The sequence below is a fragment of the Nonomuraea sp. NPDC049309 genome (assembly GCF_043196965.1).
Lineage (GTDB): Bacteria > Actinomycetota > Actinomycetes > Streptosporangiales > Streptosporangiaceae > Nonomuraea > Nonomuraea fastidiosa.
The window spans coordinates 856010-913369 of sequence record NZ_JBICSH010000003.1 but is presented as its reverse complement, the minus strand read 5'-3'; the positions used below and the strand labels follow the sequence as shown (position 1 = coordinate 913369).

Here is a 57360-nt window from a genome sequence, read left to right as displayed (position 1 = left end):
CGATGTCGCCGCGCTCCGGCTTGCCCGCGAGCTTGTTGACGAACACCCGGTCGTTGACCAGCAAGGTGTTCTCCATGGACTCCGACGGGATGTAGAACGATCCGACCACGAACGCCTGGAGCAGCAGCGCGATGCCGACTCCCATGACGAGCAGCAGAACGGTCTCCCGGAAGCCGCCCTTCTTCTTCTCTTTCGTCACACCCTCCGCCTTCTTGGAGAAGGCCATCAGCGCCTCCTCAGACGCCGACGAACCAGCACCAAGGGTACGGCCAGCCCGAACCCGGCCACCAGCGGGACCGAGCCGCCGAGCGCTTGCAGCGCGGGCTGGGCGAAGGTCTCGGGTATGTCGATGGAGCCGAACCGGTCGAACGGCCACACGATCACGAAGGCCCGCCCGATGACCTGGCTGACGGGGATCGAGCCGCCGCCCGGATCACCGGTGTGGGAGCGCGAGTCGAGCGAGACCGACCGGTGGTCGCCCATCACCCACAGCCGCCCCTCGGGGACGGTGATGTCGAAGAAGGTGTCGGAGGGCACGTTGCCCGGATAGAGGTAGCTCTCCTCGTTGATCGGCGTGCCGTTGACCGTGATGCGGCCCTGGGAGTCGCAGCACTTCACATGGTCGCCGCCGACGCCGATGACGCGCTTGATGTAGTCCTTCTCGCCGGGCACCACACCGAAGGCGGTGCCCACCCACCGGAAGAAGGCCGCGACCGCGTTGGACGGCTCCTCCATCTGGAACTCGCCGTCCCAGGAGTCGACGCCGGAGAAGACCACCACGTCACCACGCTCGATGTCCCTGACGTGGTAGACGAGCTTGTTGACCAGGACCCTGTCGTTCTTGAGCAGGGTGTTCTCCATCGACTCCGACGGAATGTAGAAGGCCTGGACCACAAACGTCTTGATGATGAGGGCCAGGACGAGAGCGACCACGATGAGAACGGGAAGTTCTTTCCAGAACGACCCCTTCTTCTCCTTTTTCTCGCCCTCGGCCGGCTTGTGAGTCTCTTCGGCGACCACGTCCACCTCGTCCTCGACAGGGCGGCGCGCAGCGCCGTGCTCCTGGCTTTCGCTAGTCATCGCTGACGAGCCTAGATGATGACTAGGCCCGACAACCCTCGACCGACGTTACACCCACGCACGAGTCGCTCCACATAAAGGAAACGCCGCTGTAAAGCCGAAAGGCCCGCGCTTGTCGCGCGGGCCTTCAGAAACGAGGCTTTACTTGGCGGCCGTCGTCTCGCGCTTCTCGCGGATGCGGGCGGCCTTACCGCGGAGGTCGCGCATGTAGTAGAGCTTGGCGCGGCGGACGTCACCACGGGTCACGAGGACGATCTTCTCGATGACCGGGCTGTGCACCGGGAAGGTGCGCTCGACGCCGACACCGTAGCTGACCTTGCGGACCGTGAAGGTCTCACGGGCGCCGCTGCCCTGCCTGCGCAGGACGAAGCCCTTGAAGACCTGGATCCGGGAACGGTTGCCTTCGACGACTCGGACGTGAACCTCGAGCGTGTCACCGGGGCGGAAGTCCGGCACGTCATCGCGCAGGGTCGCCTTCTCGAGCTCCTGGATCTTCGTGTGCATGAGAGTCTATTCCTCAAAGTTCGCGGGCACGCGGAGGTCCACCCGTCCGAACTCGGCATGAGCACGGCGGCGAAGTGGACGCGCTTGCAGTCTCCTGGGTCCGGGGTCGCTCTTCCCGGGCACGCAACACCGACCGCTGTTGGTCGGCAGCGATTCAGTTTGCCATATCTTCCGGCTGGAGGCGAAACGACAGCTCTTCGAGCAGTTTGCGATCATGCTTGTCGAGCGTCGCGGGGTCGAGCGCCGCCGCCAGGTCCGGCCTGTTCTTCACGGTACGCCGGATCGCCTCGTCACGCCGCCATCTGGCGACTTTTCCGTGGTGCCCGGACAGCAGCACCGGGGGCACCTCGTGCCCCCGCCACACCGGCGGCTTGGTGTAGACCGGGCCCTCGACCAGGTTGCGCATCGCCCCCGGCGCGAACGAGTCGTCCACAGCCGACTGGGCGTTGCCCAGCACGCCGGGCAGCAGCCTGCCGATGGCCTCCACCATGACCAGCACCGCCACCTCGCCGCCGGCCAGCACGTAGTCGCCGATGCTGACCTCGTCGACGCGCAGCCGCGTGGAGTACTCCTCCATGACGCGCGCGTCGATGCCCTCATAGCGCCCGCAGGCGAACAGCAGCCACGGCTCCCCCGCCAGCTCCTGCGCCAGCTCCTGGGTGAACGGCCGCCCGCTCGGCGTCGGCACGATCATCCGCGGCGAGCCGTCGCCGATCACGTCGTCGATGGCCTCGCCCCACACCTCAGGCTTCATCACCATGCCGGGGCCGCCGCCGTACGGCGTGTCGTCCACGGTCTTGTGGACGTCGTGGGTCCAGTCGCGCAGCTGGTGGACCCGGATGTCGAGGATGCCGCGCTCGCGCGCCTTGCCGATGAGCGAGACGTCGAGCGGCGCGAAGTACTCGGGGAAGATCGAGATGATGTCGAGGCGCATCACAGCAGGCCCTCCGGGGGATCGACGACCAGCCGCCCCGCCTCCAGATCGACCTCGGGCACCAGCGCCTTGACGAACGGGATGAGGGCCTCGTCGCGGCCCTTCCTCTTGACGACGAGGAGGTCCTGGCCGTGGTGGAGCACGTCGTCCACCTCGCCCACGTGCTCGCCCGCGACGGTCACCACGGTCAGGCCGATGAGCTGGTGGTCGTGGAACTCGTCGGGATCGTCGGACGGCTCCACGTCGGCGGAGTCGATGACCAGCATGGTGCCGCGCAGCTCTTCGGCGGCGTTGCGGTCGGGGACCTCCTCGAACGCCACCAGCAGCACGCCCTTGTGCCAGCGGCGGCCGGCGACGACGAGCGGCCCCCGGTCGGGGGGGTCGGTGGCGATGGCGGTGCCGGGGGCGAAGCGCAGCTCGGGATCGTCGGTGCGCACCTCCACGGTCACCTCACCGCGCACCCCGTGCGGGCGGCCTATCCGGCCGACGACCAGCTGCACGTGAACCTGCCTTCTCTTATCAACGCAAGCGCCCCCATCGGTACGTAGCCGATGAGGGCGCAAAAACCTGACGCTAACGGACTGCTTCGTGCAGATCGAGCAGATCGACCCGTACGTACTTCCCGTCGGCCAGGGCGTTCACGACCGTGCGCAGCGCCTTGGCGGTGCGCCCGCCGCGTCCGATGACCTTGCCCAGGTCCTCGGGATGCACCCGGACCTCCAGGACGCGCCCGCTGCGAATGCGGCGTGCGCGGACCCGGACATCGTCGGGATGTTCGACGATGCCCTTCACGAGGTGCTCGAGAGCCTCCTCGAGCACGTCAGGCCTCGCCCTCGGTCTTGGTCTCGGCGGGGGCCTCGGCCTGCTCGTCCTTCTTCTTGGACTTCTTCGGCGTGGTGGCGGCCGTGCCGGTGTCGCCACCGGACAGCGCCTCCTTGGCCGCGGCCTCGTAGATGGCGTGACGGTCAGGCGCGGGCTCCGCGACCTTCAGCGGCGGCGGAGCGGGCTCGCCCTTGAACTTCTGCCAGTCGCCGGTGAGCTTGAGCAGCTTGAGCACCGGCTCGGTCGGCTGCGCGCCGACACCCAGCCAGTAGGCCGCACGCTCGGCGTTGACCTCGATGCGCGAAGGGTTCTCCTTCGGGTGGTACAGACCGATCTCCTCGATCGCCCGGCCGTCACGCTTGGTGCGGCTGTCGGCGACGACGATACGGTACTGAGCGTTGCGGATCATGCCGAGCCGCTTGAGCTTGATCTTGACTGCCACGGGTGTGGTCTCTCCTGCATTCGCACGTGGGTGAACGGCGCCTCGCCGAGTGGGGCACGACGCGACGACGCTCCAGGGACAAACGCGTCCGGCGGGAGATGAGAGGGCACCCGCCTGGCCACGGTGTTCCAACATGTCATTCTGCCAGATCCACGGCACCGCTCACGACCTGTCACCACAGCTCGGCGCAAAGGTCCGGCAATCCACCGCCCACCGTACGGCGAGGCCGCAGCCCTCCGGCGAGCCCCCGGAACACCGCCCGGCGACGCTCCGACCGGGCGCGGCGGCCCGTCGCCCTCCGCCACGCGAGCACCCCGGGCGTACACCGGCCACCTGCGGGTCACGCACACCAGGCGATAGAGAAGCCCGAGCGACCGCGCACGAACGCCCCGCGGGGGCGCCGACCCGCGCCGAAGGGCGCGCGCAGTACCCGACGAGCCGGAGAGCGAGCCGATGGCGCGAGCCTCGCGACGGTCTCCTGGCGAAGCGCGGATGCCGGCGAAGGCCGCGCCGCCTCCGGCCCCGCCCCCGCCCCCGCACCGCGAAACGCCGCGAGACACGAGCCGCAACACGCGGGCGCCGCCCCGAAGCCCGGGGCGGCGCGAGCCCGAAGCAGGGCTACTTCTGGCCGGGAAGGCGGAGCTTGGAGGGGTCGAAGCCGGGCGGCAGCTCGACCCCGGGCGGCAGCTTCCCGCCGAGGTTGCCGAGCACGCCGCCGCTCTTCTTGGCGCCGTCGCCGGACGACGAGCCGCCCTTGCCGAGCGCCGCCTTGCGCGGGTCGCCGCTGACGCGCCGCCCTTTCTTGTTCTTCTTCTGCGACTTGGCCGCCTTGCTCCGGCCGCCCGGCATGCCGGGGATGCCCATGCCGCCCGCCATCCGCTTCATCATCTTCTGTGCCTCGAAGAAGCGGGTGACGAGGTTGCTGACGGCGCTGACGCTGACGCCCGAGCCGGCGGCGATGCGGGCGCGGCGCGACCCATTGATGATCTTCGGGTCCTGGCGCTCGGCCGGGGTCATGGAGCGGATGATCGCCGCGATGCGGTCGAGGTCGCGATCGTCGATGGCGTTGATCTGATCGCGCATCTGCCCCATGCCGGGCATCATCCCGAGCAGGTTCTTGATGGGCCCCATCTTCTGGACCATCTGCATCTGCTCGAGGAAGTCGTCGAGGGTGAAGTTCTCGCCCGAGGTGAGCTTGCCCGCCATCTTGGCGGCCTGCTCCTCGTCGAACGTCTTCTGCGCCTGCTCGATCAGGGTGAGGATGTCACCCATGTCGAGGATGCGCGAGGCCATCCTGTCGGGGTGGAAGGCGTCGAAGTCCTCGAGCTTCTCACCCGTCGAGGCGAACATGATCGGCTTGCCGGTGATGTGGCGCACCGACAGGGCCGCGCCGCCGCGCGCGTCGCCGTCGAGCTTGGTGAGCACCACGCCGTCGAAGCCGACGCCCTCCATGAACGCCTGCGCCGTGACCACGGCGTCCTGGCCGATCATGGCGTCGACCACGAACAGGACCTCGTCGGGCGAGACCGCGTCGCGGATGTCGGCGGCCTGCTTCATCATCTCCTGGTCGATGCCCAGGCGACCGGCGGTGTCGATGATGACGATGTCGTGGTTGAGCCGCCTGGCCTCGTCCACCGACCTGCGGGCCACCTCGATGGGGTCGCCCACGCCGTTGCCGGGCTCGGGCGCGTAGACGGCGACCTGCGCGCGCTCGCCCATGACCTGGAGCTGCTGGACGGCGTTGGGCCGCTGGAGGTCGGCGGCGACGAGCATGGGCGCGTGGCCCTGCTCGCGCAGCCACCTGGCCAGCTTGCCCGCCAGCGTCGTCTTACCCGCGCCCTGCAGACCCGCCAGCATGATGACGGTCGGCGGCGTCTTGGCGAAGCGCAGCCTGCGGGTCTCGCCACCGAGGATCTCGATCAGCTCGTCATTGACGATCTTGACGACCTGCTGCGCCGGGTTGAGCGCCTGGGAGACCTCGGTACCGCGGGCACGCTCCTTGACCTGGGCGACGAACGCCTTGACCACCGGCAGCGCGACATCGGCCTCGAGCAGGGCGATGCGGATCTCGCGGGTGGTGGCGTCGATGTCGGCATCGGACAGCCGCCCTTTGGATCGGAGGGAGGAGAAGACCGATGTCAGCCGGTCGGATAGCGTCTCGAACACGTGGTTGGCCAGTCCTCGAAGCGAATGTACGTCTAAGACTCCAGCCTAGCCGCTCCGCTAGCCGCTCCAGCCTGGCACGGCCATCCTGACCGTCAAAGCGTGTTCGACGAGCTGGATGAGCGTGTTCTTGACCGACTCCTTGGACCGGGCGTCGAGCCGCACCATCGGGATGTGCGGCGCCAGGGTGAGCGCGTCGCGGACCTCGGCGTCGCTGTGCGGATATTGGCCGTCCCAGCCGTTGATGCCGACCACGAACGGCAGCTGCGCCTCCTCGAAGTAGTCGATGGCGGGGAAGCTGTCGGCCAGGCGCCGCGTGTCCACGAGGACGACGGCCCCGATGGCGCCGCGCACGAGGTCGTCCCACATGAACCAGAACCGGTGCTGTCCGGGCGTGCCGAACAGGTAGAGGATCAGGTCCCGGTCCAGGGAGACCCGGCCGAAGTCCATGGCGACGGTCGTGGTCGACTTCAGCGGCGTGAGCGAGACGTCGTCGACGTGCGCCGAGGCGTCCGTCATGACCGCCTCCGTGGTGAGCGGCATGATCTCCGACACCGCGCCGACGAACGTCGTCTTGCCCACCCCGAAGCCACCGGCCACGACGATCTTCGTCGAGGTCAGACCGGGGCTAGAGCCTGCGAAGTCCACTGAGCACCCTTTCCAGCAGGTTGACGTCCGGTCGACCCGCCTCGAGCTGCGGCTGGTGCACTCGTACGAGGCCCTCCGCCGCCATGTCCGCGATCAGAACACGCGCGACGCCGAGCGGGATCCGCAGCAGCGCCGACACCTCGGCCACCGATCTGACCTGCAGGCAGAGCTGGCTGATCGCCTTGTACTCCGGCGTGATGTGAGAGAACTCCCGGTGCTCGGCGGTCGCCGATGACACCAGTGCCTCCATCGCCAGCTTGAGCTTGGGCGCGGTCCGCCCGCCCGTGACGGCGTAGGGGCGCACCGGCGATGGCGGTTCGGATCTTGGGGGCGGCGGCGGGGGCTCCCAGCCGCCGCTGTTCCACGAATTGCTCACCTACATCACCTTGACTGACTGGCGCGCAGCTCGGCACGCACAGCCGGAGTCAGCACCTGACCGGCGCGATCGACCATCAACGTCATCTGATACGCCACCAGACCCATGTCACAGTCCGGCGCCGCCAGCACCGCAAGACACGAACCATCACTGATCGACATGATCAGCATCAGCCCGCGCTGCATCTCCACGATCGTCTGATTGACCGCACCCCCCTCGAACACCCGCGCCGCACCCTGCGTCAAAGACACCAACCCCGACGCGATCGCCGCCAGCTGATCCGCACGATCCGGCGGAAAACCCGCCGACGCCGCCAACGGCAGACCATCGGACGAGACCACCACCGCATGCGCGACGCCCGGCACCGTGTTGACGAAGTCGGTGATCAACCAGTCCACCCCGCGCGCCGCGTGGCTCAGGTCGTTCATACCTTCTCCCTCGCCGGTCGCACGAGTGACGGTAGTCGGCTGTGTCGCACTGGCCGCTCGTTGCTCTCGCTCATGCGCCCTCATTCCTACTGCTGTGATCCCTGGGCCCGGACCCGTACGTCCTGCCCTCGCTGATGTCGTCGCGTGCGGCTCTGAAGCCCTGCTGGAAGCTGGACAGCCGGCTGCGCACCCGTTCCGGCGAGATCGCCGGCATGGGGGCGACGCCCTTCGGCGCGGTGGCGGTCTCGGCGGAGCCGGGCACCAGGTTCGCCTTGGGCACCCGCTTGGGCAGGCCGGCCGCGGTCGCGCCGTCGCGCACCGGCTCGCGTACCACCTCGGCCGCGTTCCAGCCCTCGTCCGCCTTCGGCGAGCTCCACTTGGCGTCTTTGGCCGCCGCGGAGTGGTCGAACCACGCCGACTCGACCGAGGCGAAGATCGGCAGGTACTCGCCGTTGCCGCTGGACTCGCCCGACGGGCCGGACTGACCGGACTGACCGGACTGCCCGGGCTGGCCGGACTGACCGGGCTGGCCGGCGGAGACGACGGGCAGGGGGCCGGTGGCCGCGGACTCGCTGTCGGCGAAGTCGCCCGGCTCGCGCGTCCAGGGCCGGGTGTCGTCGGACAGGGCTCCGGCACCGCGCTGCGGCAGCGCGCCCTCGCGCTGGGGCAGCCCGTTCTCCCGCCGCGGGAGCCGGCTCTCGCCCGCGGGGGCGCCGCGCGAGGCCACCCAGACGTCGTTGGAGGAGTCCTGGGACATCCACCCGCTCGGCTCGGCGGGCAGTGCGGGGCTCGACGGCCACGACCCGGCCGAGGGGAACGCCTCCGCGGAGGGATAGGAGGGATAGGACGGGTGCCCGGGCCCGAGCTGATAGGGCGTGGCGGGCCACGACCCGCCCTGCGATCCCGGCTGGGGCACGGACGAACGCTGCTCTTCCCTGGAGGCGGCCGGCGCGGCCCCCGCGTACGACGGGGTCGTCGGGCCGAGCAGCGACTCGGGGATGAGCACCATGGCGGTCAGTCCGCCGGAGCCGTGCGGGCGGAGCTGGACGCGGATGCCGTGGCGGTGCGCCAGCCTGGCGACCACGAACAGGCCCATGCGGCGGGAGACGGAGACGTCCACGGTGGGCGCCTCGCTCAGCCGCTCGTTGGCGGCGGCCAGCTCCTCGGCGGTCATGCCGATGCCGGAGTCGCTGATGGAGAGCATGATGCCGCCGCCGTCGATCCGGCTGCCGGAGACCGGGACACGGGTCTCGCGGGGCGAGAACGACAGCGCGTTCTCGATCAGCTCGGCGAGCAGGTGGATGACGTCGTTGACGGCCTGGCCGGCGATGGAGACGCCTTCCGGCACCTCCAGCACGACGCGCTCGTAGTTCTCGACCTCCGACAGCGAGGCGCGGGCGACGTCGACGAGCTGGACCGGCTGGCTCCAGCGGCGCGGCGGCTCCTGGCCGGCGAGGACCAGAAGGTTCTCGCTGTTGCGCCGCATGCGGGTGGCCAGGTGGTCCAGCTTGAACAGGTTGCCGAGCCGCTGCTCGTCCTGCTCGCCCTGCTCCAGGCTGTCGATCAGGGTGATCTGCCGTTCCACCAGCGTCTGGCTGCGCCGCGACAGGTTCACGAACATCGCGTTGACGTTGCTGCGGAGCCTGGCCTCCTCGCCCGCCAGCCGGACCGCCTCGCGGTGCACCTCGTCGAAGGCCCGCGCCACCTCGCCGATCTCGTCCTTCGAGTTGATCTCGATGGGCGGGACCTTGATCTTGTCGGGGTCGACGTCGTTCTCGCGGAGCTGGCGGACCAGGTCGGGCAGCGTGTGCCCGGCGATCCTGAGCGCGTCGCTGCGCAGCCGCCTGAGCGGGCGGACCAGCGAGCCCGCCATGAGGGCGGTGATCGCGAGGACCAGGACGAGCAGCACGACCACGACGCCGATGTTGACCGCGGCCAGCTGCCGGTCGGCGCTCGCCACGTCGGCGCTGCGGGTGGCGACCTCCTCCGACAGCGACTTCTGCACCTGGTGCAGCCGGTCGACGGTCTCGGAGATGGAGTCGAACCAGAGGTCGACGTCCTTGGAGGAGGAGCTGTCGAGCATGCGCAGCGGGGTGCCGCTGTTGTGCAGCAGCACGGCGCGGCTGATGTAGAACTCGGCGCGGCCGATCTTCTGGCTGGCCACGGTGTTGTCGAAGTTCTGCCGCTGTGTGGGCGTGGCGACCGCGAGGAAGGAGGCGCGCTCGCTCTCGCGGCGCGAGCCCGCGTCGAGGAAGCCCTTGAACTCGGGCTCTTCGAACCTGCCGCGCACCAGGGCGATCATCAGCAGCGCCCGCTGCTTGGACGCCTCCTCCTCCGCGCGGGCGACGCTGCGCAGCGCGGCGGCGGTGGAGGTGAGCTGCTCGTCGGTGGAGCCCTGGCCGAGCTCGTCGTAGACCTGGAGCAGGTCGGCGATGATCTCGGAGTACTTCTCGACCGTCGGCAGCGGCGGCATCTGGTCCTTGGTGTACGTCGCGCGCAGCGAGCCGAGCTGGGAGAGCCGGACCTCGATGCGGTCGAGCGTCCTGCGGCCGATGTCGGAGAGCGACTCGCGGGTCTCGCGGATCACCGCTCTGGTCCTGGTGACGCTGGCGTCGACGATCTCCTGCTGGCTCTTGAGCCGCTGTCCTTCGATCGTCCGCTTGTTGGCGGCGACGTAGCGGCCGGCCAGGCCGCGTTCGAGCCCGAGGTCGCGGGCGAGCTCGCCGAGCTGGCCGACGAGCCGTCCCACCTCGCTGATGAGCTGGTACTGCTGGGCGCTGCTGATCGAGTCGGTGACCCGCAGCCCGCCGAAAATGACGCCCACGATCGTGGGAATGGCGATGAGGGCGATGAGGCGGGTGCGCACGCGCCAGTTGCGCAGCGCGAACGGGCTGCCCGAAACGGGCTGCTGTACCTGCGGTACTTCTCCGCCCGCGGACTGTTCCGGAATGTCCGGGGCCCTGCCACGACCGGACTCGGCCGTTGTTGTCCTCACTGGTGGCAACCTCTCGCCATGGCCTGCTTGTGGGGGGTTTCAGCGGCTTCGTCACTAGGACGAGTGATCGCAGGCAAGTTCGAGGCCCAATTTGAGCACAAACCCCATACTTAGGCCAACGTCTCGGCTGTTTTCAAACGTTCCAAATGACACCCTGTTCACGTGGCAAGCTCTTGACCACAGAGCGCAACCAAAGTCTCGATCCGGACATATAGCCCATAAACCTACTTTATGCATATATATACATCTATATCCGTGGACAGTCATCTTTAGCCGATAAAGTGCATAAACGAGGCATAGCGGCTGCCCTTTCGATCTCCCCTCCGGTACGCTTCACGCCCGGCATGCAGTGCCGATCTCCAGAAGTTTCCCCCTGGTAGGAGAACCCCCCAATGACACGCAAACTGCGCTGTAGCGCCATTGCCGTCGGCGTCGCAGTCGCTCTGACTCTTGCCGGTTGCAGCGGTTCCGACGAGCCCACCAGCGCGTCGGCCGGTGGTAACGGCCTTGAGAAGACCACCATCAAGGTCGGGGCGCTGCCCGTTCCCGACCCGGTGGCGCTGTATGTCGCGAACGAGAAGGGTTTCTTCAAGGAAGAGGGCCTGACCGTTCAGCCGACCACCATCACCGGCGGCGCGGCGGCGCTGCCGCAGATCGAGAGCGGCGCGCTCGACATCTCCCAGACCAATTACGTTTCCACGTTCGCCGCGGTCAGCCAGGGTAAGAAGATCAAGCTGGTCGCCGACATGTACCAGGCGGCCCCGAACACCTTCAACCTGATGGTTCCGAAGGATTCGCCGATTCAGACGGTGGCGGATCTGAAGGGCAAGACCATTCTGGTCAACAACCTCAACAACATCGCCACGCTCGCCACGCTCACCCAGCTCAAGGTGGCCGGCCTCACCGAAAACGACGTCAAGTTCGTCGAAAAGCCGTTCCCCGACATGGGAAACGCGCTGCTCAGCGGCCAGGCCGACGCCTGCTGGATCACCGAGCCGTTCATCACCGCCAACCAGAGCCAGCACGGCTTCCGCAAGCTGGCGGACACCATGACGGGTCAAACGGCCGACCTGCCCATCGCCGGCTGGATGGCCACCGAGGACTGGGTGCAGAAGTACCCCAAGACGCTCGCCGCCTTCCAGCGCGCGATCGCCAAGGCGCAGCAGCTCGTCTCCAGCGACCGCAAGGAGATCGAGGCCGCCCTGCCGAAGTACACGAAGATCGACGCCAAGACCGCCTCGGTGATCACGCTCGGGACCTTCCCCAGTGAGCTGAACGCCAACCGTCTGCAGAAGGTCGCCGACCTCATGCTCGAGTACGGCTATCTGAAGAGCCCCATCGACGTGAAGTCGGTCATCGCGGCCCCCGCGGCGGACGGATGACGCGTGCACGACTGCTCCGCGGCGCCATCGGCGTCGCGGGGTTCATTGTTCTCGGGGAACTGTTCATCCGCTTCGTCGTCAACGGGCAACTGGAGTTCCCCCCGCCCTCCACCATCCTGAGAGAGGCCGTCAGCCTCCCCGCCGACTCCGACTTCATCGCCGGCCTCGGCGCGACGCTGATCAACTGGGTGACCGGCCTGCTCATCGCCACCGTCATCGCCGTGCCCGCGGGCGTGCTGCTCGGCGCGCTGCCGCCGGTGGAGCGGACGATCAGGCCCGTGCTGGAGTTCCTGCGCCCGATCCCGAGCGTGGCGATCATCCCGCTGGCGATCCTGCTGATCCCGGTGGACGAGCTGATGAAGGTCTCGGTCATCGTCTACGCGGCGGTCTGGCCGATCCTCATCAACACCCTGTACGGCATGCAGGACGTCGACCCCGTGGCCAAGGAGTCGCTGCGCAGCTTCGGCTTCGGCCCCCTCGCGGTGCTGGTCAGGGTGAGCCTGCCGAGCGCGGCGCCGTTCATGGCGACCGGCGTCAGGATCGCCTGCGGCATCGCCCTCGTGCTCGCGGTGAGCGCCGAGCTGCTGGCCGGCGGCGTCGCCGGGATCGGCGTCTTCGTCAACCTGGCCGGCAGCGGCAACAGGACCGACCTCATGTGGGCGGCGACGGTCTGGGCCGGGGTGCTCGGCGCGCTCGCGAACGTGCTGCTGCGGGCCGGTGAGCGCCGTCTGTTCCGCTGGCACACGATGCGGACGGGGGCCGCGGAGCAATGAAAGCGATCACCAAGCTCTGGCTCATCCCGGTGGTGCTCGTCGTCTGGGAGTTCGGCGCCCGGGCGATCGGTGACGGCGACTTCCCGCCGCCCACGACGATCGTGGCCAAGATGTACGAGATGTGGTTCTCCGGCCCGGGGAGCCGCGCGTTCCTGACCGACGACGCGATCGACAACATCCTGCCCAGCCTGGGCCGCATGTTCGGCGGCTGGATCCTGGCGGCGGCGATCGGGATCGTGGCGGGCATGCTGCTCGGCCGCTCGCGCACGGCCACCGACTTCGTCGATCCGCTGATCGAGTTCGGCCGCGCGCTGCCGCCGCCGCTGCTGATCCCCGCGTTCCTGGTGCTGCAGGCCGGGTTCCAGTCGCCGCACGGCGTCCTGATCACCCAGCTCATCACGATCGTGTTCGGCGTGATCTGGCCGGTGCTGCTCAACTCGATCGACGGCGTCAGGGCGATCGACAAGACCTATATGGAGACGGCGACCGTCTTCAACCTCACCAGGATGCAGCGGCTGCGCGTGGTCATCCTGCCGGCCGCCTCGCCGAAGATCTTCGCCGGGCTGCGGCTGAGCCTGTCGCTCGCGCTGATCCTCATGGTGATCACCGAGCTGATCGGCGGCAGCGACGGCATCGGCTACCAGCTCCTGCAGGCCCAGCGCAGCTTCGACGGCGCCGCGGTGTGGGCCGCGATCACCCTGCTCGGCATCCTCGGTTACGTCGTCAACTCCCTGTTCGTACTGGCCGAGCGCCGGGTGCTGGTGTGGCACCGGCAGGCCACGCGCAATCCGTGACTTCCTGGAAGGACTCATGCCGCATTCCGACGACCTCCTGTGGGGCGCCTACGGCGACATCTCCCGTTTCGCCGCCCTCCTCACCATGGCCGAGCTGGGTCTGGCCGACCACCTCGCCAAGGGCCCGCTGACCGCGGCCGAGCTGGCCGAGCGCGCGGGGGCGCACGCGCCGTCGCTGCGCAGGGTGCTGCGCGCGCTGGCGGGCCTCGGCCTGGTCACCAGGACGGGCGACGACGCCTACGACCTGACCGAGCGGGGCGCGGCGCTGCGCTCGGACGCGCCGGGCTTCCTGCGCTCCTCGATCCGCATGCTCGGCGAGAAGGGCTTCTGGTACGCCATGGGCATGCTGCCCGAAACGGTGCGCACCGGCCGCTCAGCCTTCGCCGAGCGCCACGGCCACCTGTACGACTACCTGGCCCGCAACCCCGAGTCGAGCGATCTGTTCGACGACTACATGACGGCCAGGGCGCGCACGTTCACCGAGAACCTGACCAAGCGCTACGCGTTCCCGCCCACCGGGACCATGGTGGACGTGGCCGGTGGCAAGGGCCACATCCTGGCCACGGTGCTGCACGACAACCCGCAGATGCGCGGCATCCTGCTGGACCTGGAGCACGTGGTGGACCACGCCAGGCGGACGCTCGCCGACGAGGGCCTGGCCGAGCGCACCGAGGTGGTCGCGGGCGACTTCTTCGCCTCGGTCCCCTCGGGGGGCGACGTCTACCTGCTGGCCAGCGTCCTGCACAACTGGGACGACGAGGACGCGCTCAAGATCCTCCGCAACGTCCGCGAGGCGATGAACCCCGGCGGGCGCGTGCTCATCCTGGAGGTGGTGCTGCCCGACGCCGAGGAGGCGCACCTGGGCATGGACATCGACCTGCGCATGCTGGCGCTCTTCAACGGCGGCACCGAGCGCAGCCGCGACGAGTACGCGACGCTGCTGGACCGCGCGGGCCTGGCGATCGGCGACGTCATCGAGCTGGGCGCGGGCGCGAGCCTCATCGAGGCGCTGCCGCACTGAGCCCGGGGTGCCGCGTCGTCCGGCGAGCGGGAGGGCGCGGCACCCGGGCCGGCGCGGCACCGCAGCGCGGGTCAGCCGCTCCAGCCCGGTACGGCCATGCGCACCGACAGCGCGTGCTCGACGAGCTGGATCAGCGCGTTCTTGACCGAGTCCTTGGAGCGGGCGTCGAGCCGCACCATGGGGATGTGCGGCGCCAGGGTGAGCGCGTCGCGGACCTCGGCGTCGCTGTGCGGGTACTGGCCGTCCCAGCCGTTGATGCCCACGACGAACGGCAGCTGCGCCTCCTCGAAGTAGTCGATGGCGGGGAAGCTGTCGGCCAGGCGCCGCGTGTCGACCAGCACGACCGCGCCGATCGCGCCGCGTACCAGGTCGTCCCACATGAACCAGAACCGGTGCTGTCCGGGCGTGCCGAACAGGTAGAGGATCAGGTCCCGGTCCAGGGAGACCCGGCCGAAGTCCATGGCGACGGTCGTGGTCGACTTCAGCGGCGTCATGCCGAGGTCGTCGATCCCCGCGGAGGCGTCGGTCATGACGGCCTCCGTGGTGAGCGGCATGATCTCCGACACCGCGCCGACGAACGTCGTCTTGCCCACCCCGAAGCCACCGGCGACCACGATCTTCGTCGAGGTGAGCCCGGGGCTAGAGCCTGCGAAGTCCACTGAGAACCCTTTCGAGCAGATTTACGTCCGGCCGGCCGGCGTCCAGCTGTGGCTGATGCACGCGGACCAGGCCTTCGGCCGCCATGTCAGCGATCAGCACGCGCACCACGCCGAGCGGGATCCGCAGCAGGGCCGACACCTCCGCGACGGACCTGACCTGCCGGCACAGTTGACTGATCGCCTGGTACTCCGGCGTGATATGCGAGAACTCCCGCTGCTCGGCGGTCGCCGATGACACCAGGGCCTCCATCGCCAGCTTGACCCGCGGAGCCGTCCGTCCTCCTGTCACCGCGTACGGGCGGACGGGCGATGCGGGGTCGGGATTCAGCTGCGACTGGGGCTGAGGCTGCTGAGGTGGAGGGGCCCAACCGCCGCTGTTCCATCTGGGGTCCGACACGTACATCACCTTGACTGACTGGCGCGCAGCTCGGCACGCACAGCCGGAGTCAGCACCTGACCGGCGCGATCGACCATCAACGTCATCTGATACGCCACCAGACCCATGTCACAGTCCGGCGCCGCCAGCACCGCAAGACACGAACCATCACTGATCGACATGATCAGCATCAGCCCGCGCTGCATCTCCACGATCGTCTGATTGACCGCACCCCCCTCGAACACCCGCGCCGCACCCTGCGTCAAAGACACCAACCCCGACGCGATCGCCGCCAGCTGATCCGCACGATCCGGCGGAAAACCCGCCGACGCCGCCAACGGCAGACCATCGGACGAGACCACCACCGCATGCGCGACGCCCGGCACCGTGTTGACGAAGTCGGTGATCAGCCAGTCGACTCCACGCGCCGCGTGGCTGAGATCGTTCACGCGTCCTCCTCCCTTTCGTTCTCCTTAGGGCCTGAGGGTCCAGAGGAAAACGCCCTGCCCTCGCTGATGTCGTCACGTGCTGCTCTGAAGCCCTGCTGGAAGCTGGACAGCCGGCTGCGCACCCGGTCGGGCGAGATCGTCGGCATCGGCGACACGCCCTTGGGCGATGCGGAGGTGTCGGCCGAGCCGGGCACCAGGTTGGCCTTGGGCACCCGCTTGGGCAGGCCGCTGGGGGTGACGCCGTCGCGGGTCGGCTCGCGTACCGCCTCGGCCGCGTTCCAGCCCTCGTCCGCCTTGGACGATCCCCAGCTCGCGCCGTTCGCGCCGAACCAGGCGGACTCGACGGCCGAGTAGATCGGCAGGTGGTCCTCGGTGCGCGACGGCGGCTCGCCCGCGCCGCCCGTCTCCGGCAGGTCGAAGCCGGGCCGCTGGGACGACGTGCCGTCCTGGTTCCAGCCGCCGCCGGACGGCTCGGAGTCCGGCCGCCTCGGCAGGCCGTTCTCGCCGTTCCACGACGAGCTGCGCGCCGGGGTCCAGACGTCGCTCGCGTACGGCTCGGGCGGCCAGGCCCCGGGGTCCGGCTGCCAGGGCTTGCCGAACGCGCTGCTCGCCTCCGGCCCCGACGAGCCGGAGGAGCCGAGCGAGCCCGGCGCACCCCACGCACCCGCGCCGTCCTGACCTGGCGGGGTGGCGCCCCAGCCGCCGGGCTCCTGGCCGGACGCCCCCGATGGGGACGCGCCCCATCCCGCGCCGGCGTCCTGCCCGGTGCCGCTCCAGCCACCGTCCTGGCCCTGCGGAGGCGGGCTCCAGCTCGCCGAGCCCTCCGGGTTGGGCGCGGGCCAGCCGGACCCGAGCTCTGGGTTCGACGGGAAGGACGGATGGCCGGGGCCGTATTGCATGGCCGGCGGCTGGGGCCAGTCTGTGGCGGGCGGCGCCGGGTGCGGACCCGAGTACGGCTCGTCCCCTCGCGGCCCGCCGCTCGCCGCGCCCGCGAGGGCGGGCGGCTGGTTGCCGGAGAAGGACGGCATGCCGGAGAAGCCGGGCGCCTGGGAGCCCAGCATGTTCTCGGGGATGAGCACCATGGCGGTCAGCCCGCCGGAGCTGTGGGGGCGGAGCTGGACGCGGATGCCGTGGCGGTGCGCCAGCCTGGCGACCACGAACAGGCCCATGCGGCGGGAGACGGAGACGTCCACGGTGGGCGCCTCGGTCAGCCGCTCGTTGGCGGCGGCCAGCTCCTCCTGGGTCATGCCGATGCCGGAGTCGGTGATCGACAGCATCACGCCGCCGCCGTCGATCCTGCTGCCCGACACCGTCACCCGGGTCTCGCGGGGTGAGAACGACAGCGCGTTCTCCACCAGCTCGGCGAGCAGGTGGATGACGTCGTTGACGGCCTGGCCGGCCACCGACACCCCGTCGGGCACCTGGAGCACGACCCGCTCGTAGTTCTCCACCTCCGACAGTGAGGCGCGGGCCACGTCCACGATCTTCACGGGCTGGCTCCAGCGGCGGGGCGGGTCCTGGCCGGCGAGCACGAGCAGGTTCTCGCTGTTGCGCCGCATGCGGGTGGCCAGGTGGTCCAGCTTGAACAGGTGGCCGAGCCGCTGCTCGTCCTGCTCGCCCTGCTCCAGGCCGTCGATCAGGGTGATCTGCCGTTCCACCAGCGTCTGGCTGCGCCGCGACAGGTTCACGAACATCGCGTTGACGTTGGCGCGCAGCTTGGACTCCTCGCCCGCCAGCCGGACCGCCTCGCGGTGCACCTCGTCGAAGGCCCGCGCCACCTCGCCGATCTCGTCGAGCGTGTCCACCCCGATGGGCTCGACGGGGCCGATCGCGCCCTCGCCGTTCTCGCGCAGCTGCCGCACGGTCTCGGGCAGGCGCTGCCCCGCGATGTCGAGCGCCTCGCGGCGCAGCCGGCGCAGCGGCCTGATGAGCGAGCGCGCGATGAGCGAGATGATCGCGATCACCGCGATGAGCAGCAGCAGGATGAGCCCACCGGAGATCATCGCCGCGTGGTAGGCGCCCTCCTCCAGGCTCCTGGCCCGCAGGATGACCGAGGAGGACAGCTCGCGCTCCACGCTGCGCAGCGCGTCGATCTTGCCGGTGCTGACGTCGAACCAGGTGGCCACGTCCCGGTCGGCGGCGCCGCCGATGCTGAGCGGCTTGCCCTCCGCCGCCTGCGCCATCGCGCGCAGCCGGAACAGGTCGGTCTGGTCGACGTCCCTGCCGACGACGGTGTTGCGGTAGAGCTCGAGCTGGTCGAGGGTGGCGAGGGTGGCGAAGAGTGTCTCCTCGCTCTCCTCGCGCGACTTGGCGTCGGTGAGCGCGTCCAGCTCGCCGCTGTCGAACGCCCTCTTGTCCAGCGCGCTGGCAAGGATGCCGCGCTGCCTGGACGCCTGCTCCTTGGCCCTGGAGATGGCCGCCATGGCACTGGCGGAGTCGGTCACCTCGTCGTCCACCGCGACCTGGCCCACCTGGTCGTGGAACTGCAGAAGCGCCGAGATGATCTCCGAGTACTTCCTGATCATCGGCAGCGGCTGGATCTTGCCGTTGACCGCGGTCTCCCGCAGCGTCGGGATCTCGTCGAGCCGGCGCAGCACGGGGCGAACGGCCTCGCCGTGGCTGCCGGCGAGTGCGTTGGCCCGCTGCTTGGCCTCGTCGATGAGGCCGTTGACCTGGCTGTAGGTGGTGCGCAGCTGTGCCTCGCGGTTGTCCGGCCGGCCCGCGGCGATGTAGAGGGCGGTCTCGTCGCGTTCGTAGCCGAGCTCATGAGTGACGGCCCCAAGCTGCTGGCTGAGCTCGGCGACCTCTCTGAGGGTCTGGTAGGTGCGGGCATCGCTGAGCGAGGTGATGACGTTCAGCCCGCCCAGGCCGACGGCGACGGCGGTGGGCACCACGATCAGCGCGATGAGGCGCGATCGGACATGCCAGTTGCCCAGTCCGAACCTGCGCGATGAGGGTTTGGACAGCCGTCGCTTCTGATGGCCGTGCGGCTCGCGGTCAGCGGAAGCTTCAGCGTTCTGCGTTCTCACTTGCCTTCGCAACCTCTCGCCCTTTGAGGAGGGGAATTCTCGGGTGGACCAGCGGTATTGCAGGGTGGGGCAGTTTTGTACGACGACATATCGAGATAAGCGTCATTTGAGCACACGGGTGGGGAAGGGCCAACCACTACTAGTGCCCCGATGAGGTGTTTGTCCCCGAATGTCCAGAAAATATGACAGAATCGATAAACAGCCTTCTACCAGGCAAAACAGGCAAGAGGAGATCGTTCCGCGAGCCGCCTCCCGACTCACAGAAGAGACTTGACAAGAATCAGAAGTAACGTAGGTTCCCGGTAGTACCACCTTTCCCAAAACAGACATTCTTCAAGATCGCCGACGTCCGCCAAAATTTCACGATAGAGCGATAAACAGACATTGCAACCACAAGTGCCAGCTTTCCGATAATGAACGGCATTTTGGTGCTACCGTCGATCTCTGTTGTGCGTCAGGCACACAGTCCCCGGGAGCAGAAGCCGCCCGGTTCCCCCCTTGGCTCCATCCGAGAGGAGTCCCTGACATGAGGCTTGGCCGTTCCGCCAGGGCCGCCATCATCGGGTTCGCTTTGACGCTCGGTGCCGTGGCGTGCAGCTCGGGCGGCGACCCGAACGCCAGCGCCCCTCCGTCCGCCGCCGCGGCGGGAGGGCTGGAGAAGACACAGCTCAAGGTCGCCACGCTGCCGGCGATCGACAGCGCCGCCATCTACGTGGCCATCGACCAAGGTCTCTTCGAGAAGGAGGGCCTCGAGGTCACCCCGCAAGTCGTCCAGGCCGCTCCAGAGGCCATCCCCATGCTGGTCAAGGGCGAGATCGACGCGATGTTCGGCAACTACGTGTCGATGTTCGCCGCGCACGACAAGCAGGCGCTGAAACTGCGCATCCTGGCCGAGGGCTCTCGCGCGGCCCCCGACTCGCTCAGCATCATGGCGCTGCCGGACTCGCCGATCAAAACGCCCAAGGACCTGGAAGGCAAGACGATCAACGTCAACGTCCTGCACAACTTCCAGGAGCTGGCACTGACCCAGGTGCTCAAGGCCAACAACGTCGACCCCACCAAGATCAACTATGTGCAGGTGACGTTCCAGAACATCATGCCGTCGTGGAAGGGCGGCCAGATCGACGCCGCCTATCTCGGCGAGCCCATGGTCACGGCCGCCACGGCCACCATGGGCGCCCGCAAGATCCTCGACCCGGCCTCCGGCCCGGCGGCCGAGTTCCCCATCTCCGGGTACGTCAGCACCCAGGAGTGGTACGACGAGCACCCGAAGACCGCCGCGGCCTTCCAGCGGGCGATCCACAACGCGGGCAAGCTCATGGCCAACAACCGCGAGGTGGTGGCCAAGGTGCTGCCCGCGTTCACGCAGATCGACGCCGCCACCGCGGCCACGGTGACCTTCCCCTACTTCTCCAGCAACGACAACCCGGTCCGCCTCCAGCGGGTGGCCGACTGGATGCTGGAGGCGAAGTGGCTGTCGAAGGCCATCGACGTCAAGACGCTCATGTCGCCCACCACGTCCGGGTGAGCGCGCAGACCCTGTCGCCCGCCCGCCCGGCGTCACCGGCCACGCGGTGGTCGCGCCGGGCGGCGGGGGCGCTCGCCTTCGCCGCGCTGATCGAGCTGCTCAGCAGGACGGGTCTGGCCGACCCCGAGTTCCTGCCGCCCGCCAGCGAGATCCTCGCCAGGGCGGCCGTGCTCGCGGCCGACCCCGCCTTCCACGCCCACGCGCTGGCCAGCGGGCTCGCCTGGGCGATCGGCCTGTGCCTTGCGGCCGTCATCGCCGTGCCGCTGGGCCTGCTGCTGGGCAGCGTGCCGATCATCGACGCCGCCACCCGCTCGGTCGTGGAGTTCCTGCGGCCGATCCCGTCGGTGGCGCTCATCCCGCTGGTGGCGCTGATCATCGGCACGGGCCTGCAGCAGCGCGTCGCGCTCGTCCTGTACGCCTCGCTCTGGCCCATCCTCTACAACACGATGTACGGCCTGCGCGGCGTCGACCCCGTGGCCAAGGAGTCGCTGCGCTCCTACGGCTTCGGCCCGCTGTCGGTCCTGATGCGCGTCAGCCTCCCCTCCTCGGCGCCCTTCATCCTCACGGGCGTCCGCCTGGCGTCCGGGGTGGCGCTCATCCTGACCGTGAGCACCGAGATCGTGGCCGGCCGCGGCGAGGGCGTCGGCGTGTTCATCTTCTTCGCAGGCCTCGCGGTGCCCGCCCGCATGACCGACATCCTGGCCGGGGTGTTCTGGACCGGGATGTTCGGCGTGCTGGTCAACGCGCTGCTGGTCTGGGTCGAGCGCCACGCCTTCCGCTGGCACCGGGAGCAGCACGGGAGGCCGTCATGAGCAGAGGCTTCGCGCGCGGGCGCGGCAGGCGTACGGCCGTCTTCCGCGTCGCCGTGCTGGCCGTGCTCATCGCGCTGTGGGAGCTGAGCACGCTGCTCGCGGACAGCACGTTCTTCCCGCCGCCGAGCGCGATCGTGGCCAGGATGCACACGCTGTGGTTCTCCGGCCCGCCGGCCACGCTGTTCCTGACCGACGAGGCCATCCGCGACATCCTGCCCAGCCTGGGCAGGATGGCGATCGGCTTCGCGGGCGGCGCGCTGCTCGGGGTGCTGCTCGGCCTCGCGGTGGGCCTGTCGGCCCGGGTGTACGACTACCTCGACGGCGTGCTGCAGTTCCTGCGCGCGGTCCCGCCGCCCGCGCTGGGGACGGTGTTCGTGGTGCTGTTCGGGTTCGGCATGAAGATGCAGCTGGCATTCATGATCTTCAGCATCGTGTGGCCGGTGCTGCTCAACACCGCCGACGGCGCCCGCTCGGTGGAGCCGCTGCACCTGCAGACCTGCCAGGCGTTCCGGCTCTCGTGGGCCGACCGGCTGTGGCGGGTGATCCTGCCCTCGACGCTGCCCAAGATGTTCGCCGGGCTGCGGCTGGCCGTGTCGCTGTCCCTGATCGTCATGGTCTTCTCCGAGCTGCTGCCCGGCACGTCCGACGGCATCGGCTTCCAGCTCACCGGCGCCTACCAGAGCTTCGACCTGCCCGCCATGTGGGCCGGGATCGTGCTGCTCGGCGTGCTCGGCTACCTGCTCAACGAGCTGTTCCTGGTCGTCGAGCGGCGGGTGCTCGCCTGGCACCGCGCCGCCGGGAACCTCGTCGATTAGAGTCCCTGCCGTGCGGACGATGATCGTGGGTGGCGGCATCGGAGGCCTCAGCGCTGCACTCAGCCTGCACGCCGCCGGGCTCGAGTGCGTGGTGGTGGAGGCGGCCCGCACGCTGCGGCCGCTCGGCGTGGGCATCAACCTCCAGCCCCACGCCGTGCGCGAGCTGACCGAGCTCGGCCTCGGCGAGGCGCTTGCCGGGCTGGGCGTGGAGACGACGTTCATGACCTTCGCCGACCGGCACGGCAACGTCATCCTGGCGCTGCCGCGCGGCAGGAAGGCGGGCTACCGGTGGCCCCAGTACAGCATTCACCGCGGAGAGCTGCAGCTCGCGCTGCTCGCCGCGGTGAAGGAGCGGGGCGTGCCGGTGCGCACGGGCGTCAGGTTCGAGGACTTCGCGCAGGACGGCGACGGCGTGCTCGTCACGCTGCGCGACGGCGATGAGCTCGTGCGGGAGCGCGCCGACGTGCTGGTCGGCGCCGACGGCGTGCAGTCGGCGGTGCGCGAGCGGCTGTGGCCGTCCGGCGGGCCGCTGCTGTGGTCGGGCATCAGGATGTGGCGCGGGGTGGCCGAGGGCGAGCAGATCATGGACGGCGCGACCGTGCTCGCGGGCGGCTCCAACCGCGCCGGAAAATTCGTCACTTATCACATCTCTGTGCGTAATCCGCGGCTGATCAACTGGGTCGCGGAGGTGAAGATCGGCGAACCCGGGGTCGTTTCCGAGGCCGACTGGCACCGCCCGGGAAGTTCGGCGGAGGTGTCGGCGCATTTCGCGTCATGGACGTATCGCCTGGCCGACATCGGCGCTTTGCTCTCCGCCACCGACCGGATACTCGAATATCCGATGGTCGATCGCGATCCGCTGCCGCAATGGGGGCGCGGGCGGGTGACGCTGCTCGGCGACGCCGCCCATCCGATGTACCCCATCGGGTCGAACGGCGGGTCGCAGGCGGTGCTCGACGCGCGGGTGCTGGCGCGCTGCCTGGCCACGCACGACGACCCCGAGCGCGGGCTGGCGGCGTACGAGGAGGAGCGGCGCCCGCCCACGTCGGCGCTGGTGCTGGCGCATCGGAGGCTGCCCATCGAAGAGACGATCACGCTGGTGACCGAGCGCGCGCCCCACGGGTTCCGTGACATCCGCGAGGTGCTGAGCGAGGAGGAGCTGGCCGCCATGGCGCAGGCGCAGCGGAGCATCTCCGACGCCGACGTGCGCGCCCTGAACGAAAGGGAGTCCTGGAGTGTATGAACGGCGGGCACCCGTGGCCGTGACGTTCCCGCGAGAGTAAGATCACGCCCTGAATAGGTTTACCTGACTGACATGTCCAGCATTTACCGCTCGGCTAGAGTCATTTCCGGCTCTGAAAGAGTTGCCGCGCTGCCCGCGGTCTCGCCCCCCAAGGAAATCCATTGCTCGAGATAGAGAACCTTTCCCATGTGTACGGCAGCGGTACTCCCAACGCGCACCACGCCATCGAAGGACTCGACCTGAGTGTCGCCGCGGGCGAGCTGCTCTGCATCGTCGGCCCGTCGGGCTGCGGGAAGTCCACGCTGCTGCGTTCCATCGCCGGCCTGATCACCCCCACCGGCGGGCAGGTCAAGATCGAGGGCGAGCTGGTCCGCCGGACGCCCGACAACCTCGCCGTGGTCTTCCAGGACTACAGCCGCTCGCTGTTCCCCTGGATGTCGGTCGCCGACAACGTGGCGTTGCCGCTGCGCCGCAAGAACATGGACAAGCGCCAGCGCCGCGAGGCCGCCCAGGAGGCCCTGGAGCAGGTGGGTCTCGAAGGCGCCGCGCGCAAATACCCGTTCCAGCTCTCCGGCGGCATGCAGCAGCGGGTGGCGATCGCCCGCGCGCTGGCCTACCGGCCCTCGCTGCTGCTCATGGACGAGCCGTTCGGCTCGGTGGACGCCCAGACCAGGGAGGACCTCGAGGACCTGGTGCTCAAGGTGCGCGGCCACCACCAGATGACGATCGTGCTCATCACCCACGACATCGACGAGAGCGTCTACGTGGGCGACCGGGTGGTCGTGCTGTCCAAGGCGCCGGCGCACGTCGTGGGCGACCTGAAGGTGGACCTGCCCGCCCCGCGCGACCAGATCAGCACGCGCGAGCACCCCGACTTCGTGCACCTGCGCGCCGAGGTCGGCCGCCTGGTGCGCGGCCACGTCACGGTCTAGCGCGGGTTCTCGCGAACGAGGTGCCGCCCGGCGTCCCGGGCGGCACCTCGTCGCATGCGTGTCAGACCGGCGAGTGCATGTGGCGGGTCAGGGCGTGCTCCACCAAGGTGATCAAGGTGGCCTTGACCGATTCGCGCTGCCGGGCGTCGAGACGCACGATCGGGATGTGCTCGCCGATCGACAGCGCCTCTCTGATCTCCTCCTCGGCGTGCGCGAAGTGCCCGTCCCAGCCGTTGACGCCGATCACGAACGGCAGCTTGGCCTCTTCGAAGTAGTCGATGGCGGGGAAGCTGTCGGCGAGCCGGCGGGTGTCCACGAGGACGACGGCGCCGATGGCGCCGCGTACGAGGTCGTCCCACATGAACCAGAATCGGTGCTGTCCGGGCGTGCCGAACAGATAGAGGATCAGGTCACGATCGAGTGAGACCCGGCCGAAGTCCATCGCGACGGTCGTGGTCGTCTTGTTCGGCGTGAGCGAGACGTCGTCGACGTGCGCCGAGGCGTCCGTCATGACCGCCTCCGTGGTGAGCGGCAGGATCTCCGACACCGCACCCACGAACGTCGTCTTCCCCACGCCGAAGCCCCCGGCCACGACGATCTTCGTCGAGGTTAGGCCGGGGCTAGAGCCTGCGAAGTCCACTGAGCACCCTTTCGAGCAAGTTGAGGTCCGGCTTTCCCGCGTCCAGCGCAGGCTGGTGCACGCGGATCAGGCCTTCCGACGCCATGTCGGCGATCAGCACCCGGACCACGCCAAGAGGCTGGCGTAAAAGGGCGGAGATCTCGGCAACCGACCGGACGTTCCGAGTCAGCTGAATGATCGCCTGATACTCCGGACTTAGTAGGGAAATGTCTTGGTATTCCGACGTCACGGAGGACACGAGGGCCTCCATGGCGAACTTCATCCGCGGCGCCGTGCGCCCCCCGGTCACGGCATAGGGCCGTACCAGGGAGCTCGGCTTCTGCGGACGGGGAGCCGCCGGATGCGGCGGAGTACTATCACCAGCCCAACCCTGCTGACCTGACACCATGTTCTCCTGTCACCGCCCGTTTCAGCGGGGGCGGGCCGCTTGCAGCTCAGCGCGTACGGCCGGAGTCAGCACCTGACCGGCCCGCTCGACCAGCAACGTCATCTGGTACGCGACCAGACCCATGTCGCAGTCGGGAGCGGCCAGCACGGCCAAGCAGGATCCGTCACTGATCGACATGATCATCAAGAGCCCACGCTGCATTTCGATAACGGTCTGGGTCACCATACCGCCCTCGAACACCCGCGCGGCGCCCTGGGTCAAGCTGATCACGCCGGAGGCCACGGCGGCCAGCTGGTCGGCCCGGTCCTTGGGGAACCCCTCGGAGAAGGCCAGTGGCAACCCGTCAGACGACACCACGACCGTGTGGGCGACGCCTGGCACGTTGTTCACGAAGTCCGTGATCAGCCAGCTGATGCCGCGCGCTCCCTGGCTCATTTCTCTCATTTGTCCTCCTCGTGTACTTCTCCGCGGGTGACCGCCCGGCCTTGCCGGACACCCTGCTGGAAGCTGGAGAGCCGGCTGCGCAACCGCTCGGGTGAGATCTGCGGTGCCGGTGACGTCGCCTGGGGCTCGGCCAGGCTAGCCGTGCCGGGCACCAGGTTGGCCTTGGGGACACGCCGCGGCAGGCCCGACGCCGTCACGCCGCCCATCTGCGGCTTGATGGCGGCCTGCGCGGCCTGGAAGCCGGAGTCCGCGGGCGACGACCACGACGCGCTGAGGCCCGACGCACCCGGCTTGCGCTGCGGCAGCCCGGACTTGCTCACGGTGCCGCCCTGAGCCGCGCCCTGCGGCGGCGGCCCGTCGGCGCTCACCGGCGGGTGGACCGCGGTGCTCTCCGGATCGGACTCGGGCTCCGGCTCGGAGCGCTGCTGAAGCACCTCCGGGTCGGGGCGGCGGAACCAGTCGGATCCGACCGACGAGAAGATCGGCAGGTACTCCTCGTTCTGCTCGTCCATCGGCGAGTTGCGCACCGCGGGGAGCGGACCGGTCATGTCCTGGGAGGAGTACTCGCCGGGACCGAACGGGTTGTAGGAGGAGTGGCCGTTCTGCTCGAACTGGTCGGCCGGCTTGGGCTCCTCGGCGAACGGCGAGCGGTAGCCCTCGCCGAACTGGGGCTTGGGCCGGTCGCCCGCGTCGAACAGCGACCTGCGCGGCAGCGGGTCGGCGAAGGACGACCAGCGCGGCTCCTCCTCCTGCTGCTGCGGCGGCTCGGTCGCGAAGGACGGCCACTGCGGCTCGTCGTTCTGCGGCGGCGGTGGCTGCTCGGCGAACGAGGGCCACCGGTTCTCCGCGAACGACTGCTGCTCCGCGGCGGGCTGCGGCGTCTCCTCGGCGAAGGAGGGCCAGCGGGGCTCGCCGGCGGACTGCTGCGGCACGGCCGGAGGCTCGTCGGCGAACGACGGCCAGCGGGGCTCGTCGGCCCGCTGCGGCTCGCCGGCGCCGGACGGCTGCTCGCCGCCGAAGACCGACGGCTGGTCGCCGAACGCGGACGGCGCCGGATCGGGGAAGGACGGCGACTGCTCGCCGAACGACGGCCAGTTGCCGCCGCCGGAGCCGGGCGGGGGCACGGACCCCGGCCACTGGGTGTCCATGACCTGGCCGGGCACGTCGTCGAACGACGGGTGGCCGTTGCGCGACGGCTGGCCGAAGGAGCTCGGGTCGAACGAGGTGAACGCCTCGTACTGGCCGCCCTGCTGGCCGGTGCCGTTGCTGATGAGCGTGTCGGGCATCATCACCAGGGCGCTCAGGCCGCCGTGCTCGCGCTGGCTGAGCTGGACGCGGATGCCGTGGCGCAGGGCCAGGCGGCCGACGACGAACAGGCCCATGCGGCGGGAGACGGAGACGTCCACGACCGGCGGGTTGGCCAGGCGCCAGTTGGCCTCGGCCAGCTCCTCCTGGCTCATGCCGATGCCCTGGTCGTTGATCGTGACCAGGACGCCGCCCTCGGTGGGCGTGCTGGTCACGGTGACCTTGCTCTCGCGCGGAGAGAAGGAGATCGCGTTCTCGATCAGCTCGGCGAGCAGGTGGACGGCGTCGGTGACGGCGGCGCCGACGATCTGGGTGCCGGACGGGATCTGGATCTGGACCCGTTCGTAGCCCTCGACCTCCGACAGCGAGGCGCGGGCGATGTCGACCAGCGGAACCGGCTCGCTCCACTTGCGCGCGGCCTCCTGGCCGGCGAGAACCAGCAGGTTCTCGCTGTTGCGCCGCATGCGGGTGGCCAGGTGGTCCAGGCGGAAGAGGTTCGCGAGCCGCTGCTCGTCCTCCTCACCCTGCTCCAGGCCCTCGATGAGCTGCAGCTGCCGCTCGACCAGCGTCTGGCTGCGGCGGGAGAGGTTGACGAACATGGCGTTGACGTTGGCGCGCAGCTTGGCCTCGTCGCCCGCCAGGCGGATCGCCTCGCGGTGGACCTCGTCGAACGCCCGCGCCACCTCACCGATCTCGTCACGGGTGTTGATGCCGACCGAGGGCGCCTCGGGCACCTGGGCGCCCTCGCCCTGCTCGCGCAGCATGCGGACGGTCTCGGGCAGCCGGGTCGTGGCGACCTGCAGCGCCTCGGCCCGCAGCCGGCGCAGCGGGCGGACCAGCGAACCGGCCACGCGGGTGGTGATGATCAGGACCAGGAGCAGCAGGACCAGGATCAGCGCACCGGAGATGATGGCGTTGCGCTGCTCGGCCGAGCTCAGGTCCGTGGTCGTCGTCACGATCTTGGTGGCGAGGTCCTCCTCGACCTTGCGCATCGCGTTCGCGACGGTCGTGGTGACCTCGTACCACTCGTTGAGGTCGCGGTTGGTGGTGACGTCGAGGTCGCGGATGCGGTTGGTGGCGCTCACCTGGGCGAGCGCGCGCTGCCGCATCGCGTCGGCGAGGTCGACGTCGGGGCCCTTGACCGTGTCGCGGTACTTCTTGAGGTCGGCCGGATCGGCCTCCTGCTCGAACGAGCTCAGCTCGGTCTGCTGCTTGTCCCAGGAGCCGAGGAAGTCCGCCCAGTCGGTGCTGTCCACCTTGCGGGTCCGCTGGCTCTGCTGGGTCATCATGTTGATCAGGATGATCTGCTGGCGCGCGGTCTCTTCCTTCATCCGCTGCAGCGAGCCGAGCGCGGCCACGTCACCCTGCAGGCGGTCGTCGGCGACGCCGTCACCGAGGTCGCCCTGCAGGGTGGAGAACGTCTCGATCATCGTGCTGTAGGTGCCGATGACGGCTCGGGGCGGGACGTTGCCGGTCATCGACTCGCGGAGGCTGTCGAGGCCCTCCAGCCAGCGACGCATGTTCCTGACGCCCTCGCGCACGCGCGCGGAGTGGGAGGCGTCGATGGCGGACGCGGCCGCCAGCACCCGCTTCTTGGCCTCGTCGGTGGCCTGGCGCTGCGTCTTGAGCTGCACCAGGCGGCCGCTCCTGCGGCGGTCGGCGACGTACCAGGCGGTGAGCGTACGCTCCCTGGCCAGCTCGTGGTTCAGCCCGCCGACGCGCTGGACCAGCTCGGCCACCTGGGTGAGCCGCTTGTACTCGGCGCTGGTGCCGATGGCGTCGGCCAGCTGGATGCCGGCGAGCAGCACACCCACGACGGTGGGGATGAGGATCAGAGCGACCAGCCTGGAGCGCACACGCCAGTTCGCCAGCCGGAACCGTCCGCCTGTGTACTCCCCTGGCCTGGTGTGCCTGGGGTCTTTCGTCCTCACTGAGTCTCGCAACCTCTCGCCGGTACGTGCTCGAAGAAAATCAGACACGCGTGTGGCGCATGGGATTCTGTCCGGCCGGGTAATTTGAACACAACCCGTACCAGATCGGCCAACCGAACATATCCCATCTCAGGCGCCCAAAGAGGCACTTTGGGCACTATAGCGCCACCACGTTTTCAGGCGGGCCGAAACGAATCCCGCTCGGCCGGTGCCGCGTGCTTCACCATCAGGTGCCGCGTCACCGAGTACTCCTGCACCGCCTCCTGGCTCATGTCCTTGCCGAACCCGCTGCCCTTCACCCCGCCGTGCGGCGCCTCGCTGGCGATGGGCAGATGGTCGTTGACCCAGGTCACGCCCACGTCCAGCCGGTGCGACACGCGCATCGCGCGAGCCACGTCACGCGACCACACCGACGAGGCGAGACCGTATCTAGTGTCGTTGGCCAGCCGGACCGCTTCGTCCTCGCCGTCGAAGGGGAGCGCCACGAGGACCGGGCCGAACAGCTCGTCCTGGACGATCTCGCTGGCCTGTGCGATATCGGTCACAAGGGTGGGCGGGTAGAAAAAGCCGGAGCCCCCGCTTGGGGAGCCGCCGTGCAGGATGCGCCCGCCGGCCCGCGCGACGAAGCCGTGCACCCGGTCGCGGTGCGCGGCGGAGATCAGCGGGCCGATGTCCGTCGACGGGTCCCAGGGATCGCCGACGGTGATGCCGGCCAGGGTCTCCTTGAGCGCCTCCAGCGCGTCGCCGAAGACCTCTCTGGCGATGTAGACGCGGGTGGCGGCGGTGCAGTCCTGACCGGTGTTGTACGTGGCCCCCATGGCCACGCCACGGGCCATCTCCGCGAGGTCGGCATCCTCGAACACCAGCGCCGGCGCCTTCCCGCCGAGTTCGAGGTGGACCCGCTTGAGCGTGGCCGCGGCGCCGGTCATGACCGCGCGGCCGGTCTCGGTGGAGCCGGTGACGCTGACCATGTCGACGCCGGGATCGGTGACGAGGGCCTGGCCGACCTCGGCGTCGCCGGTGATCACGCGTACCAGGCCCTCGGGAGCGCCGGCCGCGGCGAACAGCTCGGCCAGGCGCAGCGTCGTGCGGGGCGTCTGGGGGGCCGGCTTGATCACTACGGCGTTGCCCGCGGCGACCGCGGGCCCGACCTTCCAGACCGCCATCACGAACGGGAAGTTCCACGGCGCGATCGACCCCACCACACCGACGGGCCTGCGCAGCAGGACCGAGGTGTAGCCGGCGCTGAACACCCCGGCGCCCGTGCCCTCAAGGGAACGGGCGGCCCCGGCGAAGAAACGCAGGTTGTCGACGGCGAAGGGCAGTTCGCCGTCGCGGAAGACCGCGGCCGGCTTGCCCGTCTCCTCGACCTCCAGCCTGGTCAGCTCCTCGGACTCGGCCTCCACCAGGTCGGCCACCTTCAGCAGCACCCGGGCGCGCTCGGCGGGCGTGGCCTGCGACCACTCCTCGTACGCGGCCCGCGCGGCGGCGACGGCCTTGGCGACCTCCTCCACAGGCGTGTCGGGGACCTCGGCGAAGGCGAGGCCGGTGGCGGGGTTGATCAGTGTGCGCATCAGGAAGACTTCAACTTTCAGGTCGTGCTATCGAGCGAGCTGCTCGATCAGGTCGGCGGCCTTGCGCAGGCCGTCACGGCGCCGGATCTCCTCGCCCGCGGCGGCGACGCGCGCCCGCAGCTCGGTGTCGCCGAGCAGCTTCGCGATCGCCCCTGTGAGTTCCTCGTCGGCGAAGGTGTAGGTGGAGAGCCTGACACCGTAGCCGAGCTCATCGACCCTCTGGGCGTTGTCGTACTGGTCCCAGAAGAGCGGCAGCAGGATCATCGGCTTGCCGAAGTGCAGCGCCTCGGTGGTCGTGTTGTTGCCGCCATGGGTGATGACCAAGTCACACAGTGGGATGATCTTAGTCTGCGGAAGGAACTCCTCGCCCCACATGTTGTCGTGGAGCTTGATCTCCTCGTGCAGCGGGCCCTTGGAGACGATGTACTGGTGGGGGGTGGTGCCCAGCACATCGATCACGCGCTGCATGAGCTCCACGTCGGCGGAGCCGAGCGAGCCGAGCGAGAAGTAGATCAGCGCGTGCTCGTTGCGCTCGAACGGCAGCGTGAAGTCCTCGTCGGTCTCGCGCACCGAGGAGTCCAGGCGGTGCCACGTCGGGCCCAGGGGGCGGTCGGCGACGTAGTCGAGGATCTCCGGGTAGACGTAGAGGTTCAGGTCGCCCTCGTGGATGAAGTCGAGGTCGGGCAGCGGCGGGGTGCCCTGCTCGACGCACCACTCGTTCCAGGCGGTCCACAGCTCGCGGTGCGTGCGCTCGTACTCGGCGCGGAAGGCGTCCCACTCCGAGCGGTCACCGGCGGGCAGGCCGGAGAAGACCGGCGGGATGTTCGGGCCGCGCACCTCCAGCGGCTGGCAGGAGACGATCCTGACGAACTTCTTGCCCGCGGTGATCAGCGCGGGGAACGTCAGCACGTTGTCCTCGATGATCACGTCCGGGTTCACCCGCTCGATGATGGCCTTGAGCTGCGGCTCGCAGTACTTCGCGCCGTCGATCAGCTCGGCCCAGATGGGCTTGATGACGGTCTCGAGCTGCTCCTTGGTGCTCTTGCGGTACTCCGGCGCGGTGTCGCGGATGAAGTCCTTCCAGAACTGGCCCGGGTCCTGCTCCTCGTCGGACGGCGGGGCCAGGTCGACCAGGTCCTCCTCGAAGCCGAGCGCCTCGAGCTTGCCCTTCCATGACGCCTCGGCGGCGAAGACGACGCGGTGACCGCGCTTACGCAGGATGTCGCCGATGCCGATGCAGTTGTTGGTCGGTCCGTACGCGCTTTCCGGCATGAACAGGAACGTGAGAGACATCGAGACTCCTGGGGACACTCGTTAATTTGAAGGTGAATTCAAAAACGGATCTAGCGTGAAGGTCAAGTTAAGGGCACTATGGTCACGGCTAACTGAAAAGTGGCCTAACGAGTGAAGGTGGTGAGGGTGGCTCAGCGTAAGAGCCGCAGTGATCGGCGCATCGACTTGATCGAGGCCGCGCGCAGGGCCATCATCCGCCACGGCATCGACGGCGTACAGCTCTCGCACGTCGCCGAAGAGGCCGGGCTGACCTCCGGCGCCGTGCTGTACCACTACCCCGACCTCAGCGAGCTGCTGGTCGAGGCGCAGCAGGCCGGCATGGAGCGCTTCTACGAGCAGCGCCTGCGCCGGCTCGCCACCCTCACCGACCCGGTCGAGAAACTGGTCGTCACGATCAGGTCGGGGCTGCCCACCGGGCCGCTCGACCCCGACGTGCGCCTGCTCAACGAGCTGGGCGGGGCCGCGGGCCGCAACCGCGTGTACGGTGTGCTGCTCACCTCCCTCTACGACCGCCAGGTCTCGATGTACCAGGCGATCCTGGACACCGGGGCGGCGATCGGCGTGTTCCGGCTCAGCGCCGACTCGCTGACGATCGCCCGCAACCTGGTGGCCCTGGAGGACGCCTACGGCTACCGCATCACCGCCAGGCATCCCCTGATCGGCCCGGAGGAGGCGGCCGAGCTGATCCTCTCCTACGCCCGCGCGGCCACGGGCAACGACCTCATTCACTGACCCGCCGCCATGACGACCGCGTCCTCGGCCTTCCAGCACACCTTGACCTTGGCGCCCGCCTTGATCGTGCTGGCGCCCTGGACGGCGGCCAGCACCGGCTTGTCGTGGTCCTTCACCTCGATCGACAGGTGCGAGACGCCGCCGAAGAAGCTGACGTCGAGCACGGTGCCGGGCAGGCCCCTGGCGTCGTCCTCGCCGGCCAGCTCGATCTTCTCGGGCCGGACCGCGAGCAGCGCGCCCGCGCCCTCCTCCAGCTCCTCGATCGGCGTACCCGCGAGGGCGCCGAACGCCTCGCTCTTGATGCCGTCCGAGCCGCTGGCGGTGCCCTCGAAGAGGTTGTTGGCGCCGACGAAGCCGGCCACGAACGGCGTGCGGGGCCGCTCGTAGAGCGCGATCGGCTCGTCCACCTGGCAGACCCTGCCGCTGTCGAAGACCGCGATGCGGTCGGCGAGCGACATGGCCTCCTCCTGGTCGTGGGTCACCACCACGAACGTGATGCCCACCTCGTTCTGCAGCCGCTTCAGCTCGAGCTGCATGTCGGCGCGGACCTTCTTGTCGAGGGCCGACAGCGGCTCGTCGAGCAGCAGCAGCCGGGGCCGCTTGACGATCGAGCGGGCCAGCGCGACCCGCTGCCGCTGGCCGCCGGAGAGCTGGGCGGGCTTGCGCGAGGCGTGCGCCGACAGGCCGACCGTCTCCAGCACCTCGCCGACCCGCTGCTTGATCTCGGCGCGGGGCAGGCGCTCGCGCTCCAGCCCGTACGCGACGTTCTTGGCCACGGTCATGTGCGGGAACAGCGCGTACGACTGGAACATCATGCTGATCGGCCGCTTGTTCGGCGGCTTGGCCAGCAGGTCCTCGCCGTCGAGCGTGACGCCGCCCGCGTCGGGCGTCTCGAAGCCCGCGATGATGCGCAGCAGCGTGGTCTTGCCACACCCGGAGGGGCCGAGCAGGGCGAAGAACTCCCCCTGGCGGATCTCCAGCGAGACGTCGTCCAGCGCGGTGACACTGCCGAATCTCCGGGTGATCCCGTCAATCTTGAGCACGCGATTCCCCGATCTTGGTCAGGCGCTGCCCGGCGATCACGGCGGTGAAGCTCACCAGGAGCAGGATCGCGGCCAGCGCGTTGATCTTCGGAGTGACCCCGAATCTGATCATGGAGTAGATGACGATCGGCAGCGTCTGCTCGCTGTTGCCGATCGTGAAGTACGCGATCACGAACTCGTCCAGCGACAGCGTGAACGCGAGCAGCGCGCCGGCCACGATGCCCGGCATCAGCTGCGGCAGCGTGATCTTCATGAACGTCGTGACCGGGCCCGCGCCGAGGTCGCGCGAGGCCTCCTCCAGCGAGGTGTCCGCCCCCGTCAGCCGGGTGCGCACCACCGCCGCCACGAACGCCATCGAGAACACGCCGTGCGCCAGCACCGCCGAGTACAGGCCGAGCGTGAGCTGGATCGTCCCGTAGAACAGCAGCAGCCCGATGGCGATCACCAGGTCGGGCAGCACGGCGGGCATCAGCGAGATCGCCTCGAGCACCTTCGACCTGGTGTACCTGACCAGGCCGACCGCCAGCAGCGTGCCGAGCACGGTGGCGATCAGCGTGGACCCGGCGGCCACGATCAGCGTGTTCACCACACCGGAGAGCACCCGGTCGTCGCGGACCAGCTCGCCGTACCACTTGAAGCTGAAGCCGTCGAAGCTGTAGGCCGAGTCGCCCGCGTTGAACGACATCACGACCAGGACGACGATCGGCAGGTACAGGAAGACGTACGTGGCCCAGAACGGCACGTACAGGAGCTTGGACCTACGCACGGCGCGTCACCCATGCCTGGATCATGAGCAGCACGATCAGCACCGCGATGACCGCCAGCGCCAGCGTCGAGCCGAACGGCCAGTCGCGCGCCGTCAGGAACTGCTGCCTGATGAGGTTGCCCACCATGATCGACTTGCTGCCGCCGAGCAGCTCGGGGATGACGAAGTTCCCGAGGCTCGGCACGAACACGAACATGCTCCCGGTCAGCACGCCCGGCAGGGTCAGGGGCAGCGTGACCTTCCTGAACGTGGTGAACGCCGAGGCGCCCAGGTTGGCCGACGCCTCGCGGAGCTGCGGGTCGAGACGCTCGATGGCGGCGTACAGCGGCAGCACCATGAGCGGCAGGTACGAGTACAACAATCCGGTCACGATCGCACCGTCGTTGTAGAGCAGCTCCAGCGGCTCGATGCCGAAGACGTTCAGCGCGCTGTTGATCAGACCGGGACCGCTCAGCAGGATGATCCACGCGTAGACGCGGATGATGAAGTTCGTCCAGAACGGCAGCACGACGGCGACCAGCGCGATCGTCTTCCACTTCCGCGGAAGCTGCGCGATCAGGTACGCCGTCGGGTAGCCGATCAGCAGCGCGATCACGGTCGTCAGCACCGCGATCTTCAGCGACTGGACGACCACGTCGAAGTAGAGCGGGTCGAGCAGGCGGCTGAAGTTCTCGGTGGTGAACTCGTAGACGACCCCGCCGAAGCGTCCCCGCTGGAAGACCGTGTAGCTGAGCACCAGTGCGAGCGGCACCAGCATCAGCACCAGCAGGTAGGTGAGCCCCGGCGTCAGGAATACGAACGCACCCAGCCGGCGCCCTCGCGCTCGGGACGCCGGCCGGGTCTTGACCTGTGGTTCCACTACGACGACAACTACTTCGCCGCCTGGATGTCGGCGGACAGACGGGTGTACTTGGTGGACGCCGGACCGAGGTCGATGATCGACTCACCGTCGAGCAGCTTGTCCGGCGTGATGCCGAGCAGCGAACCCTTCGGGATCTTCACCCGCTCCATGGCCGCCTTGTTGGGGACCTTGTAGTTGATGTTCTCGGCCGCCCAGCTGTGGATCTCGGGGCTCAGGATGTAGTTGATCAGGGCGTGCGCGGCCTCCTTGTTCTTGGAGGACTTCATGATCACCATGGTGTCCACCCAGAGGTCGCTGCCCTCCTTGGGGTTCGCGAACCCGATGTTGCCCTTGGGGTCGGTGGTCGGGCACCAGCCGTCCCACGCCTCCACCATCACGGCCTCGCCGCTCTGCAGGCGCTCACCGAACGTCGTGTCGTCATAGGTGAGCAGGTGGGGCTTCTGCTCCAGCAGCAGCTTGCGGGCCTGCTCGATCTCCTCGTCCTTGTCGGTGTTGACCGAGAAGCCGAGCGCCTTGAGCGCGGGCAGGGCGAGCCAGCGCTCGGTGGTCATCATCGTGACCTTCTTGTCGGCCCAGGCCGGCGGCTTGAGGAGATCGTTCCAGCTGTCCGGCACCTTCTTCACGAGGTCCTTGCGGTAGCAGATGCCGGTCGTGCCCCAGGTGTAGGGCACGGAGTACTTGTTGCCCTTGTCATAGGACAGCTGCGTGGCCTCGGGGTAGAGGTTGGCCAAGTTGGGGATCAGCTCGGGGTGGATCGGCTCCAGCAGGCCCATGGCGTTGAGCGCCTGGGCATACTGGCCGGAGACGAACGCCACGTCGATGCCACTGTCGCCGGGGGCGGTGAGCTTGGTCATCGCGATCTCATTGGTGTCGTGCAAGGTGATGGTCATGTCCTTGACCTTGAGGGTCGCTTTGACCTTGTCGGCCAGCTCCTTAGGCAGGTAGCCATCCCACACCGTGACCTGCAACGACTGCTTCGTCAGGTCCGCGTTGGGCTTGAGCTCGGCCGCCGCCGCCGTCGTGTCCTGTGAAGTTGACGAGGCCCCACCGCCGCACGCCGCGACGGCAAGCGCGAGGCCGACCACCGCGACGGTGGCCGGGAGACGACGGGTGAACCGGGAACGGGACACGGCCGCTACTCCTTCTGAAATTGAGATGTAAGAGGGGTCGCGCGACCTTACCGGACACAGCAGACCAGAGCAGGAGTGTTGCAGCAGAAATCAACATGAGCAAGACTTTTGATGACATTGCTACCTGGAAGTTTGGTCCACGAGTTGAATTGGGATTCAATAGGCCGCCGCGTGCTCTCTCTGGGTGAAAGACCGCTCACCCCGCGAGATCGCGGGCTCAGCGCCGCGCTCGTGGCGCGTCTCGGGGAGGAGGCACCGGCGCCTCTGTCCGTACGGCGATTTCTGCCGTTGCCCACCCTCTCGTACGGCCCTGGAGATCTCCACACTGGGGTCCCAGGTGAGCGTGACTTCGGCGACCACGTGGACCAGACGAACTACTCGGTCGTGGTGGACGAGCGGGTCGTCGTGAAGTGGCTCACCCCGCCCGCGCCGCTCCCCCATCCCACCCCCGAGATTCTCGCCCACCTCGTTGAGGCCGGGTTCAAGGACACCGCGCCCCCTTACGCCGTCCTGACCGGCCCGGTGAACGGCCGGGAACACCTCCTAGCACTGATCACCGGTTACCTTCCGGACGCCAGGGACGGCTGGGAGTGGTGCGTGGACGACGCCGTCGCCGGTTCCATCGCGTTCGCCGCCGAGCTCGGCCGCCTCGCCGCCGACCTCCACCTCGCCCTCTCCACGCTCCCCCACACCCCGAGCCCCGACACCCAGGGCCCCCACACCCAGGGCCCCCACGCCCCGGGCCCCCACACCCCGGACTCGGAGCCGGCACCCGCACTGCCGGGCGCCCCCGCCTCCCCCGTTTCCCCGGCCTCAGGGCAGCCCGCGGCCCAGGACGCGGCGGTCGCCACGCCCGCACCCGTGGAGCGCTCCGACGGTGCGCGTCCGGAGCAGGCGTTCGTGGAACGCTCCGAGGACGCGCGCCCCGGGCGGGCGTTCCTGGAGCGGGCCGAGGAGGCGCTGGGCGAGGCGCTGGCCGTGACCGACGGCGAGGACGGCGCGTGGCTCGCCGGACGGGCCGGCGCGATGCGGCGGGAGCTGGCACCGCTGGCCGCGCCCGTGACGACGCCGCTGATCAGGATCCACGGAGACCTGCACGTCGGCCAGATCCTCAAGTGGCGCGACGGCTACGCGGTGATCGACTTCGACGGCAACCCCACGGTCACCGACGCCGACCCGCGCCAGCCGGCCGCCCGCGACGTGGCCCAGCTCACCACCAGCATCGAACACGTGGCCCAGGTGGCGATCAAGCGGCGCGGCACCCCGCCGGACCAAGCCGCCGCCTGGGCGCGGGACGCCCGCGCGGTGCTGCTCGACGCCTACCGCGCCCGCCTGGCCGAGCGGCACCGGAGCGACCTGCTGGACGAGCGGCTGATCCGCCCGTTCGAGGTGGAGCAGGAGTGCCGCGAGCTGATCTACGCCGCCCGCCACCTGCCCCGCTGGCGCTACGCCCCCATGGGCGTCCTGCGCACCTGGTACCCGCAGGACGCCTTCCCACGGGACGGCGAGGAGCCCGCGCCGCGGGCCGCGGAGAACCTTTCGCGACCCGCGAAGCAACCCGAGGAGAACCCCGAGGAGAACCCCGAGGAGAACATCGCGTGAAATCCGAGCTTTACCTGGCCGACCTGGAGAGCAAGCCGGAGGCGCTCGCCGGCCTGGCCGCCGCGCTGCGGGCGGGCGACCCCTTCGACGGGCTGCCCGGGGACGTCGACCGGGTGCTGTTCCTCGGCATGGGCAGCTCCCGCTACGCGGCGGGGGTGGCGGCCCGCCGGCTGCGCGCCGCCGGGGTGGCCGCCGTCGCCGAGTACGCCTCGGCCGCCACCGCGTTCCCGCCCGCACCCGGCACCCTGGTGGTGCCGATCTCGGCGACCGGCGGCAGCCGCGAGACGCTCGACGCGGTGGAGGCGTACCAGGGCGGGCCCTCGTTCCTGGCGGCGCTCACCAACCGCCCGGACTCCGCGCTGGCGAAGGCCGCCGACCTGGTGGTGGAGATGCGGGCGGGCGAGGAGCGCGGCGGCGTCGCCTGCCGGACGTTCCAGCACACGCTGGTGCTGCTGCTCGCCCTGGAGAGCCGGCTCACCGGCCGCGCCCTGGACCTGCCCGCGCTGGTGGAGCGGGCCGGAGAGGCCACCGCCGACCTGCTGGAGCGCAGGGACGAGTGGCTGCCGCTGACGATGGAGCTGCTGGACGGCCCGCACGGCGTCTACACCATCGCCCCGGCCGAGCGCCTGTCGTCGGCCGAGCAGTCGGCGCTGATGCTGCGGGAGGGCCCCCGCCGCCCGGCCGACGCGTGCGAGAGCGGCGACTGGTCGCACGTGGACGTCTACCTCACCAAGACGCTCGACTACCGGGCGCTGCTCTTCCCCGGCTCCCGCTACGACGAGCAGGCCATGGACTGGGTACGGCAGCGCGGCTCCACGGTGGTGACCGTGGGCGGCGAGGTGAAGGACGCCGCCGCGGCGGTCCGCTACGTGCACGACGACGACCCCGATGTCGCCCTGCTCACCGAGACGCTGGTGGCCGAGCTGGTGGCGGCCTACTGGTGGTCGGCCCAGGAGGACGGCTGAGCAGCCGGCCGAGCAGACGCCCGATCAGTGTGCGCGCACGGCGAGCGCGTGCTCGACCAGCGCGATCAGCGTCTGCTTGACCGCCTCCCTGGCCCGCGCGTCCGTGCGCACGATCGGCACGTGGGCGGAGATGGTCAGCGCCTCCCGCACCTCGTGCTCGGTGTGCGGGAACTGGCCGTCCCAGCCGTTCAGCCCGATGATGAACGGAATGCCGGAGTTCTCGAAGTAGTCGACGGCGGGGAAGCTGTCGGCCAGCCGCCGCGAGTCGACGAGGACCACCGCCCCGATGGCGCCGCGCACCAGGTCGTCCCACATGAACCAGAACCGGTGCTGGCCCGGCGTGCCGAACAGGTAGAGGACCAGGTCGTCCGAGAGCGAGAGCCGGCCGAAATCCAGCGCCACGGTGGTGGTGGTCTTGCCCGGGGTGTGGCCGAGGTCGTCGATGCCGGTCGAGGCGTCGGTCATGACGGCCTCGGTGGTGAGCGGCATGATCTCCGACACGGCGCCGACGAAGGTGGTCTTGCCCACCCCGAAGCCGCCGGCGACCACGATCTTCGCCGAGGTGAGACCGGGATTAGAGCCTGCGAAGTCCACTGAGAACCCTTTCGAGCAGGCCTCTGTCGGGCAGGCCTGCCTCAAGCTGCGGCTGGTACACCCTGACCAGCCCATCCGCCTCCATGTCGGCGACCAGCACCCGTGCCACGCCGAGCGGCACGCTGAGCAGCGCCGAGATCTCCGCCACAGAGCGTACCTGGCGGCACAGCTCGCTGATCGCCCGGTACTCCCGCGCGTACGTGGTGCCGAGCTGAGCCGAGGTGGCCGATGACACCAGGGCCTCCATGGCGAGGTGCGTCCGCGGCGTCGTGCGCACGCCGGTGACGGCGTACATGCGGACGAGCGAGCTGCGCTCGGGCTCCTCCTCCTGGCCGTGCCACGATGCCAAGGTTCACTCCCATCACCAGGGGCGCGCGGAGGACAGCTCCGCCCGCACGGCAGGAGTGAGCACCTGCCCCGCGCGCTCGACCAGGATCGTCATCTGGTAAGCGACCAGGCCCATGTCGCAGTCGGGCGCGGCCAGCACCGCGAGGCAGGATCCGTCGCTGATCGACATCACCAGCAGCAGCCCGCGCTCCATCTCCACGAGGGTCTGGGTGACCTCGCCACCGCCGAACACCCGTGCCGAGCCCTGCGTCAGGCTCACCAGGCCGGCGGCGATGGCGGCGAGCTGGTCGGCGCGTTCCTGGGGGAAGCCGCGGGAGTAGGCCATCGGCAGCCCGTCGGCCGAGACCACGACCGCGTGCGCCACGCCCGGGACCTCTTCGACGAAGCCGGTGACGAGCCAGTTGACGTCCTTGGCGGCCTGGCTCAGCTCCTTCATGAGTCCTCCTCAAGCTCGGCGCGTCCTTTGCGTACACCCTGCTGGTAGCTGGCCAGCCGGCTGCGCAGCCGGTCGGGGGAGACCGGAGGAGCGGGAACGGGCGGAGGTTTCGGGTTCGCGGTCCCCGGTACCAGGTTCGCGCGCGGGGTCCGCTTCGGCAAGCCGGAGTTCGTGGTCCCGCTCTTGACCGGTTCCGCGGCGGCGCCGGCGGCCTGCAGGCCCTGGTCGGCCGCGGACGTCCAGGTCTGGTCTCGGTGGTCTGCGGTGGGTGCGGAGCGGCTGAACCAGCTGCTCACCTCGGTCACGGGCTCGGGCCCGTGGCTGATGCCCAGCTCGGAGCTGGGCGCGGTCAGCGGGTCGGGCCGTGCGGGCTGCGGCTCGGGGGCCGCCTGCTCCGTCGGGTGCGCCGGGGTGCGGGCGACGTCGAACCACGATGGCTCGGCCGGGCCCGCGCCGGACGCGGTGTCGTGCGCGGTGTCGAACGACGGCACCGAGGCCGGGTACGCGGACGCCGGGGCGTGCGGCGGCCGGGAGGCCCGCTGCCGCTGGCCCGCGCCGGGCAGCGGCCCCGGCACGCCGGTGAGCAGCACGGGCGGGATCAGCACCATGGCGGTCAGCCCGCCGGTGTCCTGCAGCCGGAGCTGCACCTTGATGCTGTGCCGCAGGGCCAGGCGGCCGACGACGAACAGGCCCATGCGGCGGGAGACGGAGACGTCCACGACCGGCGGGTTGGCCAGGCGCCAGTTGGCCTCGGCCAGCTCCTCCTGCGTCATGCCGATGCCGTGGTCGGTGACCGACAGCAGCAGGCTGCCGCCGTCGATGCGGCTGCTGGAGATGATGACCTTGGTGTCGCCCGGCGAGAAGGACACGGCGTTCTCGACCAGCTCGGCGAGCAGGTGCACGACGTCGGTGACGGCCTGCCCGGCGATGGCGACGTCCGACTGGACCTGGATGCTGACCCGGTCGTAGCTTTCGACCTCGCCCAGCGCAGCCCGGACGACGTCCATCAGCTCGACCGGCCGGCTCCACTTGCGCGCGGCCTCCTGCCCGGCGAGGACCAGCAGGTTCTCGCTGTTGCGCCGCATGCGGGTGGCGAGGTGGTCGAGCTTGAACAGGTCGCCGAGCCTGGCGTCGTCGCGCTCGCCGCGCTCCAGTTTCTCGATCAGCGTGAGCTGCCGCTCGACCAGGGTCTGGCTGCGCCTGGAGAGGTTGACGAACATCGCGTTGACGTTGGAGCGCAGCCTGGCCTCGTCGCCCGCCAGGCGCACGGCCTCGCGGTGCACCTCGTCGAAGGCCCGCGCGACCTCGCCCACCTCGTCCTTGGTGAAGATGCCGATCGGCGGCACCTCGACGTTGACCGCGCCGTCGCGGGACTCGCGCAGGTGCTGGACGAACTCGGGCAGCCGCCTGCCGGCGATCTCCAGGGCCTCGCTGCGCAGCCGGCGCAGGGGGCGTACGAGGGACCTCGCCACGCCGGTGGTGATCAGCAGCACGGCCACGAGCAGGGCGAGCACGGCGATCGCGGTCACGACGGCGCGCTGCCGCTCGTCGGCGCTGAGCGCCTCGCTGCGCTGCACGATGCCCTGGGCCTGGCGCTGCTCGACCTTGCGCATGGAGTCGAGCACCACGCTCGACGCCTCGAACCACTCCTTGGCGTCGTCCTTCCTGGCCAGGTCGAGCCCGCGCAGCGGCAGCCCGGTGGTGGCCCTGATGAGCACCAGCTCGCGCAGGAACAGCATGCGCTCGGCGGAGTGGCCGTTGACGGTCTCGTCGAAGAAGCGGCGCTCCCCGGCGGTGGCCTCGGCGGCGAAGTCCTTGCGCTCGTTCGCCTCCCTGGACTGCTCGCCGAGCAGCCGCTTGAGCGGCTCGGGCTCGAAGGAGCCCTCGACCAGCGCCACGAGGATGAGGGCCTGCTGGTACGACACGCTCTCCTTGGCCCTGGCCAGCCCGTCGAGCATGCGGGTCTGGCGCAGCAGCTCGTCGTCCACGCTGCCCTTGACCAGCTCGTTGTGCACCGAGAGCAGGTCGCCCACGATCACGGTGTAGAGCTCGACGGCCGGGCCCGGCAGCAGGTTGGCGTCGTGTGCCTGGCGGCGCAGCGAGGTGAGGTCGTTGAGCCGGTTGAGCAGGTTCTCCAGCTGGTCGGCGGTGCGTCCGGTGGAGTCCGGGAGCAGGTCCTGGGCGATGGCGCGCACCTGCTTGGCGGACAGGTCCACCTGCGCCATGTGGGACTGCACCTCGGCGAAGGCGTCGGCGGGCCGGTTGCGGGCGATGTACCAGGCGGTTCTGGCGCGCTCGGCGGAGACGAGGTGGGTGAGCTCGCCGAGCTCGGCGGAGAGCCGGGCGAACTGGTTCGTCCGCGCGTAGTCGGAGGCGGCGGCGGCCGAGCCGAGCACCTGGATGCCGCCGAGCAGGACGGCGGCCGCGGTGGGCACCAGGGTGAGCGCCACGAGCCGGGCGCGGACCCGCCAATGGCGCAGCCGCCAGCCCTCTGTGGCCCGCTTGACGCCCACCAGTGTTGTCACCGAACGCACCTCAGTCCGAATCGGCCTATAAGCGGGCCGCATGCCCGGGGGAAATCAGCAAGTGCCGGGTTATTGGAACACATCATGCGGCTTGTGGCCAAGCGAACATAACGCGGCAAATGTTGGTTTGCGTGACAGATGAGGTTAGAACCTGGTGCTCCATCCGCGAGATATCACCGCACGAAATAAACCTTTAACACGGACGATGTCCGCATATGGGCGATTCGCTCGTTCCAATCGCATAACGCGACCGGCGCACCCCGATCTCCGGAAGGTCACGCCATTGAGAAACGGGCTATTGACCACATATGTTGATCGACGTCAAACGAGGAGGCGCAGGTGGGAGATTCTCCCGGCAACGCGGCAATCACCGTTGCAGGCCTTTGGAAGATCTTCGGACCGAAGGCGCACAAGGTGCTGAACAGCGATGACCGGCATTTGGAACCGTCCGCGCTGAGGGAGAAGACCGGCTGCACGGCCGCCGTACGAGATGTGAGCTTCGAGGTCCGCCCCGGCGAGGTGTTCGTCGTCATGGGGCTGTCGGGCAGCGGCAAATCCACCCTCGTACGCTGCCTGACCAGGCTCATCGAGCCCACCGCAGGCCAGGTCACGATCGCCGGCGAGGACATCCGCGCCGCCTCGCCCGCCCGCCTGCGCGAGATCCGCCGCCACCAGGTGAGCATGGTCTTCCAGCATTTCGGCCTGCTGCCGCACCGCAGGGTCATCGACAACGTGGCGTACGGGCTGGAGATCCAGGGCACGCCCAAGGCGGCCAGGCACGCGCGCGCGGCCGAGATCCTCTCGCTGGTCGGCCTCGACGGCCACGCCGGCTCCTACCCCGACCAGCTCTCCGGCGGGATGCAGCAGCGCGTCGGGCTGGCCAGGGCGCTGGCCGTCGAGCCCCAGGTGATGCTGTTCGACGAGCCGTTCAGCGCGCTCGACCCGCTGATCAGGCGTGACATGCAGGCCGAGGTGATCAGGCTGCACCGCGAGGTCGGCAAGACGATGGTCTTCATCACGCACGACCTGTCAGAGGCGCTCAAGCTGGGCGAGCGCATCGCGATCATGCGGGCGGGCTCGATCGTGCAGCTCGGCACGGCCGAGGAACTGGTGGGCGCGCCCGCCGACGACTACGTGGCCGACTTCGTCCGCGACGTGCCGCGCAGCCACGTGCTGACGCTGCGCTGGATCTGCCGCGACCCCGCGCCCGACGACCCGCTCGACGGCCCCGAGCTGCCCGTCACCACCGTCATCAAGGACGCCATCGGCGTCGCCTCCGGCTCGTCGCTGCCGATCAGGGTCATGGACGGCGACGAGCTGGCGGGAGTGGTGGACCGGGACGGCTTACTGGCGTTCCTGGCCGGCCAGGAGACGCCCGTGAAGGCGACGGCATGAGCAGCACGGCCGTCACCACACCCTCCAGGCTCGGGCTGCCGAGATGGGCGGCCCCCGCGGGGGCGGCGGTGCTGCTGGTGGCGGCTTACCTGGTCTTCCGCGGCACGGGGACGCTGCCGCACGACAAGGAGGCGCCGCAGTTCCTCGCCGTCACCGAGCTGCGCGAGTGGATCGACGACCACCGCAACGAGAACCCCCTCTTTCTGTACTTCCTCAACTACATCCGGCTCTTCGTCGGCTGGCTCTACACGCTCTTCCAGACCGTCCTGTACACGCTCGGCTGGCCCGGCATCACCGGCGTCATGGGCGCGCTGGCCTGGCTGGCGGGCGGCCGGCGCATCGCGCTGCTCGCGGTCGGCGGTGTGAGCGCGTTCGGCGTGCTCGGCCTGTGGGAGTCGAGCGTGGACACGCTGGCCCTGGTCGGGGTGGCGGTGCTGCTGTCGCTGGCGATCGGCGTGCCGGTGGGCGTGTGGGCGGGGCTGTCGGCGCGCACGCGGCGGGCGATCACGCCCGTGCTCGACGTCATGCAGATCATGCCGACCTTCGCCTATCTGGCGCCGCTCGCGCTGTTCTTCCACATCGGCGCGCCGGCCGGGGCCATCGCCACCATGATCTACGCGATCCCGCCCGCCATCCGCATCACCGCGCTGGCGATCTCGTCGGTCTCCCCCACGGCGGTCGAGGCCTCCGCCTCGCTGGGCGCGACCAGGTGGCAGACGCTGTTCAAGGTCCACCTGCCGCTGGCCAGGTCGACGATGGCGCTGGGCGTCAACCAGACCATCATGATGGCGCTGTCAATGGTGGTGATCGCCAACCTGATCTCGGCCCCCGGGCTGGGCGGCGACATCATCCGCGGCCTGTCGCGGGCGCAGGTCGGCATCATGCTCCCGGCCGGCGTGGCCATCGTGATCATGGCGGTGGTGCTGGACCGGATGATGATGGCCGTCGCCCGCCGCGAGGCCCACGCCGGGATCGGCAGGGCCGACCTCATCGGCGCGGGCGTGCTGGGCGCCGCCGGGCTCGCGCTCATCCCCGTGCTGCCGCCCGTCTGGCCGGAGAGCCTCACCGTCAACGTCGTCGCCGAGGTCAACGCGGCCGTGCGCTGGGCCGAGACGAGCTGGTACCCGGTCACCACGTTCATCAAGGACGTCACCTCGCACGCGCTGCTCAACCCGCTGGAGTCGCTGCTCACCAGCGCACCGTGGTGGCTGGTCGCGCTCGCGGTGCTGGCCCTGGCCTGGCGGGTGAGCGGCCCGCGCCCCGCGCTGGTGGCGCTGGGCTGCCTGCTCGGCATCGCGCTGCTCGGCGTATGGGAGCACGCCATGCAGACGCTGACCACGGTCGCCGTCGCGGTGCTGGTGACGCTGCTCATCGGCCTGGTGCTGGGCGTGGCGGCGGCCCGCTCGCCGCGTTATTCGGCCGTCCAGCGGCCGCTGCTGGACGCCGCGCAGACCATGCCCGCCTTCGTGTACCTGCTGCCGGCGCTCGCGCTCTTCGGCACCACCAGGTTCACCGCGATCTTCGCCTCCATCATCTACGCGGTGCCGCCGGTGGTGCGCCTGGTCGAGGACGGCATCAAGAACGTGCCCGCCACCGCCGTCGAGGCCGCCGTCTCGGCCGGCTCCACCTCGCGGCAGCTGCTGTGGAAGGTGCAGCTGCCGATGGCCAGGCGGGCCATCCTGCTCGCCGCCAACCAGGGCATCGTGCTGACCCTCGCCATGGTCGTCGTGGGCGGCCTGGTCGGGGCGGGGGCCCTCGGCTACGACGTCGTCGCCGGCTTCTCCCAGCGGCCCGACTTCGGCATGGGCTTCGTGGCCGGCGTCGCCACCGTGCTCCTCGGCGTCATGCTCGACCGCATCACGCAGGGCGCCGACACCAGGCGCCCGTCCCCCCGAAAGAGGAAGTTCACATGAAGATTCGCCTGCTCGCAGGCCTGCTCACCTTGGGGCTCGTCGCCGGTTGCGGCGGGGCGACCGTGGAGACCTCACCCGGCTCCTCGGCGCCCGCGTCCGGCTCCTCCGCCGGGTCCGCCGGGACCGTGAAGATCGCCATCAACCCCTGGGTCGGGTACGAGGCCAGCGCCAACGTCGTCGCGTACCTGCTCAAGCACGAGCTCAACTACGACGTCGAGCTGCCGGAGATCAAGGAGCAGCTCGCCTGGGAGGGCTTCGAGACCGGCGATGTGGACGTCATCATCGAGAACTGGGGCCACCCCGACCTGAAGAAGCAGTTCATCGAGGAGAAGAAGGTCGCCCAGGAGGCCGGCTCCACCGGCAACAAGGGCGTCATCGGCTGGTACATCCCCAAGTGGATGGTCGACGAGTACCCCGACATCACCGACTACAAGAACCTCAACAAGTACGCCGACCTGTTCAAGACCTCCGAGTCGGGCGGCAAGGGCCAGCTGCTCTTCGGCGACCCGTCGTACGTCAGCAACGAGGAGGCCCTGATCAAGAACCTCAAGCTCGACTACAAGGTCGTGGTGGGCGGCAGCGAGGCGGCCCTGATCAAGAGCGCCCAGCAGGCGCAGGAGCAGAAGAAGCCGCTGCTGTTCTACTTCTGGGACCCGCACTGGCTGTTCAGCAAGACCGAGCTGGTGCGCGTGAAGCTGCCTCCGTACACCGAGGGCTGCGACGCCGACCCGAAGAAGGTGGCCTGCGACTACCCGGAGATGGACCTCGACAAGATCGTCAGCACGAAGTTCGCGCAGACCGGCGGCAAGGCGTACGAGCTGATCAGGAACTTCCACTGGACCAACGAGGACCAGAACGCCGTGGCCGACGACATGACCAACGGCGGCTTGACCGGCGAGGAGGCCGCCAAGAAGTGGATCGAGGCCAACCCGGACAAGTGGAAGGCCTGGATCCCTCAGTGACCCCGTCCTGAACCCCCATGACCGCGCGCCCGTCCTCCGGCGGGTGCCGGTCACCGGAGACCTCTCATGATCCGATTGAAGACGCTGGCCGGCCCGCTCGCCGCGCTCCTGCTGCTCGCCGCCTGCTCCGGTGGCGAGTCCGAGACCACGGCCGAGGCCAAGGGGACCGTGAACATCGACATCCACGGCTGGGTGGGGTACGAGGCCCAGGCCGCCGTGCTGGCGTACCTGCTCGAACACGAGCTGGGCTACAAGGTGAACAAGCGGCCCGCGAAAGAGGACCAGTCCTGGCGGGATTTCGAGTCGGGCAAGGTCGACGTGATCGTGGAAAGCTGGGGACACAACGACCTGAAGAAGGAGTTCATCGAGGAGAAGAAGGTCGCGCTCTCGGCGGGGCTGACGGGCAACAAAGGCGTCATCGGGTGGTACGTCCCCGAGTGGATGGCCAAGAAGTATCCCGACATTACGGACTACCGAAACCTCAATAAGTACGCGCATCTCTTCCGGACCGAAAAAACCGGAAATGCCGGACAGGTGCTTGACGGAGATCCGACATTCGTCACCAACGACGAGGCCCTCGTCAAGAACCTCGGGCTCAATTACAAGGTCGTCTACTCCGGCAGCGAGGCCGCGCTCATCAAAGCGGCCCAAGCGGCGACGAAGAATCGAACGCCGCTGCTGATGTATTTCTACGAACCGCAATGGCTCTTCAGCAAGATCAAACTCGTCAAGGTCGCGCTGCCGCCGTACGCGGTGGGCTGTGACAGCGACCCGGCGAAGGTCGCCTGCGACTACCCGCCGTACCTGCTCGACAAGATCGTCAGCCGGCGGTTCGCCGAGACCGGCGGGCAGGCGTACGAGCTGGTCAGGAACTTCTCCTGGACCAACGACGACCAGAACGCCGTGGCGAGCTACATGATCAACGAGCGGATGTCCGCCGAAGAGGCCGCCGAGCGGTGGATACGAGAGAACAAGATCGTGTGGAAGGACTGGATCCCCCGTTGAGGTTCGACTTCGTCATCGTGGGCGGCGGCTCGGCCGGATGCGCCCTGGCCAACCGGCTCAGCGCCGACCCCTCGACCTCGGTGCTGGTGCTGGAGGCCGGGCGGCCCGACTACCTGTGGGACGTCTTCATCCACATGCCGGCCGCCCTGATGTTCCCCATCGGCAACCGCTTCTACGACTGGAAGTACGAGTCCGAGCCGGAGCCGCACATGAACGGCCGGCGCATCTACCACGCCCGCGGCAAGGTGCTCGGCGGCTCCAGCAGCATCAACGGCATGATCTTCCAGCGCGGCAACCCGCTCGACTACGAGCGCTGGGCCGCCGACCCCGGCATGAAGAGCTGGGACTACGCCCACTGCCTGCCGTACTTCAAGCGCATGGAGAACTGCCTGGCCGACCCCGGCAGCGACTTCCGCGGCGACAGCGGGCCGCTCAAGCTCGAACGCGGCCCGGCGCGCGGCCCGCTGTTCGAGGCGTTCTTCGAGGCCGTGCAGCAGGCGGGCCACCGGCTGACCGACGACGTCAACGGCTACCGCCAGGAGGGCTTCGCCGCCTTCGACCGCACCATCCACCGCGGCCGCCGGCTCAGCGCCGCCCGCGCGTACCTGCACCCGGTGCGCAAGCGCAGGAACCTCACCGTCAGGACCCGCGCCTTCGTGGAGAAGGTGCTCTTCGACGGCACGCGCGCGACCGGCGTCCTGTGCGACGGCGAGCGCATCGAGGCCGGCGAGGTCATCCTCTGCGGCGGTGCGATCAACACCCCGCAGCTCCTCCAGGTGTCCGGGGTGGGGCCGCGCTCGCTGCTCGAACCGCTCGGCGTCAAGGTCGTGCACGACCTGCCGGGCGTCGGCGAGAACCTTCAGGACCACCTGGAGGTCTACGTCCAGCACGCCTGCACCAAGCCGGTCTCCCAGCAGCCGTCGCTGGCGCTGTGGCGGCGGCCGTTCATCGGCGCGAACTGGCTCTTCCTGCGCGGCGGACCCGGCGCCACCAACCACTTCGAGGCGGGCGGCTTCATCCGCTCCAACGACGAGGTGGCCTACCCCAACCTGATGTTCCACTTCCTGCCCATCGCCGTGCGCTACGACGGCTCGGCCCCGGCCGGCGGGCACGGCTACCAGGTGCACATCGGGCCGATGTACTCCGACGCCCGCGGCTCGGTCCGCATCACCTCCGGCGACCCGCGGCGCAAGCCGGCGCTGCGCTTCAACTACCTGTCGACCGAGCAGGACCGCAGGGAGTGGGTGGAGGCGATCAGGCACGCCAGGCACATCCTGTCGCAGCCCGCCTGGGCCGACCTGGACGGCGGCGAGATCTCCCCGGGCCCGCAGGTGCAGACCGACGAGGAGATCCTGGAGTGGGTCGCCAAGGACGGCGAGACGGCGCTGCACCCGTCGTGCACCTGCAAGATGGGCACCGACGAGATGTCGGTGGTGGACCCCGACACCATGCGCGTGCACGGCCTCGACGGGCTGCGCGTGGTGGACGCCTCGGCCATGCCGTACGTCACCAACGGCAACATCTACGCCCCCGTGATGATGCTGGCCGAGAAGTCCGCCGACCTCATCCTCGGCAACACCCCGCTGCCGCCGGAGCCGGTCGAGTTCTACCGCGCCCGCTGACGGCCCTCACCTGTCCAGGCGCTGGAAGAGCCGTACGGACAGGGCGAAGAAGACGGCGGTGATGGCGGCCGGCCAGGCGAGAGCCATCAGGACGGCGTGCTGGGCCACCCAGGAATCGCCGCCCCAGCCCTGACCGCCGAACAGCTCTCTGGCCGCCGCCACCGTGGCCGACAGCGGGTTCCACTCCGCGATGGCCCCGAGCCCGCCGGGCATGGTGGCGGGGGCGACGAAGGCGTTGGACAGGAAGCCGACGGGGAACTCCATGGCCTGGATCGCCACCGCCGCTCCCGGGTTCCTGGTGCGCAGCCCCGCGTACACGCCGGCCCACAGCAGCGAGAAGCGCAGGAACAGCAGCAGGCCGATCGCGGCCGCGGCGCCGGAGAGCGTGGCCGGGCGCCAGCCGACGGCCAGCCCGCACAGCAGCAGCCCGGCCAGGATCAGCACCGAGTGCAGCAGGTCGGCGACGGCCCGGCCGCTGAGCACGGCGGACGGCGCCATGGGCAGCGAGCGGAACCGGTCCGTCACGCCCTTGGCCGCGTCCGTGGAGACGGCGATCATGGTCGAGCTGAGGCCGAAGAGCATCGTCATGCCGTACATGCCGGGCAGGAGGAACGAGAAGTAGTCCACGCCGTCCGGCACCTTGACCGCGCCGCCGAACAGGTAGCCGAAGGCGAGCGTGACGACGATGGGGAAGACCACGCCGGCCGCGATCGTCATCGGCTGGTTGGCCCAGTGCATCAGGTCGCGGCGGGCGACGGTCCAGCCGTCCGCGATCGCCCAGCGCAGGGTCGTGGCCGTCATCGGCGGTCACCTCCGGTGATGTGCAGGAAGACCTCGTCGAGCGTGGGGCGGCGCAGGGCGACGTCCTCGGCCTCGACGCCGGCCGCGGACAGCGCGTTCAGCGCCTCGGCGAGCGTGCGCACCCGCTCGGCGACGGGCGCGCTCACGCGACGGGTGCCGGGATCGGTCTCGGCGGGCCGCCCGGCGACCCGCTCGATGATCTCTGCCGCCTCGGGCAGCCGCTCCCGGTCGTGGACGACCACGTCGAGCCGATCGCCGCCCAGACGCGCTTTCAGCGCCTCCGGGGTGCCCTCCGCGACGACCCGGCCGGTGTCGATCACCGCGATGTGGTCGGCGAGCCGGTCTGCCTCCTCCAGGTACTGGGTGGTCAGCAGCACGGTCGTGCCGCCCGCCACCAGGTCGCGCACCGCCTGCCAGATCTCCGTGCGGCTGCGCGGGTCCAGCCCCGTGGTCGGCTCGTCGAGGAAGAGCACGGGCGGCGCCAGGATCATGCTCGCGGCCAGGTCGAGCCGCCTGCGCATGCCGCCGGAGTACTCCCCGGCCGGTCCCGGGTGCTCGATGCCGAAGCGTTCCAGCAGCTCGTCCGCCCTGGCGCGGGCCGCCGCCGCGCCGAGGTGGTGCAGGCGGCCGAACATCTCCAGGTTCTGCCGGCCGGTGAGCTGCTCGTCCACCGCGGTGTGCTGGCCGACCAGGCCGATCCTGCCGCGTACCCGGCGGGGCTGGGCGAGCACGTCGACGCCCGCCACCTCCGCGCGCCCGCCGGAGGGGCGCAGGAGCGTGGTGAGGATGCGCACGGTGGTGCTCTTGCCCGCGCCGTTGGGGCCCAGCAGGCCGCAGACCGTGCCGGGGGCGACGTCGAGGTCGATGCCGTCCAGGGCCGTCTTCTCGCCGTAGGTCTTGCGCAGCCCGCGTACCGATATCGCCGTCACAGAACCGCCTCCTTTGCCGTACGCTGTACCGTACACATTACGGCAAGGGCGGGCAACCGTACGGTGTACCGTTCGGAATGTGAGCGTTGAGTACTCGGGCAAGGGCGACCCCGCGCGCAGCCTCGCGCTGCTGTGGCGCACCAGCGAGCCCACCGGACGCAAGGGCAAGCCGGAGCTGAGCGTCGACAGGATCGTGCGCGCCGCCATCGAGGTGGCCGACGCCGAAGGGCTCCAGGCGCTGTCGATGCGGCGCGTGGCCGAGCGGCTGGGCGTCGGGACGATGTCCCTCTACACGTACGTGCCGGGCAAGCCGGAGCTGTTCGACCTCATGCTCGACACGGTCTACGGCGAGACCGCCAGGCCGGCCGACGTGCCGGGCGGCTGGCGGGGCAGGCTGGAACAGATCGCCAGGGAGAACTGGGCCCTCTACCTCCGCCACCCCTGGCTGCTGCAGGTGGCGGTCAGCAGGCCGGTGCTCGGCCCCAACGTCACGGCCAAGTACGACTACGAGCTGAGCGCCATCGACGGCATCGGCCTGACCGACGTCGAGATGGACGCGGTGCTCACGCTCATCATCGGGTTCGTGCACGGCACCGCCAGAGGCGCCGTGGAGGCCGCGCAGGCCGAGAGCAAGACGGGGCTGACCGACGAACAGTGGTGGGCCGCGCACGCGCCGTTCTTCAGCCGTATCGCCGACCCCGAGCGCTTCCCCATCGCCTCCCGGGTCGGCCAGGCGGCGGGCGAGGCGCAGAACGCGGCCTACAACGCGAGCCACGCCTTCGAGTTCGGGCTGCAGCGCGTGCTCGACGGCATCGAGGCGCTGGTGCGGCGCCGCGCCTCCGGCGAGGACGCCCCGTAGGAGTGCTCAGGAGGCGTGTCCCACACGCGCCCAGGAAGCGCGCCCGGCGCTCGACAGGCGTGCTCAGCAGGCGTGCTCAGCAGGCGTGCTCAGTAGGCGGCGGGGGCGGCGCGCAGGCGCACGACGTGCTCGACCAGCGAGATCAGCGTCGCCTTGACCGACTCGCGGTTACGCGCGTCGGTGCGCACGATCGGCACCTGCGGCGACAGCGCCAGCGCCTCCCTGACCTCCTCGTCGGAGTGCGGGAACTGGCCGTCCCAGCCGTTGATGCCGATGATGAACGGCAGCTTGGCCTCTTCGAAGTAGTCGATGGCGGGGAAGCTGTCGGCCAGCCGGCGGGTGTCGAGCAGCACCACGGCGCCGATCGCGCCGCGTACCAGGTCGTCCCACATGAACCAGAACCGGTGCTGGCCGGGGGTGCCGAACAGGTAGAGGATCAGGTCACGATCGAGCGACAGGCGGCCGAAGTCCATCGCCACGGTCGTGGTCTGCTTGTGGGGGGTCAGCCCGAGGTCGTCGATGCCCGCGGACGCGTCGGTCATCACCGCTTCCGTGGTGAGCGGGAGGATCTCGGACACCGCCCCCACGAAAGTCGTCTTACCGACGCCGAAACCCCCGGCGACGACGATTTTCGTCGACGTGAGGCCGGGGCTAGAGCCTGCGTAGTCCACTGAGCACCCTTTCGAGCATGTTGAGGTCCGGCTGGCCCTCGCTGAGGCGTGGCTGGTGCAGGCGGACGAGCCCTTCGTCGGACATGTCCGCCACGAGCACCCTGGCCACGCCCAACGGGACGCGGAGCAGGGCCGAGATCTCGGCTACCGACCGGAACGTCCTGCACAGCTGCATGATGGCCTCCTGCTCGGGGGTGAGCAGCGCCAGCTCTTCGTCCGGAATCGGCATCGACGAGACCAACGTCTCCATCGCGAGGTGGTAGCGCGGCTCAGCCCTGCCACCCGTCACCGCGTAAGGACGGAACAGGGGCTCCTCTTCCCCGATCCCGTCAGTCCCGTACACGGCCCGCTCCCATCAGTTCCATCACATCACCGGGTCCTGGCGGCCTGAAGCTCCGCGCGCAGGGCCGGAGTCAGCACCTGTCCCGCCCTGTCTACCAGCAACGTCATCTGGTACGCCACGAGTCCCATGTCACAATCCGGACCCGCCAGGACCGTGAGCACGGACCCGTCGCTGATGGCCATGACCAGCAGCAGACCACGCTGCATCTCGACCACGGTCTGCGTGACCGCCCCGCCCTCGAACACCCGCGAGGCACCCACCGTCAGGCTCAGCAGGCCGGCGGCCACCGCGGCGAGCTGGTCGGCACGGTCCGGCGGGAACCCCTCGGACGCGGCCAGGCAGAGCCCGTCGGCCGAGACGACGACGGCGTGGGCGACTCCGGGCGTGTTACGGACGAAGTCAGTGATCAGCCAGTCGAACTTGTTGGCCTCATGACTAAGGGTTGTCACGCATCCTCCCCGGCGGGACGCTTACTCACTCTTGTTCTCCTGTCCACGAATCTCCTGGCGCCCCCTGCGCACACCCTGCTGGAAGCTGGCCATCCTGCTGCGCATCCGGTCCGCTGAGACCGGTGGCGGCGGTGGTGCCTGCCGCTGCTGCGCCTGTGCGGGCCGGCTCGCGGTGCCCGGCACAAGGTTGGCCTTCGGGGTGCGCTTGGGGAGCCCGGCGGCGGTGATGCCGCCGAGGCTCGGCTCGGCGGCCGCTTTCGCCGCTTGCCAGCCGGCGTCCGCGGCCGTCCGCCACGCTTCCTCCCCAGAGGGTACGGCGTGCGCGCCCGTGGACTCTCCCTGGCCCTGCGCCGCTTCCGCGGTCGGCCGGCGGAACCAGGCGGACTCCACCGCCGCGAAGATCGGCAGATAGTCCTCTTGTTCCTGTTCAGAGGGGGTGTCCGCGGTCTGGGCCGGATCCGGCATGCGCACATCGTTGGTCGAGTACGAGCCCGCCGGCGAATTCTGGAACGCGCCATTACCAGATGTGCCTGCGGGGGCGCTGGGGTACGAGGGGTAGGACTCGGAGTCGTACGTCCCCGGCCGCCCGCGGAAGGTGCCGCCGTCGGTGTCGGCGGTGAAGCCGTTGACCCCGGCGCGACCCGGGTCCGAGGGGAACGACCCGTACGACGGCCTGGGCGCCTCGGGCCCGCCGTCGAACGCGCGCGGCCCCGCGGGCTGCGGCCCGGAGTGCTGCTGCCCCCCGGGCTGCTGTCCGGCGCCCTGGGACCCCGCCTGGGCGCCGTTGCCCTGGCCCTGCGGCCCGCCCTCGAACGAGCCTGGCGTCCGCCGCGGCAGGCCGCCGGTCCCCCGGACGGCGCCCCCGTTGACCGGCCCCTGCACCGGCCGTGCGGGGCCGCCGTCGAGCGATGCCGGGCCCTGGCGCGCGGGGGTGTCGAAGGACGGCGGCCCCTGCCTGCCGGGCCCGCCGTCGAAGGCGGACGGAGCCCGCCCGGACGGGACGCTGTCGAAGGTGGACGGGCCGCCCGTCCTGGCCGGACCCGTGTCGAAGGACGGGTGACCGGGGCCGAAGCCGTTGTCGAGCGCGCCGGCCCTGGGCGGCGCGGCGTCGAAGGAGTCGAAGCTGCCGAACGAGCGGAACGCGCCGTTCGACGGGAACGCGCCCGCCTGCGACGGCACCGTGCCGCCGCCGAACGCGGGCCGCTGCGGCAGCGGCTGCTGCGTGCCGTCGGCGATCAGCGTCGGCGGCAGCAGCACCATGGCGATCAGGCCGTTCTCCTCGCCCTTGCGCAGCTGCACCCGGATGCCGTGGCGCAGCGCCAGGCGGCCGACCACGAACAGGCCCATGCGCCGGGAGACCGACACGTCCACGACGGGCGGCTCGGCCAGGCGGCGGTTGGCCTCGGCCAGCTCCTCGTCGGTCATGCCGATGCCGTTGTCGCTGACCGACAGCAGCGCACCGCCGCCCTCGATGAGGCTGCTGGTGACGGTGACCTGGGAGTTGCTCGGGGAGAACTGGATGGCGTTCTCGACCAGCTCGGCCACCAGGTGGACGAGGTCGTTGGCGCAGCTGCCGAGCACGGACGTGCCGCGGTGCACCCGCACCTGGACGCGCTCGTAGCCCTCGACCTCCGACAGCGCGGCGCGTACGACGTCGATGAGCTTGGCCGGCTGGCTGCGCCGGCGGCTGGCCTCGTGGCCGGCGAGGACCAGGAGGTTCTCGGAGTTGCGGCGCATGCGGGTGGCCAGGTGGTCGAGCTTGAACAGGTCGGCCAGCCGGCCGCCGTCCTGCTCGCCCTTCTCCAGGCCGTCGATGAGCGAGATCTGCCGCTCGACCAGCGTCTGCGTGCGGCGGGAGAGGTTGACGAACATCGCGCTGATGTTGCTGCGCAGCTCGGCCTCCTCGCCCGCCAGGCGCACGGCCTGCCGGTGCACCTGGTCGAAGGCCCTGGCCACCTCGCCGATCTCGTCGTTGCCGTCGACCGCGATGGGCTGCACCTCGCGCACGGACGCCGGGTCACCGCTGACGCGCAGCTGGCGCACCACGTCGGGCAGCCGGAAGCCGGCGACCTCCAGGGCCTCGGTGCGCAGCCGCCGCAGCGGGACGACCATCGAGCGGGCGATGGCCACGGTGAGCAGCAGCACGACCAGCAGCAGCGCGAGGACGAGGATCCCGCCGATGACCGCGTTGCGGATCTCGGTCGAGCGCAGCTCCTGGCTGCGCAGGTTCACCCGCGCCGCCAGGCCCTCCTCGACGTTGTGCAGCAGGTCGATGGCGACGGTGTTGTTCTTGAACCAGTCCTCGCGCTCGGCCCTGGCCGAGATCAGGTTGTCGACGATGCGGGCGCCCGGCTCCTTGCCGCTGACCAGGGCGATCGCCCGGGACTTGGTGAGCTGGATGTTCACGTACTCGGGCTGGGACGCCAGCGCCTTGGACAGCTCCAGGCCGACGTCGACGCCGGCCTCGGCGCCCACGGTGGCGATGTCGCTCTGCAGGCGGGCGTTGGAGGCGATGAACTGCTCGACCTCCTTGGCGTCCACGCTGTCGGCGTCGTAGGACGCCTGCAGGAGCTGGACGCGCTGGCGGGAGATCTCCTCCTTGGCCGCGACGAGGGCGCTCAGGCCGCGGAACTGGCCGACGATCTGCGAGTCGTCCGACATCAGGGCCAGCTCGTCGTGGAGCTTGATCAGGGTATCGGTGAGGAAGTCGTAACGGATCGTGTTAGTCTGTCCCTCGGTCCTGATCTTGGGAAGCCGGCTGAGGTCGTACCTCGCCTGCTCGGCTGCCTTGACCACACGGGGACCGTAGGACTCGTCCATCGTGTCGAGGTCGGCGCGCACGGCCTTGACCAGCGTGTCCACGGCCGCCTTGCGCTGCGCGAGCGGTTTGGCGAGCTTCTTGCGCATGGCCCTGCTGGCGCCGATCCAGCCGCCCGTGTCGCGCTCCAGGCCGAGCGCCTGCACCAGGTCGCGGAGCCGGCCTGCCTGCTCGGCGGCGGTCGCGGTGCGGTCATAGGCGGCGATGCTCTGGATCGAGCCCACCACGCGCGCTCCCCCGAGCACGACGGCGGCGATGGTCGGCACCAGGATGAGGGCGGTGAGCCGCCATCTCACCCGCCAATTTCGCAGGCCGAAGCGCCGTAGCCAGCCGGCACGGCTCGGCTGCACGGTGGTGCCGCTGCCCGAGTTCCCCGTAGTCACCGCTCCCGCTACCCCTCAATCGTCCCGTTTGCAACGGGTCTTCAGACCGTCCACAACGTATCCGCAGCATCTGACTTAACAGGCATATCGGACACAATCGTTACAAACGTAGCCGGTTGTCGTGTGCTCCTGGTTATCGCAGAGCGGCAAGGACTTGATCGCGGACTTGGGCCCGTTGCGCCTCGTCGCTGAGGGGGCGACCGGCGCGGTCCACAACGTAGAAGACGTCCACCGCCTCCGCGCCGAGAGTCTCCACGCGAGCGGCCCTCACGTCAAGACCGCACTCGCCGAACGCACGTCCAATGCGCCACAGGAGCCCCGGTCTGTCATGGGCCCTGACTTCGACCACGGTGGCGGTGGCGGAAGCGTCATCGACCAAGGTCACACGGGGTGGAGCGACCGGCACGCGAGGGGGTCGCACACCCCT

55 protein-coding genes (2 of these 55 only partly in view) are annotated in these 57360 nt (G+C 69.6%); 18 read left to right on the top strand and 37 right to left on the bottom strand.

What is annotated here, in order from left to right; all coding sequences use genetic code 11:
• The 12 genes from lepB (ACGFIM_RS24805) to ACGFIM_RS24750 all read right to left on the bottom strand — a co-directional run.
• Window positions 1-226, bottom strand: the start of a protein-coding gene (gene lepB, locus ACGFIM_RS24805) for a signal peptidase I (RefSeq protein ID WP_393204012.1). The gene continues 368 nt to the left of window position 1, outside the view; the window shows 226 of its 594 coding nt (coding positions 1-226); its start codon is at window positions 224-226; its stop codon lies beyond the left edge, outside the window.
• Complete coding sequence (gene lepB / locus ACGFIM_RS24800; protein ID WP_393204010.1) at window positions 226-1080, bottom strand: signal peptidase I; 855 nt, start codon at window positions 1078-1080, stop codon at window positions 226-228. Before lepB (ACGFIM_RS24800) ends, lepB (ACGFIM_RS24805) begins: the two co-directional genes overlap by 1 nt.
• 141 nt (window positions 1081-1221) lie before the next feature.
• Window positions 1222-1584, bottom strand: coding sequence for a 50S ribosomal protein L19 (rplS, locus tag ACGFIM_RS24795; RefSeq protein ID WP_364070084.1), 363 nt, complete (start codon window positions 1582-1584; stop codon window positions 1222-1224).
• Window positions 1585-1738: 154 nt separating this feature from the next.
• Window positions 1739-2518, bottom strand: coding sequence for a tRNA (guanosine(37)-N1)-methyltransferase TrmD (gene trmD, locus ACGFIM_RS24790; RefSeq protein WP_393204007.1), 780 nt, complete (start codon window positions 2516-2518; stop codon window positions 1739-1741).
• Window positions 2518-3018: a ribosome maturation factor RimM gene (gene rimM, locus ACGFIM_RS24785; protein WP_393204005.1), complete on the bottom strand. Its 501-nt coding sequence runs from the start codon at window positions 3016-3018 to the stop codon at window positions 2518-2520. The genes trmD and rimM overlap by 1 nt, the downstream gene beginning before the upstream one ends.
• 73 nt (window positions 3019-3091) lie before the next feature.
• Window positions 3092-3337 (bottom strand): RNA-binding protein, encoded by a 246-nt coding sequence (locus ACGFIM_RS24780; protein WP_043634919.1) that lies wholly within the window; start codon window positions 3335-3337, stop codon window positions 3092-3094.
• 1 nt (window position 3338) lies between these two features.
• Window positions 3339-3782 (bottom strand): 30S ribosomal protein S16, encoded by a 444-nt coding sequence (gene rpsP / locus ACGFIM_RS24775; protein ID WP_393204003.1) that lies wholly within the window; start codon window positions 3780-3782, stop codon window positions 3339-3341.
• Between the two features lie 618 nt (window positions 3783-4400).
• A complete protein-coding gene (ffh, locus tag ACGFIM_RS24770; RefSeq protein WP_393204001.1) occupies window positions 4401-5948 on the bottom strand; it encodes a signal recognition particle protein in 1548 nt (515 codons plus the stop codon).
• Window positions 5949-6005: 57 nt separating this feature from the next.
• The gene (locus ACGFIM_RS24765) at window positions 6006-6566 is read right to left on the bottom strand and encodes an ATP/GTP-binding protein (RefSeq protein ID WP_393204190.1); all 561 of its coding nucleotides are present in this window, start codon (window positions 6564-6566) and stop codon (window positions 6006-6008) included.
• A 7-nt stretch (window positions 6567-6573) separates the two neighbouring features.
• Window positions 6574-6969 (bottom strand): DUF742 domain-containing protein, encoded by a 396-nt coding sequence (locus ACGFIM_RS24760; RefSeq protein ID WP_378786854.1) that lies wholly within the window; start codon window positions 6967-6969, stop codon window positions 6574-6576.
• 5 nt (window positions 6970-6974) lie between these two features.
• Entirely contained in the window at window positions 6975-7397 is a 423-nt protein-coding gene (locus ACGFIM_RS24755; protein WP_393203985.1) for a roadblock/LC7 domain-containing protein, read from the bottom strand.
• Between the two features lie 70 nt (window positions 7398-7467).
• A complete protein-coding gene (locus ACGFIM_RS24750; protein ID WP_393203998.1) occupies window positions 7468-10392 on the bottom strand; it encodes a nitrate- and nitrite sensing domain-containing protein in 2925 nt (974 codons plus the stop codon).
• A 392-nt stretch (window positions 10393-10784) separates the two neighbouring features.
• Here ACGFIM_RS24750 and ACGFIM_RS24745 point away from each other — a divergent pair, with 392 nt between their 5' ends.
• Genes ACGFIM_RS24745 through ACGFIM_RS24730 form a run of 4 tightly spaced genes read left to right on the top strand, consistent with a single transcriptional unit; the run spans window position 10785 to window position 14362 of the window.
• Window positions 10785-11774 carry an ABC transporter substrate-binding protein gene (locus tag ACGFIM_RS24745; protein WP_393203996.1) on the top strand — a complete coding sequence of 330 codons (990 nt, stop codon included), beginning with the start codon at window positions 10785-10787 and terminating at the stop codon, window positions 11772-11774.
• A complete protein-coding gene (locus tag ACGFIM_RS24740) occupies window positions 11771-12547 on the top strand; it encodes an ABC transporter permease (RefSeq protein ID WP_393203994.1) in 777 nt (258 codons plus the stop codon). Before ACGFIM_RS24745 ends, ACGFIM_RS24740 begins: the two co-directional genes overlap by 4 nt.
• Window positions 12544-13341 (top strand): ABC transporter permease, encoded by a 798-nt coding sequence (locus ACGFIM_RS24735; RefSeq protein ID WP_393203992.1) that lies wholly within the window; start codon window positions 12544-12546, stop codon window positions 13339-13341. Before ACGFIM_RS24740 ends, ACGFIM_RS24735 begins: the two co-directional genes overlap by 4 nt.
• A 16-nt stretch (window positions 13342-13357) precedes the next feature.
• On the top strand, window positions 13358-14362 hold the full coding sequence (locus tag ACGFIM_RS24730; protein WP_393203990.1) for a methyltransferase: 1005 nt from the start codon (window positions 13358-13360) through the stop codon (window positions 14360-14362).
• A gap of 71 nt (window positions 14363-14433) precedes the next feature.
• Here ACGFIM_RS24730 and ACGFIM_RS24725 read toward each other — a convergent pair whose 3' ends face one another.
• Genes ACGFIM_RS24725 through ACGFIM_RS24710 form a run of 4 tightly spaced genes read right to left on the bottom strand, consistent with a single transcriptional unit; the run spans window position 14434 to window position 18875 of the window.
• Entirely contained in the window at window positions 14434-15021 is a 588-nt protein-coding gene (locus ACGFIM_RS24725) for an ATP/GTP-binding protein (protein ID WP_393203988.1), read from the bottom strand.
• A complete protein-coding gene (locus tag ACGFIM_RS24720; RefSeq protein ID WP_364070914.1) occupies window positions 15002-15424 on the bottom strand; it encodes a DUF742 domain-containing protein in 423 nt (140 codons plus the stop codon). Before ACGFIM_RS24720 ends, ACGFIM_RS24725 begins: the two co-directional genes overlap by 20 nt.
• On the bottom strand, window positions 15424-15846 hold the full coding sequence (locus tag ACGFIM_RS24715) for a roadblock/LC7 domain-containing protein (protein WP_393203985.1): 423 nt from the start codon (window positions 15844-15846) through the stop codon (window positions 15424-15426). The genes ACGFIM_RS24720 and ACGFIM_RS24715 overlap by 1 nt, the downstream gene beginning before the upstream one ends.
• Window positions 15843-18875: a nitrate- and nitrite sensing domain-containing protein gene (locus tag ACGFIM_RS24710; protein WP_393203983.1), complete on the bottom strand. Its 3033-nt coding sequence runs from the start codon at window positions 18873-18875 to the stop codon at window positions 15843-15845. Before ACGFIM_RS24710 ends, ACGFIM_RS24715 begins: the two co-directional genes overlap by 4 nt.
• A 526-nt stretch (window positions 18876-19401) precedes the next feature.
• On the opposite strand from ACGFIM_RS24710, the gene ACGFIM_RS24705 reads away from it, so the two are divergent.
• From ACGFIM_RS24705 to ACGFIM_RS24685, 5 genes are all read left to right on the top strand, one after another.
• Window positions 19402-20403: an ABC transporter substrate-binding protein gene (locus ACGFIM_RS24705; RefSeq protein WP_393203981.1), complete on the top strand. Its 1002-nt coding sequence runs from the start codon at window positions 19402-19404 to the stop codon at window positions 20401-20403.
• Window positions 20400-21215, top strand: coding sequence for an ABC transporter permease (locus ACGFIM_RS24700; RefSeq protein ID WP_393203979.1), 816 nt, complete (start codon window positions 20400-20402; stop codon window positions 21213-21215). The genes ACGFIM_RS24705 and ACGFIM_RS24700 overlap by 4 nt, the downstream gene beginning before the upstream one ends.
• Entirely contained in the window at window positions 21212-22030 is an 819-nt protein-coding gene (locus tag ACGFIM_RS24695) for an ABC transporter permease (protein ID WP_393203977.1), read from the top strand. Before ACGFIM_RS24700 ends, ACGFIM_RS24695 begins: the two co-directional genes overlap by 4 nt.
• Before the next feature lie 19 nt (window positions 22031-22049).
• Window positions 22050-23273, top strand: a complete 1224-nt coding sequence (locus tag ACGFIM_RS24690; protein ID WP_393204188.1) for a flavin-dependent oxidoreductase — start codon at window positions 22050-22052, stop codon at window positions 23271-23273.
• A gap of 161 nt (window positions 23274-23434) precedes the next feature.
• Window positions 23435-24205: an ABC transporter ATP-binding protein gene (locus ACGFIM_RS24685; RefSeq protein WP_393203975.1), complete on the top strand. Its 771-nt coding sequence runs from the start codon at window positions 23435-23437 to the stop codon at window positions 24203-24205.
• A 61-nt stretch (window positions 24206-24266) separates the two neighbouring features.
• Here the strand turns inward: ACGFIM_RS24685 and ACGFIM_RS24680 are convergent, their stop codons facing one another.
• From ACGFIM_RS24680 to ACGFIM_RS24655, 6 genes are all read right to left on the bottom strand, one after another.
• Complete coding sequence (locus ACGFIM_RS24680) at window positions 24267-24797, bottom strand: ATP/GTP-binding protein (protein WP_393203973.1); 531 nt, start codon at window positions 24795-24797, stop codon at window positions 24267-24269.
• A 28-nt stretch (window positions 24798-24825) separates the two neighbouring features.
• On the bottom strand, window positions 24826-25233 hold the full coding sequence (locus ACGFIM_RS24675; RefSeq protein ID WP_245956307.1) for a DUF742 domain-containing protein: 408 nt from the start codon (window positions 25231-25233) through the stop codon (window positions 24826-24828).
• A 21-nt stretch (window positions 25234-25254) separates the two neighbouring features.
• Window positions 25255-25668 carry a roadblock/LC7 domain-containing protein gene (locus tag ACGFIM_RS24670; RefSeq protein ID WP_201760494.1) on the bottom strand — a complete coding sequence of 138 codons (414 nt, stop codon included), beginning with the start codon at window positions 25666-25668 and terminating at the stop codon, window positions 25255-25257.
• 5 nt (window positions 25669-25673) lie between these two features.
• Window positions 25674-28913, bottom strand: a complete 3240-nt coding sequence (locus tag ACGFIM_RS24665) for a nitrate- and nitrite sensing domain-containing protein (protein ID WP_393203970.1) — start codon at window positions 28911-28913, stop codon at window positions 25674-25676.
• A gap of 176 nt (window positions 28914-29089) precedes the next feature.
• The gene (locus tag ACGFIM_RS24660; protein ID WP_393203968.1) at window positions 29090-30487 is read right to left on the bottom strand and encodes an aminobutyraldehyde dehydrogenase; all 1398 of its coding nucleotides are present in this window, start codon (window positions 30485-30487) and stop codon (window positions 29090-29092) included.
• 27 nt (window positions 30488-30514) lie between these two features.
• Window positions 30515-31780 (bottom strand): glycosyltransferase, encoded by a 1266-nt coding sequence (locus ACGFIM_RS24655; RefSeq protein ID WP_393203966.1) that lies wholly within the window; start codon window positions 31778-31780, stop codon window positions 30515-30517.
• Between the two features lie 126 nt (window positions 31781-31906).
• On the opposite strand from ACGFIM_RS24655, the gene ACGFIM_RS24650 reads away from it, so the two are divergent.
• Window positions 31907-32512: a TetR/AcrR family transcriptional regulator gene (locus ACGFIM_RS24650; protein WP_393203964.1), complete on the top strand. Its 606-nt coding sequence runs from the start codon at window positions 31907-31909 to the stop codon at window positions 32510-32512.
• Here the strand turns inward: ACGFIM_RS24650 and ACGFIM_RS24645 are convergent.
• From ACGFIM_RS24645 to ACGFIM_RS24630, 4 genes are read right to left on the bottom strand one after another with little or no spacing between them, the layout of a single operon-like run.
• The gene (locus ACGFIM_RS24645; protein WP_393203962.1) at window positions 32506-33555 is read right to left on the bottom strand and encodes an ABC transporter ATP-binding protein; all 1050 of its coding nucleotides are present in this window, start codon (window positions 33553-33555) and stop codon (window positions 32506-32508) included. The two genes, ACGFIM_RS24650 and ACGFIM_RS24645, sit on opposite strands and share 7 nt — an antisense overlap.
• Entirely contained in the window at window positions 33542-34321 is a 780-nt protein-coding gene (locus ACGFIM_RS24640; protein WP_393203960.1) for an ABC transporter permease, read from the bottom strand. The genes ACGFIM_RS24645 and ACGFIM_RS24640 overlap by 14 nt, the downstream gene beginning before the upstream one ends.
• Entirely contained in the window at window positions 34314-35180 is an 867-nt protein-coding gene (locus ACGFIM_RS24635; protein WP_393203958.1) for an ABC transporter permease, read from the bottom strand. Before ACGFIM_RS24635 ends, ACGFIM_RS24640 begins: the two co-directional genes overlap by 8 nt.
• Before the next feature lie 11 nt (window positions 35181-35191).
• Entirely contained in the window at window positions 35192-36313 is a 1122-nt protein-coding gene (locus tag ACGFIM_RS24630; protein WP_393203956.1) for a spermidine/putrescine ABC transporter substrate-binding protein, read from the bottom strand.
• Between the two features lie 360 nt (window positions 36314-36673).
• On the opposite strand from ACGFIM_RS24630, the gene ACGFIM_RS24625 reads away from it, so the two are divergent.
• Both ACGFIM_RS24625 and ACGFIM_RS24620 read left to right on the top strand, forming a co-directional pair.
• Window positions 36674-37915, top strand: coding sequence for a hypothetical protein (locus tag ACGFIM_RS24625; protein ID WP_393203954.1), 1242 nt, complete (start codon window positions 36674-36676; stop codon window positions 37913-37915).
• Entirely contained in the window at window positions 37912-38880 is a 969-nt protein-coding gene (locus ACGFIM_RS24620; protein WP_393203952.1) for an SIS domain-containing protein, read from the top strand. The genes ACGFIM_RS24625 and ACGFIM_RS24620 overlap by 4 nt, the downstream gene beginning before the upstream one ends.
• A gap of 24 nt (window positions 38881-38904) precedes the next feature.
• Here the strand turns inward: ACGFIM_RS24620 and ACGFIM_RS24615 are convergent, their stop codons facing one another.
• Genes ACGFIM_RS24615 through ACGFIM_RS24600 form a run of 4 tightly spaced genes read right to left on the bottom strand, consistent with a single transcriptional unit; the run spans window position 38905 to window position 42783 of the window.
• The gene (locus ACGFIM_RS24615; protein ID WP_393203950.1) at window positions 38905-39474 is read right to left on the bottom strand and encodes an ATP/GTP-binding protein; all 570 of its coding nucleotides are present in this window, start codon (window positions 39472-39474) and stop codon (window positions 38905-38907) included.
• Entirely contained in the window at window positions 39455-39823 is a 369-nt protein-coding gene (locus tag ACGFIM_RS24610) for a DUF742 domain-containing protein (RefSeq protein WP_393203948.1), read from the bottom strand. Before ACGFIM_RS24610 ends, ACGFIM_RS24615 begins: the two co-directional genes overlap by 20 nt.
• A gap of 12 nt (window positions 39824-39835) precedes the next feature.
• Window positions 39836-40258, bottom strand: a complete 423-nt coding sequence (locus ACGFIM_RS24605; protein WP_393203946.1) for a roadblock/LC7 domain-containing protein — start codon at window positions 40256-40258, stop codon at window positions 39836-39838.
• Entirely contained in the window at window positions 40255-42783 is a 2529-nt protein-coding gene (locus tag ACGFIM_RS24600) for a nitrate- and nitrite sensing domain-containing protein (RefSeq protein WP_393203944.1), read from the bottom strand. The genes ACGFIM_RS24605 and ACGFIM_RS24600 overlap by 4 nt, the downstream gene beginning before the upstream one ends.
• Window positions 42784-43149: 366 nt before the next feature.
• Between ACGFIM_RS24600 and ACGFIM_RS24595 the strand changes: the two genes are divergently transcribed.
• The 5 genes from ACGFIM_RS24595 to betA all read left to right on the top strand — a co-directional run bounded on the left by ACGFIM_RS24595 (window position 43150) and on the right by betA (window position 49680).
• Window positions 43150-44178, top strand: a complete 1029-nt coding sequence (locus tag ACGFIM_RS24595) for a glycine betaine/L-proline ABC transporter ATP-binding protein (protein ID WP_393204186.1) — start codon at window positions 43150-43152, stop codon at window positions 44176-44178.
• A complete protein-coding gene (locus ACGFIM_RS24590) occupies window positions 44175-46091 on the top strand; it encodes an ABC transporter permease (protein WP_393203942.1) in 1917 nt (638 codons plus the stop codon). The genes ACGFIM_RS24595 and ACGFIM_RS24590 overlap by 4 nt, the downstream gene beginning before the upstream one ends.
• Complete coding sequence (locus ACGFIM_RS24585) at window positions 46088-47053, top strand: ABC transporter substrate-binding protein (protein ID WP_393203940.1); 966 nt, start codon at window positions 46088-46090, stop codon at window positions 47051-47053. The genes ACGFIM_RS24590 and ACGFIM_RS24585 overlap by 4 nt, the downstream gene beginning before the upstream one ends.
• Before the next feature lie 66 nt (window positions 47054-47119).
• Window positions 47120-48058: an ABC transporter substrate-binding protein gene (locus ACGFIM_RS24580; RefSeq protein WP_393203938.1), complete on the top strand. Its 939-nt coding sequence runs from the start codon at window positions 47120-47122 to the stop codon at window positions 48056-48058.
• On the top strand, window positions 48055-49680 hold the full coding sequence (gene betA, locus ACGFIM_RS24575) for a choline dehydrogenase (protein WP_393203936.1): 1626 nt from the start codon (window positions 48055-48057) through the stop codon (window positions 49678-49680). Before ACGFIM_RS24580 ends, betA begins: the two co-directional genes overlap by 4 nt.
• Before the next feature lie 6 nt (window positions 49681-49686).
• On the opposite strand, the gene ACGFIM_RS24570 is transcribed toward betA, so the two are convergent.
• Window positions 49687-50481 carry an ABC transporter permease gene (locus ACGFIM_RS24570; protein ID WP_393203934.1) on the bottom strand — a complete coding sequence of 265 codons (795 nt, stop codon included), beginning with the start codon at window positions 50479-50481 and terminating at the stop codon, window positions 49687-49689.
• On the bottom strand, window positions 50478-51410 hold the full coding sequence (locus tag ACGFIM_RS24565) for an ATP-binding cassette domain-containing protein (protein ID WP_393203932.1): 933 nt from the start codon (window positions 51408-51410) through the stop codon (window positions 50478-50480). The genes ACGFIM_RS24570 and ACGFIM_RS24565 overlap by 4 nt, the downstream gene beginning before the upstream one ends.
• A gap of 79 nt (window positions 51411-51489) precedes the next feature.
• Here ACGFIM_RS24565 and ACGFIM_RS24560 point away from each other — a divergent pair, with 79 nt between their 5' ends.
• A complete protein-coding gene (locus ACGFIM_RS24560) occupies window positions 51490-52269 on the top strand; it encodes a TetR/AcrR family transcriptional regulator (protein WP_393203930.1) in 780 nt (259 codons plus the stop codon).
• 89 nt (window positions 52270-52358) lie between these two features.
• On the opposite strand, the gene ACGFIM_RS24555 is transcribed toward ACGFIM_RS24560, so the two are convergent.
• From ACGFIM_RS24555 to ACGFIM_RS24535, 5 genes are all read right to left on the bottom strand, one after another.
• Entirely contained in the window at window positions 52359-52940 is a 582-nt protein-coding gene (locus tag ACGFIM_RS24555; protein ID WP_364061262.1) for an ATP/GTP-binding protein, read from the bottom strand.
• The gene (locus tag ACGFIM_RS24550) at window positions 52921-53283 is read right to left on the bottom strand and encodes a DUF742 domain-containing protein (RefSeq protein ID WP_393203928.1); all 363 of its coding nucleotides are present in this window, start codon (window positions 53281-53283) and stop codon (window positions 52921-52923) included. Before ACGFIM_RS24550 ends, ACGFIM_RS24555 begins: the two co-directional genes overlap by 20 nt.
• Window positions 53284-53309: 26 nt before the next feature.
• Window positions 53310-53732 (bottom strand): roadblock/LC7 domain-containing protein, encoded by a 423-nt coding sequence (locus ACGFIM_RS24545; protein ID WP_364061257.1) that lies wholly within the window; start codon window positions 53730-53732, stop codon window positions 53310-53312.
• 21 nt (window positions 53733-53753) lie between these two features.
• Window positions 53754-56933, bottom strand: coding sequence for a nitrate- and nitrite sensing domain-containing protein (locus ACGFIM_RS24540; RefSeq protein ID WP_393203925.1), 3180 nt, complete (start codon window positions 56931-56933; stop codon window positions 53754-53756).
• A 133-nt stretch (window positions 56934-57066) separates the two neighbouring features.
• A protein-coding gene (locus ACGFIM_RS24535) for a [protein-PII] uridylyltransferase (protein ID WP_393203923.1) crosses the window boundary here: on the bottom strand, window positions 57067-57360 show its end. Its footprint extends 1932 nt past the window's final position; the window shows 294 of its 2226 coding nt (coding positions 1933-2226); its start codon lies off the right edge, out of view; it ends in the stop codon at window positions 57067-57069.

What these genes read in the sequence shown, in the direction of transcription:
- trmD (WP_393204007.1), bottom strand. Translation starts at nt 2,518, where the DNA reads ATGCGCCTCGACATCATCTCGATCTTCCCCGAGTACTTCGCGCCGCTC.
- lepB (WP_393204010.1), bottom strand. Translation starts at nt 1,080, where the DNA reads ATGACTAGCGAAAGCCAGGAGCACGGCGCTGCGCGCCGCCCTGTCGAG.
- ACGFIM_RS24675 (WP_245956307.1), bottom strand. Translation starts at nt 25,233, where the DNA reads ATGGTGTCAGGTCAGCAGGGTTGGGCTGGTGATAGTACTCCGCCGCAT.
- ACGFIM_RS24670 (WP_201760494.1), bottom strand. Translation starts at nt 25,668, where the DNA reads ATGAGCCAGGGAGCGCGCGGCATCAGCTGGCTGATCACGGACTTCGTG.
- ACGFIM_RS24720 (WP_364070914.1), bottom strand. Translation starts at nt 15,424, where the DNA reads ATGTACGTGTCGGACCCCAGATGGAACAGCGGCGGTTGGGCCCCTCCA.
- ACGFIM_RS24570 (WP_393203934.1), bottom strand. Translation starts at nt 50,481, where the DNA reads ATGACGGCCACGACCCTGCGCTGGGCGATCGCGGACGGCTGGACCGTC.
- ACGFIM_RS24740 (WP_393203994.1), top strand. Translation starts at nt 11,771, where the DNA reads ATGACGCGTGCACGACTGCTCCGCGGCGCCATCGGCGTCGCGGGGTTC.
- ACGFIM_RS24730 (WP_393203990.1), top strand. Translation starts at nt 13,358, where the DNA reads ATGCCGCATTCCGACGACCTCCTGTGGGGCGCCTACGGCGACATCTCC.
- ACGFIM_RS24605 (WP_393203946.1), bottom strand. Translation starts at nt 40,258, where the DNA reads ATGAAGGAGCTGAGCCAGGCCGCCAAGGACGTCAACTGGCTCGTCACC.
- ACGFIM_RS24580 (WP_393203938.1), top strand. Translation starts at nt 47,120, where the DNA reads ATGATCCGATTGAAGACGCTGGCCGGCCCGCTCGCCGCGCTCCTGCTG.
- ACGFIM_RS24660 (WP_393203968.1), bottom strand. Translation starts at nt 30,487, where the DNA reads ATGCGCACACTGATCAACCCCGCCACCGGCCTCGCCTTCGCCGAGGTC.
- ACGFIM_RS24695 (WP_393203977.1), top strand. Translation starts at nt 21,212, where the DNA reads ATGAGCAGAGGCTTCGCGCGCGGGCGCGGCAGGCGTACGGCCGTCTTC.
- rplS (WP_364070084.1), bottom strand. Translation starts at nt 1,584, where the DNA reads ATGCACACGAAGATCCAGGAGCTCGAGAAGGCGACCCTGCGCGATGAC.
- ACGFIM_RS24735 (WP_393203992.1), top strand. Translation starts at nt 12,544, where the DNA reads ATGAAAGCGATCACCAAGCTCTGGCTCATCCCGGTGGTGCTCGTCGTC.
- ACGFIM_RS24705 (WP_393203981.1), top strand. Translation starts at nt 19,402, where the DNA reads ATGAGGCTTGGCCGTTCCGCCAGGGCCGCCATCATCGGGTTCGCTTTG.
- ACGFIM_RS24755 (WP_393203985.1), bottom strand. Translation starts at nt 7,397, where the DNA reads ATGAACGACCTGAGCCACGCGGCGCGCGGGGTGGACTGGTTGATCACC.
- ACGFIM_RS24745 (WP_393203996.1), top strand. Translation starts at nt 10,785, where the DNA reads ATGACACGCAAACTGCGCTGTAGCGCCATTGCCGTCGGCGTCGCAGTC.
- ACGFIM_RS24585 (WP_393203940.1), top strand. Translation starts at nt 46,088, where the DNA reads ATGAAGATTCGCCTGCTCGCAGGCCTGCTCACCTTGGGGCTCGTCGCC.
- ACGFIM_RS24655 (WP_393203966.1), bottom strand. Translation starts at nt 31,780, where the DNA reads ATGTCTCTCACGTTCCTGTTCATGCCGGAAAGCGCGTACGGACCGACC.
- ACGFIM_RS24690 (WP_393204188.1), top strand. Translation starts at nt 22,050, where the DNA reads ATGATCGTGGGTGGCGGCATCGGAGGCCTCAGCGCTGCACTCAGCCTG.
- ACGFIM_RS24590 (WP_393203942.1), top strand. Translation starts at nt 44,175, where the DNA reads ATGAGCAGCACGGCCGTCACCACACCCTCCAGGCTCGGGCTGCCGAGA.